Raw genomic sequence first — 56,736 nt, 5'->3', positions numbered from 1 at the left:
CGCAGCTGGCCCGGTGGGACCGGCCGATCGGCTGGCAGCTGCTGCTCTGGCCCTGCCTCTGGTCGGCGGCGCTCGCCCCGCAATGGGCGGCGCCCTCGGCCGTTCACACCGGCCTGCCCGACCTCTGGCATCTCGTCCTGTTTCTCGTGGGGGCCGTGGCGATGCGCGGCGCGGGTTGCACCTACAACGACCTCGTCGATCAGGACATCGACATGCAGGTGGCGCGCACGCGCTCGCGCCCCCTGCCCTCCGGCCGCGTCACGAGCCGGCAGGCCAAGCTGTTTCTCGTCGCGCAGGCCCTGGTCGGCCTCTTCGTGCTCGTGCAGTTCAACACCTTCGCGATCGGCCTCGGCATCGCCTCGCTCGGGGTCGTCGCGGTCTATCCGTTCCTGAAGCGCGTCACGGACTGGCCGCAGCTCGGCCTCGGTTTCGCGTTCTCGTGGGGGGCGCTGATGGGCTGGGCCGCCTACTGGGGCACGCTCGGCCTCGCTCCGATCCTGCTCTATGGCGGCGCGGTGCTCTGGACGATCGGCTACGACACGATCTACGCGCATCAGGACCGCGAGGACGACGCGCTGGTCGGCGTGCGCTCCACGGCGCGTTTGTTCGGCGAACGCACCAAACCCGCACTTACCCTGCTCTACGGCGGCGCGCTCGCGCTCTTCGCCCTGTCCTATCTCGCCACCGGCTGGACCTCGCCCGGCCCGGCGTGGCCGGCCTATGCGGGGCTCGCCGTCGGCGCCGCGCAGATGGGCTGGCAGATCCGGCAGCTGCGGATCGACGATCCCGACGAATGCCTGAAGCTTTTCCGGTCCAACTCGCTCTTCGGGTGGATCCTGTTCCTCTCGCTCGTCTTCTCGAGCCTCTGGCGCCTGTCCTTTCCCGGAGCCTGACGGGTGCCCGCTCAGTTGCGGGCGATGATCTCTTCGCCCGACACGACCATGCGCATGCCGAGGCCGCCGGGCTTGCGCCGCGCGAGGAAGCGCGGGCGACGACCGCGATGGCTGGATCGCCGGCGCGCGGCGGGGTCGCTGCGCTTCATCGCGCCGAACGTCTCCTCGAGCGCCGTCACCGAGCCGTCGGCCTCGACCATCAGCATCGGCAGCTGGAAGATCTCGGCCCAGCCGCGCCAGTCGGCGGCGACGTCGTAGAGGTCGCAGGCCACCAGCAGCGGCACGCAGAGCTTGGGGTCGTCATGATGAAGTTCGAGCGTCACGGTGATGTCGCCGGCCTCGTCTTCCATGGCCCGCGCCGCGACACCGGCGAAGGACCGGGCGGAGATGGCGATGGCGACGGGGATGCCGCTGCTCTGAAGGCAGCGGCGCACCACGGCGCCGCGCCGATCGACCCGGTAGCTCACCGTCTCGCCGTCATCGACGAGGTCGAAGTTCTGGCGGCGGTCGGCCAGCGCGGGATCGAGGCGGATCGGAACGTTCGCCCATTCCGGCTTCACCGTCTGATGAGGACCCAAGCTCATGATCGTTTCCTGTCTCGTTGGCGGCGATCCGAACTTCCAGATCGTCGCGACGGGCCATGTATCTCGGCCTCTGATGTTTTGAGACTATCCGCTGCTTGTTGCCCTCGACCTAAGAAAGTCAGTTAAACGAACCTGACCGGAAAGACGGTGTTCAAACCGTAACTTCGAATAGAACTTTAAAGAAGCTTGCCGGGATTCATGATCCCGAAAGGATCGAAGACCGCCTTGATACCGCGCATCAGCGCCATCTCGGCCGGCTCCTTCGTTCGCGCCAGCTCGTCGCGCTTCAGCTGGCCGATGCCATGCTCGGCCGAGAAGCTGCCGCCGAGTTCGGCCACGATGGCGTGGACGATGCCGTTGATCTCGCCCCAGCGTGCCAGGAACGCGGCCTTGTCGGCGCCCACGGGCTGCGAGACGTTGTAGTGGATGTTGCCGTCGCCCAGATGCCCGAACGAGACGATGCGGGCGCCGGGAATGGCGGCGACGACCGCCTCGTTCGCCCGTTCGAGGAAGCGCGGCACGAGTGCCACCGGCACCGAGACGTCGTGCTTGATCGAGCCGCCCTCGGGCTTCTGCGCCCAGCTCATCTCCTCGCGCATGCGCCAGAAGGTGCGCGCATCGGCGATGGACCGCGCGACCGCGGCATCCTCGATCTCGCCGGCCTCGAAGGCGCCTTCGAGAATCGCGGCCATCGAGGTGGCGGCCTCCTCGGCCGATCGACCCGACGAGATCTCCATCAGGACGTACCAGGCATGCGGCTCGGCCAGCGGATCGTGGGCACCTTGGGTGTGGCGCACCGTGAACTCGATGCCGATGCGCGGCATGATCTCGAAGGCCGTCAGCTGCTGCCCGACCTCGCGCTCGGCGCGCGTCAGAAGCCGTAGCGCGTCGTCCGGCGATGCGAGGCCGATATAGGCGACCTCGCGGCCGGCGGGCTTGGGAAACAGCTTGAGCACCGCGCCCGTGATGATGCCGAGCGTTCCCTCCGACCCGACGAGGAGATTGCGCAGGTCGTAGCCACGATTGTCCTTCTTCAGGCGGCGCAAGCCGTGGACGATCTCGCCTGACGGTAACACGGCCTCGATGCCGAGGCAGAGATCGCGCGAATTGCCATAGGCGAGAACCCCGGTGCCGCCGGCGTTCGACGCCAGATTGCCGCCGATCTGGCAGGAGCCCTCCGATCCCAGCGACAGTGGGAAGAAGAGCCCCACCTCGTCGGCCGCCGCCTGCACCCGCTGCAGCACGACGCCGGCATCCACCGTCATCGTGCGACCTACGGGATCGACCTCGCGAATGCGGTCCATCCGGGCCAACGACACGACGATCTCGGCGTCCGATCGCGGCATCTGCCCGCCGACGAGACCCGTATTGCCACCCTGCGGCACCACGGGCGTGCGCGTCTCGCTCGCCAGCGCCAGGATGGCCGAGACCTCCTCGACGCTGCCGGGGCGCAGCACCAGCCGCGTGCTGCCTTTGAAGAGATCGCGTTCTTCGACGAGGAACGGCGCGATGTCCGCAGGCTCTGCCAACGCGCGGCCCGGCGGCAGGAGCGCCGAGAAGCGGGAGATCAGGTCGCCGGAAAGCGGCGTCGAATCGTGTGTGTCCATGCACGAAGTTTTAACGCCGGACGACGTGTCCGTCGAGCGGGCGCGCCTTAACGATCGGCCGCCGCGCGCCGAAGACGATCGTTGATTGCCTCGCCCAATCCCTCCGTGGGGATGGTGGCCACGGCGATCTGGTCGATGTCGGGCGAGTCGAAGGCCGAGAGCGCCGCGAAGAGGCGGCTGGCCGCCTCGCGCAGATCGCCGCGAGCGCTCAACTGGAAGACACGCTCCGGCGGATGGCCGGCGGCCTGCGCCGCGCCGAAGGCGATCCAGTATTCCTCGGCGCGCGGTGTGTCGGCATTCAGCCGCACGCTCCCATGCGGCGCGTAATGCGAGAGAAGCTGTCCCGGCGCATCGATCCGTTCACCGTCTGCCCGGCGCACCACGGGAAGCCCGGTCGCGGCCTCCAGATCGGCCGCCGTGATCGTGCCCGGACGCAGCAGGACGATGCGATCGGTCTCCGCACGCACGATCGTCGATTCCAGTCCCTGTGCGGTCGGTCCGCCATCCACCACGAGGCCGATGCGCCCCTCCAGCGTGCGCAGCACGTGGTCGGCGTCGGTCGGGCTTACGCGCCCGGACCGGTTGGCGCTGGGCGCGGCGACGGGGCGTCCGAGCGCCGCGACGGCGTCGCGAAGCGGCCCCTGGGGCATCCGCAGGGCCACCGTCGAGAGGCCGCCGAGCGCCAGCGGGTGGATCGCCGAGCCAGGACGCAGCGGCAGAACCATCGTCAACGGCCCTGGCCAGAAGTGGGCGGCGAGCCGCAGGGCCGTCTCGTCGAACAGGGCGTGCTCCCGTGCCATGGCGAGATCGGCGACGTGCGAGATCAGCGGATTGAAGGTCGGCCGCCCCTTCGCCTCGAAGATACGCGCGACGGCATCGCCGTTCGTCGCGTCGGCCGCCAAACCATAGACGGTTTCCGTCGGCACGGCCGCCAGCCCGCCGGAGGCGAGGCACTGCAACAGTTGCGCAGGAGTCAGGTCGTGGCGAAGGTCGAGGCGGCGGGTCGGGATCATCCGCCCTCTTTAGGCGTCCCGAGGCCGGCGATGAAGAGCGGAAGCGAAAACAGCGCCGGACGCCGTATCCCATCGTCTCGCACCCAGCAAGAGCGAGGCTCAGCCAAGACCGAGAATGCTTCCGGCTTTGCGTCGAGAACGAGTGTCGAGGTCCGCGAAAGCTTGGCGGCGCAGCCTCGCTGCATGAGATCGCCAAGGGTGGGAGACGTTCAGCGGGTCGCGTTGAATGCCTTGACGACGCGCCGATCCGAGGCCGGCAGGTTGGCCAGCATCGTCCAGCTCTGGCGCGACGACAGTGAAGCTCGCTCGTCGGCCGTGGGGCCCATCATCCCGGCGGGGATCGCTCCCTTCACAGCCGCCGAGGCGTCGCGCATCATCTCGAGGATCCGCGATTTCACGTCGGCTCGCGGCGCATCGGCTGGGGCAGCCTCGGCCTCACTCGTCACGCCGTCGGTACGGCGAATGAAATCGTCGCTCAGGATCTCGCGAACCGCCCGCATCTCGCCTTTCAGCTGCGCGAGCGAGTCGATCAGTCCCTCGGCCCGGTTGTCCATCCCGGCTTGAGTGGGTGTGCGATCTCCGGGAATCGTCGGATCGACCTTCGGACCCTGCGTCACGGTGGAGAGGACCGGCGCCACATTGCGGTGCGCGCGCTCTTCACGAGCCGTTTCGGTCAGGAGCTTCAGCGGATCGATGGGCGCGTGCCCCACCGGACCGAAGGCCGAGGCCATCGTCTGCGCGACGATGGGAGCCGGCTTCGCCGCGGCGGATGGCGCGGCCACCGCCGCGGCCGGTGAGACGAGTTCGGCCACCTCGTGCCCGACGTCGGCGATCGCATCCTTCGCGGCACGACCGACTTCGGCGATCAGTTCGCCTGCGTCCGGCCGGGGCTCGGGCGCCTCGCCTACCAGCCCGTCGAAGGGCCACGCCTTCTTCAGCTCGGCCACGTCGAGCGGAGAGACGTTCACGTCGATGTCGTTGCGTGCGCCGGGCACGCGATAGGGGCAACGGCGGGCGTTGCAATTGTGCATCGAGGAAAACTGCCACAGCGCGTAGGTCGGCCAGTTGCCCTCGGGAAACACGCCGGTGATGTTCTCGCGATAGCGCGCATACCAGAGTTGCAAGCGGGACAGCAGCGGGTAGGTCTCGCGGTTGCGTGCCACGAAGTCGGCGGTCGATCCGTTGGTGTAGAGAACGGGGTAGCGCCCGGTCCGCACCTTTATCTGACGGGCGAAGATTTCGGCATCGGCCAGCGACATCCACTCGGACGTGTTGTCCTCGATGTCGAGCGCGATCAGATCGTCGGCTTCCGGCTGGGCGAAATCGACGAAATGGTCGGCCTGCTCGCGCGGATTGCCGGGTCGGCCCAAATGATAGGCGCCCCACTTGAGCCCCAGCGTCTTCGCCATCTCACGGCGTGTGAGATAGAGTTCCTGCGTGACCGTGTATTTCCACCAGCGATTCTTGCAGAGGTTGAGATCGTCGCCCGAAAGCTGGCCGCAGGACCAAGCAGGGGGCAACCCGTCCGACGCCTTGTTGATGAAGCCGGCGATGCGCTTGTCGCCGGCCAATTCCCGCCAGTTGATCGGATTGAACTCGTAGGCGTCGACGACGAGCGCGCGGTCGGTGTCCTTCCAGGGCTGGTTCCACTCGGCTCGTGCGGGCGAACCCAGAAGGATCGCGGCCGCCGTGAAAGCACAGAACCAGCGCAGGGCCACCGCACAGGCGGCGCTCGTGTCGAGCATTCGGAATGTCCCCTCGTCGTCGAGCGAACCCGGCGGACCGTCCATCCGTCGCGCGTCGCCGCAGATTGGGCCCACATCCGAACGTTCGGACGCTGCCATCGAGTTGTGAAAGGCGCCGCAGCGCGTCCCCTGACGTGTCGCCTTCTGACCACCCATTCGGGCGGGTTGCAGGCAAATGCGATCACATGTTGATGCAGACGAAATGTGGCGTGAGCATGCTGGTTTCCGCCATCAAACGCTGCCCGGCTTGCGCTGACCTGTCGGACCGGTCGCGGGCGAAGGTCTGGCTCGATCCTACCCCGACTACGGGGCTGGCGCCTCGCCTGGACCAGCGGTGATCCGCCGGTCGAAACGCGATCGAAGGGCCTGGAGGACCGGGCGTTCGAAACCGTAGTGCAGCAGCGTGGATGCGACGATCGTGCCGCCGAGGACGCCGGCTGGAAACAGAACGTACCAGACCAGAGGACCCGAGAGCCCGGCGATCTCGATCGCCTTGATCATCAGCCGGATCGCGAAAAGGTGTGTCAGGTAGAGACCGTAGGAGATGTCGCCGGCGAACTCCGCGATCCAGCCTGCCGATAAGCGCCCCTCGCGCCGCGCCGTGGTCGCCGCCGTCAAGATCAGCAGCGCGGGGATACCCCATTCCAGCCAGCGAAGCGTGAAGTCGAAATCGGCGAAGGCAATGAGCATCGCCGCTGCCGCAACGGCGAGACCGATGCGTGCCACGCCCGGTAGAACGAGGCCCCGCGCGACGGCGCGCTGCAGAAGGATGCCGCCGACGAATTCCAGCACCACGCCATCGGTCCAGAACCGCGCGGCGACGTTGTCGATCGGCCAAACGCGGCCGATGATGACCAGCGCGACGATGGCGGCGCAGACGGCGTTCAGCGCGATCCGTCGCGGCCACCCGACGAAGAGGGCGAAGACCCCGTAGAACAGCATCTCGTAGTTCAGCGTCCAGCCGAGCGTGAAGATTGGAAACGGCAGGCCGTTGGAGTCGAGCGCCGGCAGGAACAGGAACGAGGAGACGAGCTGCCACGGCGTGAGCGCCAGCCAGGGCGGCGTCTGGAGCGCGGCCATCAACGCCAGCAACACGAGCGTCACCAGCCAGTAGAGCGGCACGACGCGCGCGAGGCGCCGAACGAGGAAGCTGCGCCAGGCGCCCGCGCGCCCGTAGAGCCCCCCGGAGGCATGCGCCATCACGAAGCCGGAAATGACGAAGAAGATGTCGACGCCTGCGGTGAACGGAAACGGGCTCGTCGGCACCGCATTCGGCGCCACGCCGAAATGGTTCAGCGCGATCTCGACTTGCAGATGCGCCACCATCACCATGAGCGCGGCGACGGCGCGCAGCCACTGGATCTCGCCGATCCGGCGGCGGACGGGCGCCTCCACGCGGCTCAGCCCGCGATCTTCGACAAGTCCGCGAGCTGCATCGTCGCCGTCCGCACCCGCGCAAGCAATGCCAAGCGGTTGGCCCGCACCGCCTCATCCTCCGCATTCACCAGTACCTTGTCGAAGAAGGCGTCGGCGGGGGCACGAAGCTGCGCAAGTGCCGCCGTAGCGGACGCATAGTCCTCGGCACGCAGCGCGTCTGCGAGCTGCGTCTCGGCGTGGTCGATGGCGTCGGCCAGCGCGCGTTCCTCGTCCTGCGAGAGAAGCGCGGCGTCCACGGAGGCTGAGACGCGCGTGCCCTTCTTCTCCTCGGCGGCGAGGATGTTGGCGGCGCGGCGCGCGGCGGCCAGAAGGTTGCGCCCGTCGTCGGTTTCGAGCAGACGGCCGAGTTCCGCGACGCGGCGCGCGACGTCGAGGAGATCGTCCTGCGCCGCCTCGCCGCTGCCGCCGGCAAGCACGGCGTCCACGAGATCGTGCCGGGCGCCCTGCTCGCGCAGCTGCACCTTCAGCCGATCGTGGAAAAAGGCCAGCAGATCGCCCGAGGTGATGAGCGACCCGAGCTTCGGCCGAAGCTGGTTGTCGAGGATGATGCGGATCACGCCGAGCGCGGCACGACGCAGCGCGTAGGGGTCCTTCGAGCCGGTGGGCTTCTCGTCGATGGCCCAGAAGCCCAGAAGCGTGTCGAGCTTGTCCGCCAGCGCCACGGCGATGGCGACGGGCTCGGTCGGCACGCGATCGCCCGGCCCCTGCGGCTTGTAATGGTCCTCGATCGCCGCCTGCACGGCAGCGTCCTCGCCCTGCAGGCGCGCATACTTGCGGCCCATCAGACCCTGCAGCTCAGGAAACTCACCGACGGCCTCGGTGGTGAGATCCGCCTTTGCCAGCACCGACGCGCGGCGGGCGAGCGTCGGATCGGCGCCGACGAGAGGCGCGATGACCGCGGCGAGATCGGCGATCCGCCGAACGCGTGCCCCTTGCGTGCCGAGCTTGGCGTGGAAGGTGACGCCGAGAGCGTCGAGCTTGGCCATGCGCTGGTCGAGCGGCTTGGCAAGATCGAGGCCGAAGGCGGCCACCGAGCCCTCCAGCGCCTCGACGCCGGTCAGCGCGTTCTGGTCGGTGCGCCAGAAGTAGAGCGCATCCGACAGGCGCGCGCGCACCACCTTGCCGTTGCCCCGCGCGATCTCGGCGCCGCCGTCCACGGCCTCGATGTTCGATACGAGCACGAACCGGTTGGCGAGGCCGTCGCGCCGGCGACGGCGGGTCACGAAGCACTTCTGATTGGTGCGGATGGTCAGCTGCACCATCTCGGCGGGGATCTCGAGGAAGGCCTCGTCGAACTCGCCCATCAGAACCACCGGCCACTCCACGAGCCCGGCGACCTCCTCGAGCAGCCCTTCGTCGGCAACGATCTCAAGCCCCTGCGCGAAGGCGAGATTGTCGGCATCGGTGCGGATGATGTCCTTGCGCCGGTCGGCGTCGAGCACGACGAAGGCGCGCTCCAAGCTCTCGGCATAGTCGGCGAAGCGGCGCACCTTGATCTCGGCCGGCGCGTGGAAGCGGTGGCCGAAGGTGCGGTCACCCGAACGGATGCCGGAGACCTCGAAATCGACCACGACGGTCTCGCCGACCTCGGGGCCGAAGGTGCAGAGGATCGACTGGAGCGGACGCACCCAGCGCAGCGACCCCGGCTCACGCGACGCCGCGCCCCAGCGCATCGATTTGGGCCAGGGAAACTCGCGGATGATCGCCGGCATCGCCTCGGCGACGATCTCTTCGGCGGGGCGACCCGGCTTCACGATATGGGCGACATAGAACTCGCCCTTCTTGCCGTCGCTGTGCTTGTGCGCCTGATCGATCGACGTGAGGCCGGCACCGCGCAGGAAGCCTTCGATCGCCTTGTCCGGCGCGTCGGTGCGCGGTCCCTTGCGGTCTTCGCGAATGTCGCGCGAGCGCGCGTCGAGGCCGCGAATGTCCAGCGTCAGACGACGCGGAGTCCAGTATTCGCGCGCGCCCTCGTAGGTGAGCCCCGCTGCGACTAAGGCGTCGGTGACGGCCTTCTTCAGGTCGCCCGCCGCCTTGCGTTGCATCCGCGCGGGGATTTCTTCGGACCGAAGTTCGAGAAGGAGATCGGGCATGGGGCAACACGCTTCGCGGCAGGTTCCAACGTGCCGCGTCTCACCATGCCCCCCCGTGGAATGCAAGCCGGCCCGCGCGAAACGCCGCGCGGGCCGGCGATGCCATTTGTTAGAGGCGACCCTCGAACGTGTCGCACTGCTTCATGTCGCCGGTCGATTGGCCGCGGCGGAACCACTCGACCCGCTGGGCCGAGGTGCCATGGGTGAAGCTGTCGGGGACCACCGTTCCCTGGCTCTGGCGCTGCAGCGTGTCGTCGCCGATGCGGCTGGCGGCGTTCAGCGCTTCCTCGATGTCGCCATCCTCCAGCGTGCCCGCGTTCTGGGTGTCGTGCGCCCAGATCCCGGCGTAGCAATCGGCCTGGAGCTCGACGCGCACGGAGATGGCGTTGGCCTCGGTCTCCGAGGCCTGCTGGCGAAGCTCCGTGGTACGCGGCAGCACGCCCGTCAGGTTTTGAACATGATGGCCGACCTCGTGCGCCACGACATAGGCCTGCGCGAAGTCGCCGGGGGCGCCGAGCTGGTCGGAGAGCTGCTGGAAGAACGACGTGTCGAGATAAAGCTTCTGGTCGTTCGGGCAGTAGAACGGCCCGCTCGCCGAGCTAGCGTTGCCGCAGGCCGACGAAACCTGCCGATCGAAGAGAACGAGCGTCGGATCGCGGTAGGTCTGGCCTATGTTCTGGAAGCGCTTGGACCAGACGTCCTCGGTATCGGCGAGAACCACCGCGATGAAATCGTCGGTCTCGTCCGCCGTGCCCTGAACGCCCGGCCCGCGGTTCGCGGCGGTCTGCGTCTGCGGGCTTCCGCCGCCGCCGTCCATGCCGATCACCGACAGCGGATTGATGCCGAAGCCGATCCAGAGCACCGCGAGGATGATAATGAGGCCGATTCCCCCGCCCCCGCCGGCGCGGATCGGGATGCGGAAGCCTCCTCCGCCGTTGCCGAGCCCGCCTCCGCTGCCGCGGCGATCCTCAATGTTGCTACTCTCTCGCCGCCCGCGCCATTCCATCGCATCACCTTCGCCATAACGTCCCTGTGACCGACATAGGCGTCCGCGCCATTTCGGGAATGGTACGGCAGGGGAACGACCGATCTCGTATCGGAGCGGCGCCCTCCCCATATTCAAGGCTGGAACGGCGCGAATGGATCGCGACGTTCACGGGAGACGACACGACGATGACCGCCACCGCGCACGCCTCGGGTTCCTACGGCACGGCCAGCGACCTGTCGCGCGCCGATACCCTGCGCCGTCTCGCCCGGCTCAACAGTCTCGCGCGCGTCATGGATACGGCGCTGCGCATTCCCGGCACCAATATCCGGTTCGGGGCCGACTCGATCCTCGGTCTCGTACCGGGCATCGGCGACGCCGGCGGCGCGGCGATCGGGCTGTTCATCGTCAACGAGGCGCGCCGCATGGGCCTGCCCAAGCGCAAGTTGGCCCGCATGGTCGCCAATCTCGGCCTCGACGCGGCGGTCGGCACGCTGCCGCTCGCCGGCGATCTGTTCGACGTCTACTTCAAGGCCCACAAGCGCAACATCGCGATCATCGCCGACCATGTCGGAGCCGACGACCACGAGTTTCGCGAGCCCGGTTCGGCGGCCGGCATGAAGGACGTCACGCCGCGCCGTCGCTGACGGCGGCCAACGCGATGGCGGATCAGTCCGCCATCGTCTCCAGGCTGGCGAAGCCCTCGGCGGCGTCGCCCTCGTCGAACGGCGTTTCGACCTCCACGAACGTGTCGGGATAGAAGCCGTTGAAACGGGTGCGCAGCGACAGCGAGTAGGCGCCGATATGGCCGATCTCGATCCAGTCGCCGGTGTCGACGGTTTCGGGAAGCCAGAACGGCCGCGAGAGGATATCGACGCTGTCGCAGGTCGCGCCACACACCCGGAAGGGCACGATGCTCGAGGCGTCGCCCCGACGCGCGACGCGCGCGGGATCGGGAATGAAGCGAGCCGGAAGCGTGATCTTGCCCGTCCAAGAGTCCGACAACGAGGCCCAGATGCCGTCGTTGATGTAAAGCCGCCGCCCCTTGCGCAGCAGCACGCGAACGATCAGCGAGAAGCAGCGCGCCACCACCACGCGGCCGGGCTCGGCCACGAGCGGAATGTCGCCGAAGCCCCACTCCTCGATGTCGGAGCGCAGGCGCGACATGATCTGGCCCATGCCCGGCATATCCGGCTTCTTGCGACGCGGATCATAGCCGTATTCCGCCGGAAAACCGCCGCCGACGTCGAGCCCGGCCAGAGGCACGTCGGCGCGGTTGCGCACCCAGTCGCACGAGGCGAGCGCGCGCTCGTAGGTCTCGGGGTCCTCGATCTGCGAACCCACGTGGAAGCAGAGCCCGACCTTGAAGCCGATGCGATGGCAGCGCTGCAGCAGTTCCACCGCGTGGGCGGGCGCGGCGCCGAACTTCTTGGAGAGCTCGTAGGCCGCATGCCCCTTGGTCTGCAGCCGAATGAACACGGTGATCCCCGCGGGGTCGAGGTCGAGCGCCCGCACGATGCGCAGAATCTTCGCCACCTCGTCCTCGTGGTCGAGGGACATCGTGCGGATGCCGTAGGTCTCGAGCGCCAGCCGGATGTCGGACTGCGCCTTGATCGGATGCATGTAGAGCATCTCGGCCTTTGGCGCGACGGCGCGCACGGCCTCGAACTCGCCGGGCGAAGCCACGTCGAAGACGTCGACGCCCGCGTCCGCCAGGGTCTGCAGCACCATCGGCTCGCCGTTGGTCTTCACGGCATAGGCGGTCTGGCCTGGAAAGGCCTCGCGAAACCGGCGGATGTCCTCGCGCAGCACGCCCGGCCGGAAGCAGTAGACCGGAACGTCCGGCCGCATGGCGAGCGCGGCGTCCTTCGCCGTCTGGAAAACCTGCAAGCGTCGACTCCATGACTGCGAAGCGTGATCGCGCCCCTTAAAGGCCCTCCCATCGCCGATGGAAACCCCGTCGGCACGCTTGAGCAGACTCCGATGGCAGTCCCATGACGTTTCGACGCGCCATGGGGATCACTTCGGCGGGACGAAATCGTCGCGGCGCTTTCGGCGAAGGCCGGGCTCTGCGAGAAGCCTACAGCATGGGCACCGTCTTTCCTCCGCAGTCGATCGTCGACATCCAGAACCGCATCGCCGCCGGCGAGACGACGCCGAGGCAGGCGCTGGCCGAGAGCGCGCGCAGGATCGATGCCGACGACGAGGAGCTCCGAGCCTTCGTGGCGCGCGCGCCGCTTCCCGCAGACGTGCCGGTGGACGGCCCGTTGCGCGGCATCGCGGTCGGCGTGAAGGATCTCTTCGACACGTTCGACCTGCCGACCACCTACGGCTCGCCGATCTATCGGGACCACCAGCCTCGAGCCGACGCCGCCATCGTCGCGCAGGTGCGCGGGGCCGGTGGATGGGTCGCCGGCAAGACGGCAACCACGGAATTCGCCGCCATGAACCCCGCCGCGACGCGCAACCCGCATGACCGACTTCGCAGCCCCGGCGGATCGTCGTCCGGTTCGGCCGCGGCCGTCGCGGCTGGGTTCATCCCCGTGGCCCTCGGCACGCAGACCGCCGGCTCCATCATCCGTCCCGCTGCCTATTGCGGCATCGCCGGATTGAAGCCGAGCTTCCGGCTGCTGCCGACCGTGGGTGTGAAGACTTTCGCATGGTCGCTCGACACGGTGGGGCTGTTCGCCCCGTCCGCGCGCGACGTCGCACGCTTCGCCGGCATCCTCTCGCGGCGCCCGTTGGACCACGAAGCCGGGCTCGACATCGATCGGCTTCGGCTCGGGATCTATCGATCGGGAATCTACGACCAGCTGGATCCCGCAATGGCGGATGCGCTCCGGAAGGGCGCTCGGGTCGGCGAAGAGCTCGGATGGTTTGTGCGCGACGTCGAGGAAACGGAGAGCCTGCGAACCGGTCGCGAGATCCAAGCTGTGATTCAGGACTACGAGGGCGCGATGTCCCTTCTCGACGAGCGGACTCGGCATCGCGGTGAGATCTCGCCCGCGCTTCTGCAAGCTCTCGATCGCGGCGGCGCCATCGAGGCCACGCGCTACGACGAAGCGCGGCGTTCCGCGCGGCGCGCTCGGCGGGCCACGGCGGAACTCTTCGACAATGTCGATCTCATCCTCGCGCCTTCGGCGAGCGGAGTGGCGCCGTTGCTGTCGGAAGGGTCGACGGGCGATCCTGCCTTCAATCGTCTGTGGACCCTGGCGGGAACGCCCTGCATCAACGTGCCGGGGCTGCGGGCACCGAACGGTCTTCCGCTCGGACTGACGCTCGTCGCCCGGTTCGGTGGCGACCGACTGCTTCTGGCGGGCGCGGTACGCTTCGAGGCTGGGCTTCGGCGTACGTGATGGGCGACGCACCGGACTTCGTTAAAATCCATAATATACGGCGATGACGCTAAGCCCTAGCGTTCGCTGAGAAACCGCGATCACACCACAATTCGTCGCCGCAGCACGGCAACGAATCCGTCTTTACGAAGTTGAAGAATTCATGAAGATTGAAACATCTCGTGAGGAGGCAGCTTCCATGGAACTCACTCGTTCACTGAACCTGGTGATGATCGGCTCCGCTTTCGTGTTCGTCGCGGCGATGGTCATGGGGATCGTCCCCTAACCGGGTCCGACAGCCCGGCAAGAAATGACAAGGGCCGGTCGTACCGGCCCTTTTTCATGGCGCAAGCCCGTCAGGCAGCTGCCGCTTCGGAGACGGGCTCCGCAGGAGCTTCGCCGCGTAAGCCAAGAATATGGCAGATTGAGTAGACGAGGTCCGCCCGGTTCATCGTGTAGAAATGGAAGTCCGAAATGCCGCGCTCCGCGAGGTCGAGTACCTGTTCGGCGCAAACCGCAGCGGCAACATGGCTATGCGTATGCGGATCGCTCTCCAGTCCTTGAAAGCGCTCGGCGAGCCAAGCGGGGATCGAGGCGCCGGTGGCCGCCGAAAAGCGAGCGATCTTCGTGAAGTCGTGGATCGGCACGATGCCGGGTACGATCGGCACGTAGATGCCGGCGCGACGGACCCGCTCGACGAACCGCTCGTAGAGGTCGTTGTCGAAGAAGAACTGGGTGATCGCCCGCGTCGCGCCGTTGTCGACCTTGCGCTTGAGCAGGTCGATGTCGGTGGCGAAATCCGGACTCTCGGGGTGCTTCTCGGGATAAGCGGAGACCGACACCTCGATGTCGGGGTCGATCCGCTTGATGCCCGCCGTGAGATCGACGGCATTGCGATACCCCTCGGGATGCGCCTCGTAGGCCGCGCCCGCCCCGCCCTGCCCGTCGCCGCGCAACGCCACGAAATGGCGCACGCCGGTGGTGCTGTACTGGCGCACGACGTCGTCCACCTCCGCGCGGCTGGCATCGACGCAGGTGAGATGCGCCGCAGGCTTCAACTCGGTTTCCGCCAGCAAGCGCTTCACCGTATGGTGGGTGCGCTCGCGGGTCGAGCCGCCAGCCCCGTAGGTGACGGACACGAAGTCGGGCCGCAACGGCGCCAGCCGCTGAATGGCCGTCCAGAGCGTCGCCTCCATCGCGGGCGTCTTCGGCGGGAAGAACTCGAACGAGGCGCGGATCGGAGACCGCTGCGACTTGCGTTGGGCCATGGCGACAATCCTTCAGGCGGTTTCGGTGCGGCGCTTGGATGCCGGCATTTCGGAATGGCCTCGCGGTCTGCGGGCGACGAGGAGCACGACGGTGAGGAGGTCGGGGCGGTCGCCCGCCGGCGGCAGGAAGAGGACGGTCTCGAGCTCCAGTCCGGCCGACGCGGCATACCCTCGCAAAGCGGCGTCGCTGAAGCCCAGGCGAAGATGCGCATGCTCGGTGCGCAGGAATTCGAGCCGATGCGGCGCGAAATCGACGATGACGAGACGACCGCCCGGTCGCAGCGCGAGCGCGGCCTCGCGCACCGCCGCAGCGGGATCGTCGAGATAGTGCAGCACCTGGTGCAGCGTCGCCAGATCGAAGGCGCCGCGCGGCACCGGCAGACGGTAGGCATCGCCTTGCCGCACGCTCGCACGCGTCAGCCCCGCCGAATCGAGCTTGGCCCGCGCGATCGCCAGCATCTCGCGAGAGGCGTCGATGCCGACCGCACGATCGCTGCGTGGGGCCATCAGTTCAAGTAGGCGCCCCGTTCCCGTACCGATGTCGAGGAACGCGCCGAGCGGACCCTGGCCGAGCGCCTGGTCCATCGCCGCTTCGACGTCGGCATCGGGAATGTGGAGAGAGCGGATCCGGTCCCATTGCTCGGCATTGCGCCGAAAGTAACTCGACGCGCGTTCGGCGCGTTCGTCGCGGACGGCGCCCAGACGCTCGCGGTCACGCGCCAGAAGACCGTCCTCGTCCACGATGCCGGTACGAAGAGAATGCGCGAGTTCCAACACCATCGGATCGTCGCCAAGGCGGAAATAGGCCCAGGCGCCCTCTTGATGGCGTGACACCGTTCCCGATTCGACGAGGAGCTTGAGATGGCGCGAGATGCGCGGCTGCGACTGGCCGAGGATCGATGTCAGGTCGGACACAGTGAGATCGTGATCGGCCAGCAGGATCACAAGCCGGAGCCGGGTCGGCTCGGCGATCGCCTTCAGCAGATCGACAGTGCGCTCGAAAGAGGCCGGCAACGAAACCTCCCTCGTTCGCCATCACATAAAGATATCTTTATATCTCGGTCCGCCGAGATGCAAGACGAGGCTGGCCGCTTCCGGCGTTTCACCGCCCCGCCAATTGGCCTACCCTCAAGCGATGAACGATTCGATGTCCGACATCCGCCCCGATGAAACCCGCCTCGCCTTCGAACCCGCCGAGGCCGACGACGCGAGACTGGTCTTCGTGGGTCGCGTCCGCTCGCCTTGGACGACACGGGCGGACTGCCCGAAGAACCTGCGCGCGGCGCGTGAGGCCGGCGTCGGTGCCCGTGTCGAGATTGACGAGGCGTTTCGGCCCGCCCTCGCCTCGCTGGAGGTGGGGTCATGGATCTTTCTGCTCAGCTGGTTGCACATGGCGCGACGCGACCTCGCGATGCAGATGCCGCGTCATGCGGAGCGCCCCACCAGCACCTTCGCCCTGCGCTCGCCCGTGCGACCCAACCCCATTGGGCTGCATCTCGTCCGTCTACTGGCCGTCGAGCAGGACGGCGCAGTCCTCGCCATCGACGCGATCGATCTCCTCGACGGAACCCCGATCATCGACATCAAACCGTATTTCGCCAGCGTCGATAGCCCGCCGGAAGCGTAAGATGGCGACCGAACGGCAGAAGGCGATCGCTCGCCACCTGACCTTGCTGATCCCCCGCGTGCCGTTCCTCGACGCGGAGGCGATCCGCGCCGATGCGGGTTCGCGGCACATGCGAAGTCTGACACCGGCGGCAGCCGTGTGGCTCGCCACCCTCGCCCACATTCGTCACCAGCACACCGACTATGACGAGTTGCGCGACGACGGCTACGAGCGCGACGAGGCCCGGTTCTTCGTGCTCGACGCCGTGAACGCGGTCCTCGACGATTGGGCGTCGACGCGCCAGCTTGTGTCCGAGCCGGACGAGGTGGAAGGCGAGGACGAGGACGCCGAGACCGAACTGGACGATACGCCTGCGCTTCGCCAGCGGCCGGATGCGGACTGACGACTACTCGTAGATCCACTGCTCCGGCAGTCTGGCTTCCAGCCGCTCGCCGAGCCGGATCTCGCCGGGCTTCTCGACCCAGGCGACGAGCCCGCGGCGATGACGCGCGGCCTTCACGAACTCGAACTGCACTTCGGGGCGCGCCCCCCCGTGCTCGACGATGGCGCGGCCCGCCGAGCGGCAGGGCGCGTTGTCGCCGTCGATCTTCAGCGTGACGCCGCCTTCAAAGAAGAGAAGCGTTCGCGCCGGAAGCCAGCTCAACCGCTCGATCCCGTCGAGCACCAGATTGGCGCCGATCCACTCCGCCCGCATCTCGGGAAGATCCAGCGCCGCCGCGACCTCGCGAAGTTCCGCGGAAGAGACGATCGAAAGCTGCCGCTCGTTGCGGATCTCGGTACCCCGTGGATACCAGGGCTCGCGCCCGCCCGTGCGGCGGGTTTCGCCGAGGTGGAAGTCCCCGGCGATGCCGTCGAAGCCGAGAGGCAGATGCTCCGCCGGTTCGGTTACGAAGCTCTTGCCGCTCGCGCGGAAAAGCCCGGACACCTCGGCCAGCAACCGTCGTGCAGGAACGCGCGTGGGCTGCAGACCGTCAGTCATGGCGATGCGGATGCTCGTTGGACTTCAAGTCCACCGGCACGCGCCGAGGCTTGGCCTTGAAGGTGACGACCCGGTAGACGTAGAGCACCACCACGATGAGGATGACCGCGTTCGACACCGGGCCGACATAGTCGTTCACCTTCTCGTATTGCTGCGCCAGCAGATATCCGGCGAAGGCGAGACCGGCCGTCCAGACCACGGTCCCGATGGCCGAGAATGCGAGAAACTTGCCGATCGGCATACGCGAAAGGCCGGCCGGCACGGAAATGAGCGTGCGAACGGTCGGCACGAGGCGGCCGAGCATGACTGCCAGAACACCATATTTGCGGAACCAGCGATCGGCGGCCTCCACGTCGTCCGCCGACATGGTGATCCACCGGCCGTATCGATCCGCCAGCCGGATGATGCGATCCTCGCCGACGAGAAGGCCGAGATAGTACCAGGGCAGGATGCCGAGGAGCGAACCGGCCGTTCCCGCCAGAATCACCGCCACCATCGACATCTGGCCGGTCGCCGCCTGATAGCCGGCCAGCGGCATGATGATCTCGGAGGGGATCGGCGGGAAGATGTTTTCGAGGAACATCAGGAGGGCGATCCCGAACACCCCGAAATTCTCCATCAGGCCTTGAACGAATTGATCCATGCGGGAATGCGGCCCTTCGATGGGAGAGGAAACGTCGGGGAAGCGCCTAGCAGGTGAAGGCCGCTCCGTCACCTCGCCGGGACGACCGATCGACCTCGGGCGGTCATCGATGCAGCGACAGGGCGCGCATCAAGGCGCTTTCGACCTGATCGCCGGTATAGGGCTTCTGGAGAATCGGCCAGGACCGCCACTCTTCGGCGATCCCGCTGACGCCGTAGCCGGTCGCGAAGATGATGGGCACGCCTCCGTCACGTAGGCGCTCGGCCACCGGATAGACCTTCTCGCCGGCGATGTTCATGTCGAGGACGGCAGCATCGATCTTCGGCGAACCATCAAGCATCGCGAGAGCACGCGGCACCCGCATCGCCAGCCCGACGATCTCGCATCCGAGATCGGCCAGAATGTCCTCGAGCTGCATCGCCACGAGGCTCTCGTCCTCCACGGCGAAGATCCGCAGGCCTGCGCAGGATGGCTGCTCAGTCATCATCCGATCGGCCCATGTCCTCGACTTCCGTGCGCTTGATGTCGAAACGCCAAGTGAGCCGATCGGCACGGAAGTCAACCATCAGATTGCCTTCGAGTTCGCCGGTGACGATACGCTCCAGCATCCGCATGCCGAAGCCCGGCCTCGGCTCCTGCGCGTCGCCGGGCAGCCCCGTCTCCTCCCACTGGAAGACGAGCCGCCCATCGGTCACCTTCCAATGGATCGAGAGCCCCCCGCCGGCCTGCGAGAGGCCGCCATACTTCACCGCGTTCGAGGCCAGTTCGTGAAACACCATCGCCAGCGCGATCGCGGCCCGCGGCGTCAAGGGAATCGAGGGTCCGTCGACCACGAAGCGTTCGTCGCCGAAGGCGCCGAGCTCGAGCTGCAGGATCGTGCGCAGATCCGCCGACTCCCAGCGCTGCTCGCTGAGCAGGTTGTGCGCGTTGGACAGCGCGAGAATGCGCGCCTCGAAGACACGGCGGGCGTCCTCCCGGTCCTCGTTGGTGCGGAACGAGCGACGCGCCAGCGACTGCACGGTGGAGAGCGTGTTCTTCACGCGGTGATTGAGCTCGTCGATCAGCAGCCGCTGCTGCTGGAGCGCACGAACGCTCTGCGTGCGGTCATAGCTCTGCACGAAGATGCCGGAAATCTCGCCGTCGCGAGTGCGGATCGGATGATAGGAGAAATCGACGAAAGCCTCGCGCAAAGTGCCGCCTGCATCCGCAATGAGCACGCGCTGGTCATGGGCGATCCGCGCCTTCCCGGTACGATACACGTCGTCGAAGGCTGCTTCGATCCCCTGCCCCTTGATCTCGGGCAAGGCCTGCACGAGGGACAGTCCGAGGATCTCGCGCCCGCCGACGAAGGTGCGATAGGCCTCGTTGGCGAAGGTGAAGATGTGCCGCGGGCCTTGGAGCAGCGCCACCATGCCCGGCGCCTGATCGAAGATCCGACGGAACTCGTCGGTCTGTTTGAGCGTGTCCTGATAGGCCTCTTCCGCCTCGCGCGCCCGCTGCACGAGTTCCAGTTCGCCGGGAAAGGCCTGGAACGGCAAGGACGCCGCCGCCCGCAGTCGCACCATTTCGGTAATGTCGACGGTGTTTTGCAGAACGAACGCGACCTCGCCGCGCTCGTCCAGAAGCGGCGTGTGTACCGCGGTCCAGTACCGCGTCTCGAACCCACCCTTCGGATCGCCGGCGATGGGGATCTCGTACTCCACATAGGCCAGCGTATCGGGCTCCGCCGTCTGGAAGACCCGATCGAGCGAACTGCGGACCCGGCGACCGCTCTCCCCGTCGTTGGGGAAGGCATCGAAGAGATTTCGCCCGACGAGGTTCTCCCCCGTCTGCATGGTCACCTCCTCGTAGGCGCGATTGACGGCCGAGAAGATGAGATCGCGATCGACGATCATGTGCGGGCTGGGAAGAGCGGAAAACAACTGGTGGAAGCTGATGCGATCCATCAATGCCCCTGCTTGATTCACATGGGCGGCCCTTCGAGGGGCCACCCGCTACTCGGCGGAGGGCGTCCGACGAGGCGCCGTCTTCGACTGCGACGTCAGTTCCATCATAGGAGCGCGGACCCAAGCGGGAAGTATCACGGTTCCGTGAACCGTCCCGCTCGAAGTTCAGCGCGTCAGTCGCTTGTAGGTCGGGCGCTTGGGGTTGACCGAGTCCGGGCCGAGGCGCCGGATCTTGTCCTGCTCGTAATCCTCGAAATTGCCCTCGAACCATTCGACATGGCTGTCGCCCTCGAAGGCCAGGATGTGCGTCGCCAGCCGATCGAGGAACATGCGATCGTGGCTGATCACCACGGCGCAGCCCGCGTATTCCTCCAGCGCGTCCTCCAAGGCCGCCAGCGTCTCGGTGTCGAGATCGTTGGTGGGCTCGTCGAGCAGGATGACGTTCGATCCGGTCTTCAGCATCTTGGCCAGATGCACGCGGTTGCGCTGGCCGCCGGAGAGCGTCCCGACCTTCTGCTGCTGGTCGGGGCCCTTGAAGTTGAAGTTGCCGACATAGGCGCGCGAGTTCATCTCGTACTTGCCGAGCTTCATGATGTCGACGCCGCCGGTCACCTCCTCCCAGACGTTCTTGTCGGGGTTCAGGTGGTCGCGGCTCTGGTCGACATAGCCGAGATCGACGGTCTCGCCGATCTTGACCTCGCCCGAGTCCGGCGTCTCCTGGCCCGTCAGCATCTTGAAGAGAGTGGACTTGCCCGCGCCGTTCGGCCCGATGATGCCGACGATGCCGCCGGCCGGCAGCTTGAACGTCAGGTTCTCAATGAGAACGCGATCCCCGTAGCTCTTCGTCAGGTTCTCGACCTCGATCACCTTCTGGCCGAGGCGCTCGCCGGTGGGAATGACGATCTTGCCGTCGGCGGGCTTGCGCTGATCGGCGAGTTCCACGAGCTCGTTATAGGCCTTGATGCGCGCTTTCGACTTGGTCTGGCGAGCCTTCGCCCCCTGCAGCATCCACTCGCGCTCGCGCGAGAGTGCCCGCATGCGAGAATCCTCCTCGCGGCCCTCCTGCGTCAGACGCTTGGCCTTCTTCTCCAGATAGGAGGAGTAGTTGCCCTCGTAGGGCAGGCCACGCCCGCGATCGAGCTCGAGGATCCAGCCGGTCACGTTGTCGAGGAAGTAGCGATCGTGGGTGATCATCAGCACGGCGCCCTCGTATTCGCGCAGGTGCTTTTCCAGCCAGGCGATCGTCTCGGCGTCGAGATGGTTGGTCGGCTCGTCGAGCAGCAGAATGTCGGGCTTCGACAGCAGCAGCTTGCACAGTGCAACGCGGCGCTTCTCACCGCCCGAGAGCGGCCCGACCACGGCGTCCTTCGGCGGACAGCGCAGGGCGTCCATCGCCATCTCGACCTGGCTTTCGAGATCCCAGAGGTTCTGGGCGTCGATCGCGTCCTGCAGCTTGGCGCCCTCTTCGGCCGTGTCGTCCGAATAGTTCATCATCAGTTCGTTGTAGCGGTCGAGGATCGCCTGCTTGTCGGCGACCCCCTCCATCACGTTCTCGAACACGGTCTTGTCTTCCTGGAGCTTGGGCTCCTGCGCCAGATAGCCGACGGTGGCGCCCTCGGCGGCCCAAGCCTCGCCGGTGAATTCGGTATCGACGCCCGCCATGATCTTCAGGAGGGTCGACTTGCCGGCGCCGTTCGGTCCGAGAATGCCGATCTTGGCATTCGGGTAGAACGACAGGTGAATGTTCTCCAGAACCTTCTTGTTGCCGTAGGCCTTGGTGAGGTCGGCCATGTGATAGATGAACTGGCGAGCCATCGAGCGCGCGTCTCCGCAGGTAGAGGTCGGTTGAGTTGCGGCACAGGTAAGCCAAGAGCCTGCGATGAGCAACAAAGCCGGGCGAAATCGTCGCGCCTGCCCATCTCGTCGGCCGGACGGCGCCGCGACGCGCCGCTGCCTTCCGGCGTTCGACAGGCCGCCCTTGCCCCTTGCCGAAAGCATATCCGCCGCGCTCGCACACCGGCGATCTTTGCGCCCCGCCGTGCTAACGGAGCCCGCCGGCGGGCCTTTCCGTTCGGCAAAGCCTCGACCCGAACGGTCGATCGCCGCCGTTCCAACGGGTTCGGCGCCGCCGGATCGACCTGACGACCCCCGATGGGAGCCCGCCATGATTCGCCACATCGTCTTTTTCAGCGCCAAGCGCTCCGCCGACCTGCCCGAGATCAAGGCCGGCCTTCAGACCCTCGGTGCCATCGTTCACCATCGCCATTTCGAGGTGGTCGAGAACGCCCGCGTCGATCCGATGGGCAATGCGGTGGATCTCGTCGTCTATGCCGAGTTCGCCGATCACGCGGCGCTGGATGCCTATAAGGCCGATCCGATTTACGAGGCCTCCACGCAGCGCGTGCGGCCGCTGCGCGACATCCGCTATTCCGCGGACTACGAGGTGCCCGATCGCACTTGAGCGCTGGGGCTCAACCGAAGCCCGCGGCATCGACTACGCCGCCGGCGCAGCCGCGCGATTGCGGCGCGCCGGCCAGAACCAGCCGCCCGAGGTCCGGCGCCGCACCGACGGTGCCGCGCAGCGCGATCCGCAATTCGCGCACGAGGCGACGCCCGCCGTCGTCGCTCGCGCAGTCGACGAGAACGCGCCGGCCGGCGCCGCGTCCGAAGGCCCGGTCGAAGGCGGCGCGGATCTCCTCGGTGGAGACCTCGTCGCCAACCGAGGAGGTGAAGAGCCGACCGACGTCGGAGGCGTTCAGCGCCCCGAGAAGCGCGAGCGCGTCGCGGAAGTAGGTTTCGGCGTCCGTGCCGTAGCAGGTTCCGTGCGTCCACCATTCGTGCCGGTCGAGACCGGACACGACGCCCGGCATCGCCTGCGCCAGCGCGGCGCGGGTCTGGGTGGAAAGCGCGACCGCAGGCAGCGCTCGCCAGTCTCCGGCCTCGTCGGCGGCTCGGATGCTCGCGGAGACGCCGCAATATTCGCGTCCGCGCGGCTGAGGCCAGAGCCCATGCAGCGAGAAGCCGCCGGCCGCCGTGCCGCCCTCGCGGCAATCGCGGGTGCGGGATCGAAGCTCGCAGAAGGCCGGATGCCAGCTTGCGGCGAGGATGAAGTCGCCGCGAATGGCATTCGCCACCGAGGCTCGCGAGGGGCTAGCCGGCGCATAGGACCGGTTCGCCGCCGAGGAACTCTCCTCGCCGACGCGTCCGCAGCCATAGGCGACCCAGCGCCGCTCGGGCGAGGCGCCCGGCACGCGGATGAGATAATGGCTGCCGGGCACGGCATTGCGGCCGAACAGGTCGTAACCGCGTCCCGGCTCGGTGACGATCCGCCCGGGGTTGTCATCCGGCCGCAAGGACGACGTCGCGAAGCAGCTGGCCTCGGCCGTGAACGTGCCGCTCATCGGCACCTGCGCCGATACCGCATTCAGCGTCGCGAGCGACAGCAAGGCGGCGGTGGGACCAAGGCGCCCGACCCGCCCGAGGATCGAGCGCCGGGTGATTGAGCTTTCGTTTGAGCGCCCCAGCTTCTGCCGCATTCGAACTCCAGCCGATCGTTTCGCCATTGTCCGAGCGCTCCTTCCTCATCGACAGCCCGACGGGGGCCGCCCTCCAAACCTATCGGACCGAGCCGGAACGACCAGCGCGCGCGGTGCTTCTCGTCCTGCACGGGCTCGCCGAACATGCCGGACGCCACCGATCGCTCGCCTTGGAACTGGCGCGGGGTGGCCTCGCCGTCTACGTCCACGATCACCGCGGACACGGGTCCACTACAGCGATCGACGCGCCGCTTCGGCGATTTGCCGGAAAGGGCGGCCCGGCCAAGCTGACACGCGACGTCCATGCCGTTCGCCAGCGTGCGGAGGCCGAGCATCCCGGCTGCCCGGTCTTCGTGCTCGGGCACTCGATGGGCGCACACCTCGCCCTCAACTACGCGCAGACCTATGGCGAAGGGCTCGCGGGCCTGCTGCTGTGGAATGCCAGTTTCGAGCGCGGCTGGCAGATGCGGCTCGGGCGTGCGGCATTGAAGGCGGAGAAGGCGCTGAAGGGTTCAGACGTCGCGAGCGCCGTGTTCGCGCGAGCGACCTTCGAGATTTGGAGTAAGTCGATGACGACGCGGCGAACGGCGTTCGACTGGCTGAGCCACGACGAGCAGGTCGTAGACCGATACATCGCGGACCCGCTTTGCGGCTGGACGCCGACGATCTCGATGGTCGAGGATCTCTTCGCGCTCATCGACGACGCGATGCTGCCGGGGCGGCTGGCGAAGATTTCTCGCCGCCTGCCCATCCATTGCCTCGGTGGCTCCGACGATCCCGCCACGGCGGGCGGCACCGAGGTGCGCAGGCTTGCGGTGCGCCTGCAGGAAGCCGGAAGTCTCGACGTGACCTGCCACATCGTCGAGGGCGCCCGCCACGAGACGCTGAACGAACGCGATCCGCAGCGCGACGAGGCGCTGCGCGAGCTCATGGGCTTCATCGATCACCATGCGGCCGTGGCGCCGAAGCCGTTCGGCGCTCTCTGATCGTACGCACCACAGCCGACGCGTCGTTCAGGAACCCTCGGTCGGCGGCGCAGCGACCACCCGGAAGCTCGCCAGTTCGTCCCTCGTCAGCACGTAGAGTTCGGCGGCCGGCGTCTGCATCGCCTTGATCCAGAGCTGCGGATCGACGCCCATGTCGAGCAGCAGCTGCTGGCAGGCCGCGCTCGTCGACTGGATCTCGGCGATGGACCGGTCGAGGTCGCGCATCGCGCCGGTCGGCGTCTCGCCCGCCGCATACACCTGATGAACCCCGATCCAGGCGCCCTCGCCGGCTTCGCGCGCCGTGCCGCCCGCCAGCACGAGCGGACAGGCAGAGGCGCAATAGCCATCGGCCGGCACGCTCGTGGAGAACGATCGCTCACGCAGGAGCCGCGCCATTTCGATCGCGTCGGTGACCGAACCGCCGGGCGACTGAAGCACCAGTGCGGCCGCACCCTTGCCGTCGCCGTCGAGGAAGCGCCGCAGATCGTCGGCGGTGCCGCGATCGATTCGGCCAACGGCTGCGATCACGCTCGGCTCGGTGCGCACGAAGCGCATGCGGCGGCCCGTGGCGTCGGTGTCGAGCGGCCCTTCGAAGCCGGGAATCACGGGAACGCCCCGATCCGGACCGACCGGGATCGCGCGCGGCAGATAGGGCCGTATCTGGTCGCCGGGCACGGGCCGCGACAGCGGCAGCGGCTCGGTGCGCCGTGTCCGGTCGGCGTCGGCGGTGCGGCCGGCGACATGCAGGATGTCTTGAGCCAGCAGCGTCCCCGCCAGCGCGACGACGCCGAGGAAGACGATGCGGAGGGCTGCGCCGTCGGGACGGGAAAGGAGCCAGCGCTCCCACCGGCCGGGCGCCTCGTGGACGTCGCTCACGAGGTCAGGACCGCACGGTCTTGGGATAGGCGACCGCGCCGGGCTCGTTCTGCTGGACGATCTCGTCGCCCACCACGACCGGCTCGACCGGCAACGCGTGGCCGCCTTCCGCCATCAGCCGGCGTTGCAGACGCATGGCGCGCAGCATGTCGACCGCGCTCATGTCGCCGATCTCGCTGTCCTCCTCGCCCTCCTCGCGTCGGATCTGGTCCTGCACGATGCAGAGGATGAAGACGAGCACCGCCGGCATCAGGTCGATCGAGATCGCCCCGGCCCAGGACGGCAGGAAGTCGCGGGCATACATCACCACCGCCTCGGGCGCCGAGAGCGGCAGGAAGCGCACGGTCTCGACCCGCGGCCGTTCGAGAATGGCGTCGGCCGCGGCGGCCAGCGCCGCGCTCTGCTGGCGCACCACCGCCTCGACCTGGCCCACCACCGCGGTCTGGCGATCCTGCAGCGCGACGTCCGTTCCGTCTGCGGCCGGCGCGATGAAGGTGCGACCCAAGTCTTCGGCGGCGCGGCGCACGGCAGGGGCGACGGAGGTCTGCTGCAGCGAGCCGATGATGCCCGCGAGTTCGGTGGCCTGCGCCCCGTAGTCGGTGAGGCGCGGCTTCACGCTGCCCTCGGCGGCCACCAGCCGGCGCATCTCCCCGAGCCGCTCGCCGCCGTCCTTGAACAGCGCGCTGACGGCGGTGCGCGACGACTCGATCTCGCTCTGCAGGCCCGCGAGCTGCGTCGACATCTGCGAGAGCAGCTGGACCACCGTACCCGAGCCGGACGTGCCCGTCAGCGCGCCGGACGAGCGCTCCTCGTCGGCGAGGCGCGCGAAGCGTTGCGACGCGAGCTGGATGTCGGGCAGCAGGCTCTGCGCGGCGAGCGCGTTCTCGTGGGCCTCGTTGAGCTTGCCCTGGTAGGCCTCGGTGGTCACCGACATGTGCTGTTCGAGCGCGGCGGCACCGGCGAGCGCGGCGGCGTTGAGCCAGGCCGACATCGCCATGATCATGCCCGCCCCCAGCGCCATCGCGAGGTAGAGCATCCGCCGCCCGGCCGGCCGGCGCACATGCGGCATGATCCGCATGAGATAGGTCCAGAACGCGTAGATGCCGACCGAGACCGAGACGGAGTAGATGACGGCGCCGAAGAAGACGGTGGTGGCGTCGCCGTCGAGCAGCTCGCGAACGCCGAGATAGGTGAAGACGCCGCTGGCCGTGGCGAGGATGGCCAGTGTCATGCGCGTCGTCAGTTCGAGCCGCGCGATCTGGCCGCGAAGCGTGTAGGAATGCGATGCGGCCATGGGCTCCCCGCGACACTGGACACGAGCCGACGGGAAGCCGGCACCGATGCGTTAGCTGGGGATTAAGGCCGATCGGGGCCGTAGGCCATCCATGCTCCCAGCATCAACGGCTCGTGATGCGGGCGGCCGGCGAGCCGCTGTGGGAATGCGCCCTGCTCGATACGTCGCGCCGGAGGCTGCGACCACCAAGTGTTCCCGCAGCAGGCCTGGAGACTCGCCGCGCCTCCTACGGCGTCCGTTCTATTCGGTGCCGTAGACGAGATCGGACCCGAGATGGCAACGGGCGTACCGCAGTTCGAGCGGGCGGTCCTGATAGGAGCAGATGACGCGGGTCAGGCAGACCACGGCGGCGCCTTCCGCCAGCTTGAAATTGCGCCGATCGGCGGCGGTCGCCATCTCCGCCGTCAGCTTCTCGGCCTTGTGGGTCGCGAGATCCTGCCCCGTCCAGCGGGCGGAGGCGACGGCTTCGAGGTCGGCCTGCGCCATCTGCCGCACGCTGGCATCGACGCGCAGGAACACCTCCTCCGTCATGAACACCCGGCCGAGATGGGTTCGGCGACGCTCGAACTGGAGCACCGGGGTCCGTGCGTTGACCTGAAGGGCTTCCGTCGCCGCCGGCCTCGCCATGTCGAGCACGACGTTGGCCAATTCGATCTCGCCGGAGATGCGGTGGCCCGAGCGGTCGAAGATGCTGGAGAAGCGGCTGCGCATCTTCGATCCCTCGAAATCGGCGACCACGGTTCCCTTGCCTTGGTGCCGTTCGAGGAGCTTGCGCTCGGTGAGGATGTCGAAGGCCTTGCGCACCGTTCCCAGGCTGATGCCGAGCGAGCGGGCGATGTCCGCCTCGTTCTCGATCGACTGGCCCGGGGCCCAACGGCGCGAGACGATGCGCGAGACGAACTCGTCGGCGACCTGCTGGTAGAGGGGTCTCGTATTGAACGATTTGGCGAGCGACATCGACGTTCCCCTGTCTCACATCCTTTGGAAGATGCGGAAATATACTCTGGGTTGTATAACCAATGCAACCCAGAGACGGGGTTTTTTACAACCTTTGGTCGAGAGCGCTGGTCAGCGATCACAACGGTCGATGTGCGTCGCCGCAAGCCAGTCGCGCACCCGGCCCTCGGGATCGGACGCCAGGGTCACGTCGGTCACCACGGCGGCAATGTCGGCGCCGGCCGCGAAGACTTCTGGGGCGCGCGCAACTGTGAGGCCGCCGATCGCGACCAGCGGCAACGCGCCGATCCGCCGGCGCCAAGTGGCTAAGCGGGCCGGTGTCTGGGGTGCCCAGGGCATCACCTTGAGGATCGTCGGCCAGATCGGACCAAGTGCGACATAGTCCGGCTCGGCCCGCAGCGCCGTTTCGAGTTCGGCCTCGTCGTGAGTCGAAAGGCCGAGACGAAGCCCCGCGCCCCGAATGGAGGCAAGATCGGCGGTCTCCAGATCCTCCTGCCCGAGATGAAGCGTGTCCGCGCCCTCCTCGATCGCGAGCCGCCAGTGGTCGTTGACCACCAAAGTGCAACCATGGCGCGAGCAAACGTCGCGGGCCCGGCGGATCTCGCTCCGCAGGTGCGCATCGTCATCGGACTTGGCTCGCAACTGCACGAGGCGCAGGCCGAGAGGGACCAGCCGGTCGATCCAGTCGGCGTCGGGAAGCACGAGATAGAACGGATCGAACGCCGCGGCGGCGCTTGTTGCGGTCATGCGAGCACCGCCCGTCCGAAGACCGGGCTCGACGGCGCGGCCATGTCGCGTGGCTCCATCGCGCCGGCCTCGAAGCCGAGCCGCCCCGCCTCCACCGCCAGCCGGAAGGCACGGGCCATGGCGACGGGATCGCCGGCGCTCGCCACCGCGGTGTTCAGGAGCACGCCATCGTAGCCGAGTTCCATCGCCTCGGCCGCATGGCTCGGCCGCCCGAGCCCAGCATCGACGATCAGCGTCGTATCGGGAAAATGCGCGCGCAGCGAGCGCAGGCCGTAGCGGTTGTTCAAGCCGAGGCCGGATCCGATGGGCGAGGCCCAGGGCATCAGCACCCGGCAGCCGGCCTCCACCAGCCGTTCGGCCACCACGAGATCCTCGGTCGTGTAGGGCAGCACATGGAAGCCCTCGTCGGAGAGGATGCGGGCGGCCTCGACCAGCGCGAAGACGTCGGGCTGCAGCGTGTCGGCGTGGCCGATGACCTCCAGCTTGACGAGATCGGTGCCGAGAAGCTCGCGACCCATCCGCGCCGTGGTCACGGCTTCGCGCGCGCTGTGGCAGCCCGCGGTGTTGGGCAGGAAATCGGCGCCGAGTTCGCGGATCTCGCTCCAGAAGCCCGGCGATCCGCCGCCGGGGCGTGCCTGCTCGCGTCGCAGCGACACGGTGACGAGCGCCGCGCCCGAGGCCGAGACCGCCGCACGCATCACGGCGGGCGAGGGATAGAGCGCCGTTCCCAGCATCATCCGCGATTCGTAGCGGCGTCCGTAGATGTCCATCGTTCAGCCTCCCTGCATCGGCGACAGGATCTCCACGACGTCGCCCTCACCGATCGCCGTGTCCGGTCGCTCGCCGCGCGGCACGAACTCGCGATTGAGCGCGGTCGCCACCGCCTCGCCTGGCAGGTCCAGTTCGGTGACGAGCGCCGCCAGCGTCGTGGCCGCGACCTCGCGCGGTTCCCCGTTCAGTCGAATGATCATGATGCGTCCTCGATCTCGGCCGCTATCGCTGCCGCCTCGGCCGAGAAGGCCGGCGAGAGCAGGAAGCCATGGCGAAACAGTCCGGTGAAGGTGACGACCCGCCCCTGCCGCTCGACGCGGGGCAGATTGTCGGGAAAGGCGGGGCGGCAGGCGGCGCCGGTCTCCACCACCTCCGCCTCAGCGAAGGCGGGGTGCAGCGCATAGGCGGCCGACAGCAGTTCGACGGCAGAGCGCAGCGTGATCGGGCCGGACCGGTCGCTTTCGATCATCGTCGCTCCCACCATGAAGATCCCGTCCTCGCGGGGCACGACGTAGATCGGCGAGCGCGGATGGAGCAGGCGGACGGGGCGCGACAGCGCGACCTCGCGGCTTCGCAAGAGGACCATCTCGCCGCGCACGGCCCGCAGGTCGCCCGCGTTCGAGCGAAGCCCGCGACAGTCGACCACAGTCTCGCCGGCGAACGTTTCGGCCTCCGCGACGGAAGCATAGAGGATCGTGCCGCCGGCCTCGCGGATGCCGCGCGCCAGCGACTGCATCGCCCGGCGCGGATCGAGATGGCACTCGTCGCGGTAGAACAGACCGGCGCGGAACCGACCGGCGAGGTCCGGTTCGAGGGCGGCGATGGCGTCGGCGTCCAGCGTCTCGTGCCCGCTCGTGCGGGCGGCGAACTGGCGGAGATCACCGGCGTCGCGCGCGCCTGCCAGCACCAGCGTCCCGCAGGCCTCGACGTCGGTCGCTTCCTTCCAGAACGCGATGCCCTCCAGCCCCGGCGCGACGATGGAGGGATCGGCGGTCGCCGCCTCGCAATGCGGCGCCAGCATGCCGCCGGCGAGCCAGGAAGCCGCCTGCCCCCCGAGCGCCGACGCCGCCTCGTGCACCACCACCTCGCGCCCGGCGCGCGCCAGACGAAACGCCGTCGTCAGCCCCGCGACCCCCGCTCCGAGAACGTGGATCGTCATGCGCCGCAGCCGGCAGATGGGCATCGAGCGGGGCGAGGCATGCGGCGTCTCCGGCAGCTTCACAATCGCACGGGACCGGGAGGAGAATGCGGTGCGCTCGCACCGGTCGTTCCGCTCCGTCGCAAAGCGGTCGCGAATCGGCGCGACGACAGCGGGGAGCAGACACTCCATCCCTACGCCAGTGCGAACTGGATCAGGTTCTTGGGGTCGCCGCGCGCATCGTCGGCCTCTCAGTTCCCTCGGCGGAACTCCCCCTGGATTTCACCTTCGAAAGTAAGCCTTCGCCTGCCCCTGTCAACGGCACAACGCCCCTGTCCCCCGCGCCGGCAAAAATCGCCGCGTCACCCGACGACAGCGACGGGCCGCATCGCTATCGTGCGCCCGCCCCGCAAGGGACGATCGCGACGCGCCGGAGACAGCATCGATGAGCCAGCCCCTGTGGACCCCCTCGCCCGATCGCGCCGCGGGCACGGCCATGGCGCGTTTCCGCAACCGGGCGAGCAAGCGGGCCGGACGGGTCTTCGAAGACACGCCGGCGCTCCACGCCTGGTCCGTCGCCGAGCCCGCGGCCTTTTGGGACGCGATCTGGGACGAGTTCGAGGTCATCGGCGAGAAGGGCGATCGGCTGCTTGTTGACGGCGACCGGATGCCCGGCGCACGGTTCTTTCCCGACGCCCGCCTGAACTTCGCCGAGAACCTGCTACGCCCCGTCGAGGGCGTCGTGGGCACCGACGACGCCCTCGTCTTTCGCGGCGAAGACCAGGTGGAGCGGCGCTGGAGTTGGGCCGAGCTTCGCGCCGAGGTGTCGAGGCTGCAGCAGGCCATGCGTGCGGCCGGCATCAAGACGGGAGACCGCGTGGCGGGGCTTCTGCCCAACGTGCCGGAGGCGGTCGCCGCGATGCTCGCGGCGGTCTCGCTCGGCGCCGTCTGGTCGTCCGCCTCGCCCGACTTCGGCGTGCGCGGCGTGCTCGACCGCTTCGGCCAGATCGAGCCCAAACTCCTCGTGACGGTGGACGGCTACTGGTACGCCGGCAAGCGCATCGCGCTCGGCGAGAAGCTGGCCGAAATCGCGGCGGCGCTTCCCGGCGTCCAGCGCATCGTCGTCGCCGACTATCTCGGCGAGGCCGATGCGGTCGCGGCAGGGTTGCCGGCGGGGCGCGCCGTCTCCTACGCGCGCTTCGTCGCCGACCATGCTCCCGCGCCCCTCGTCTTCGAGCGGATGCCGTTCGATCACCCGCTCTTCGTGCTCTTCTCTTCCGGCACCACCGGCGCGCCGAAATGCATCGTCCATCGCGCCGGCGGCGTGCTGCTGCAGCACCTGAAGGAACACGCGCTCCACACCGACGTGAACGCCGGAGACCGGCTCTTCTACTTCACGACGCTCGGCTGGATGATGTGGAACTGGCTGGTCTCGGGTCTGGCACGCGGCGCCACGCTGCTGCTCTACGACGGCTCGCCCTTCCATCCCGGTCCCGCCGCCCTGTTCGACTATGCGCAGGGCGAGCGCATGACGCATTTCGGCACGTCGGCGAAGTTCATCGACGCGGTGAAGAAGGCAGGCTTGCGACCGGCCGAAACACACGATCTGACCCCGCTGCGTGCGATGATGTCCACCGGCTCGCCGCTCGTCGCGGAGAGCTTCGACTTCGTCTACGATGCGATCAAGCGCGACCTGCATCTCGCCTCGATCTCGGGGGGCACGGACATCGTCTCCTGCTTCGTGCTCGGCGATCCCACCCGGCCGGTCTGGCGCGGCGAGATCCAGGGGCCGGGCCTCGGGCTCGCGGTGGAGGTCTGGAACGACGAAGGCCGCTCGGTCGCCGTGGGCGAGAAGGGTGAGCTCGTCTGCACGCAACCCTTCCCCGCCATGCCGCTCGGCTTCTTCGCCGATCCAGATGGCTCGCGATACCACGCCGCCTATTTCGACCGGTTCGCCGGGATCTGGTGCCATGGCGACTTCGCGGAAACCACCGAACACGGCGGCCTCGTGATCCATGGGCGATCGGACGCGACGCTCAACCCCGGCGGCGTGCGCATCGGCACCGCCGAGATCTACGCGCAAGTGGAAGCGGTGCCGGAGGTGCTGGAAGCCATCGCCATCGGACAGGATTTCGAAGGCGACGTGCGCGTCGTCCTGTTCGTGCGCTTGCAGCCGGGCACGGTTCTGGACGAAGCCCTCGAGCGAACCATTCGCCAGAAGGTTCGCCAGGGAGCGACGCCGCGCCACGTTCCCGCCCGCATCGTCGCCGTCTCCGACATTCCTCGCACCAAGTCGGGAAAGATCGTCGAACTGGCGGTGCGCGACGTCGTGCATGGGCGGGAGGTGAAGAACAAGGAGGCACTGGCCAACCCGGAGGCGCTCGATCTCTACCGCGACCTTTCCGCGCTCGAAATCTAGCGGAGCGAGACGAGACGCCACTCTTTCGGTAGGAGCACTCTTCCCACGCGACCTTCCGCGGCGTTATGTCGCGCGAACGAGACCATCTTTCAACCTTCTTCGATTATCCTCCGCTCAACGAGGGAACCAATCCGCCGATGGGATTTGCCAAGCCGGTCACGATCGCGTTCGGACGCACGGCAACGATGCTGCTGATCGCAGCCGTCACGATCGTTCTCGTGCTGTCGAGCGGCCTCGTCTTGAGAGCAGCGCGCGTGCAGAACGAGCGAGCCGCGGAGCAGACACGGCACTTCGCCAACATCCTCCTCACGAACCGCCTGAAATTCATGTCCCAGACCGTCGTCGACTATGGCGACTGGGGCGACGCCTATCGCCATCTTCATCTCAAGCTGGATCCGCGTTGGGCGTGGGACCAGAACAACATGGGTCGCACGCTCAAGGACGATTTGGGCATCGAGGCTCTGGCCGTCTTCGACGGTGCGGACCGCGAGGTCTATTCGCTGGCCGACGGGATGCGAAGCGACCATCCGGCATTCGCCTTCGAACGCGACCGCGTGAACCAACTGGTGCACGATGCGAGAGCGACCCGGTCGAGATCGGGCGAAGCCGTTCAAACGATCATCTCGCTGAAGGGAAGCCCGATGTTCGTCGCGGCCGCCGCCATCAGTCCCGGCGGCGATGAGACCGTAAAACCCGACGATCTTACCACTTCTGTCCTGGTTTTCGGCGACTGGCTCTCGCCGGGCGAACTCGAGGAGATGCGGCTGCAGCTCGGCCTCGAGCGTCTGCGTTTTAAGGTGGTCGATCCCGCAGCACGACCATCGCACGACATCGTTCTTGCATCCGCCACGTCCGATCGCGCAGTCGCGATGATCGCAGACTATCCCGAACCGGGAACGGCCATGCTGTGGAGCCTGCTGCCTTGGGTCTTGGGGCTCGTCGTCGCTGTCGGCGGCTTCGTGATCGTGCTCGCGCATCAGGGCATGCGTTCGGCCCGCGAGGGCAAGGATCTCGCTCAGGCCCTGCGTGCCGCCAAACGGCACGCCGAGCATCAGGCCTTCCACGACATGCTGACGAGCCTGCCGAACCGGGCCTCGTTCCAGAACGCGATCTGGCGCGCCATCGGCTCGAATACGGGAGACCTCGCGCTTCTCTATCTCGACCTCGATCACTTCAAGGCGGTGAACGACCGGTTCGGCCATGCCGCCGGAGACCACGTCTTGCGCGAGGTGGCCAGGCGCCTAATGCAGGCTCTCCCCGCGGGAGACCTGTGCGCGCGCATCGGCGGCGACGAGTTCGTCATCCTGGCCGCCTCCTCCAATCGATACGAGCTCGGACTTCGCGCGCGCCGCATCATTCGTTCGTTGAGCGAACCCATTCCGCACGGCGACGAGGTCTTCCGGGTCGGGGTGACGATCGGCGTCGCGCTGGCGATCGACGGCGATGACCCGGAAACCTTGATGAAAAGCGCCGACGTCGCGCTCTACCAGGCCAAGGAAGCCGGACGCGGACGCTTCCGCTTCGCCGAACGAGCGCCCGCGGTTCTCGACAGTGTGGTCGCCTGATCCGCTTCGTCATGTCGCATTCATCCCGCATGTCGCCTCCATACAAGTGACATGCCGGATTCGTCATCGCCGCGAGCGCGCTGCGGATGCGAAGGTCGAACCCGGTTCCCTTCCGCAGGATCGCCCTTCATGCAGAGATTTTCCGGGTTCTCGATCATCGCCAAGGCGCTCGGATCGAACCGGGGCTGGCAGGCGCAGTGGCGCGATGCCACGCCGCGCAGCCGCTACGACGCCGTGATCGTCGGCGGCGGCGGGCACGGGCTCGCCACTGCCTACTACCTCGCCAAGGAGCACGGCGTCCGCAACGTCGCGGTGCTGGAGAAGGGCTGGATCGGCGGCGGCAACACCGGCCGCAACACCACGATCATCCGCTCGAACTACCTGTTCGAGGAATCGGCGGCGCTCTACGACCACGCCGTGAAGCTGTGGGAGGGCCTGAGCCAGGACCTCAACTACAACGTGATGTACTCGCCGCGCGGCGTCCTCATGCTCGCGCACAACATCCACGACATCCAGGTCTTCAAGCGCCACGTCCACGCCAACCGGCTGGCCGGCGTCGACAACGAATGGCTGTCGGCCGAAGAGTGCAAGGCCTACTGCCCGCCGCTCAACATCGACGCCTCGACCATGCGCTATCCCGTGCTCGGCGGCGCGCTGCAGCGGCGCGGCGGCACGGCGCGGCACGACGCCGTGGCGTGGGGCTACGCGCGTGCGGCCTCCGCGCTCGGCGTCGACATCATCCAGAACTGCGAGGTGACGGCGATCCGGCGTGGGCCCAGCGGCGAGGTGACGGGCGTGGACACCACCCGCGGCGCCATCGACACCGCCAAGGTCGGCGTCGTCGCCGCCGGCAACACCTCGGTGGTCATGGCGATGGCGGACGTGCGCATGCCGCTCGAAAGCTACCCTCTTCAGGCGCTGGTCTCCGAGCCGATCAAGCCGGTCTTCCCCTGCGTCGTTATGTCGAACACGATTCACGCCTACATCTCGCAGTCCGACAAGGGCGAGTTGGTGATCGGCGCCGGCACCGACGCCTACACGTCCTACACGCAGCGCGGCGGGCTCCACATCGCCAACCACACGCTCGACGCCATCTGCGAGCTCTTCCCGCAATATCGCAGGATGCGAATGCTGCGCTCCTGGGGCGGCATCGTCGACGTGACGCCCGACCGCTCGCCCATTCTCGCCAAGACGCCGGTGAAGGGGCTCTACGTCAATTGCGGATGGGGCACCGGCGGCTTCAAGGCGACGCCGGGCTCGGGCCACGTCTTCGCCCACACGATCGCCCGCGACGAGCCGCACCCGATCAACGCGCCCTTCACGATCGAGCGCTTCCGCGACGGCGTGCTGATCGACGAGGCCGCGGCGGCGGCGGTGGCGCACTGACGATGACGCCGTTTCGAATGCCGTCTTCGACCCTTCATCCGTCCTGCGAAGGCCGAGCCCCATGCTGCTGATCCACTGCCCCTATTGCGGCGCGCGACCCGAACTCGAGTTCCGCTATGCCGGCGAGGCCCATGTCGTGCGCGCCGAGACCCCGTCGGAGGTCGGCGCCGACGCGTGGGGCGATTTCCTCTACCAGCGCTCCAACGTGCGCGGGCTGCATGCCGAGCGCTGGCGCCACATCCATGGCTGCGCCCGCTTCTTCAACGCATTGCGCGACACCCGCACCGACTTCTTCGCCGCCACCTACAGGGTCGGCGAACCGCGGCCGGACACGGGCGGCGCACCGGAAGCGAACCAGCCGGCGCTCAGCGGCGACAATGTCGGCACCTGGTCGTCGGAGGCGGCGCGATGAGCGCGTTCCGCACGGCGTCCGGCGGCCGCGTCGACCGCGCCTCGCCCCTCACCTTCTCCTTCGACGGCGTCACCTATCGCGGCTACGAAGGCGACACGCTCGCTTCGGCGCTGCTCGCCAACGGCGTCCACCTCGTCGGACGATCGTTCAAGTATCATCGGCCGCGCGGCATCGTCACCGCCGGCTCGGAAGAGCCGAACGCGCTGGTCGGCGTCGGCGCCGACGAGGCCCATTTCACGCCGAACCTGCGGGCGACGCAGGTCGAGCTCTACGAGGGGCTCGTCGCCACCAGCCAGAATCGCTGGCCGTCGCTGCGCCACGATGTCGGCGCGGTCAACGACGTGCTCGGCAAGTTCTTCTCGGCCGGCTTCTACTACAAGACCTTCATGTGGCCGCGCTCGGCCTGGGAGAAGCTCTACGAGCCGATCATCCGCCACGCCGCCGGCCTCGGCCGCGCGCCGGAAGCCGCGGATGCCGACCGCTACACCCAGCGCTTCGCCCATTGCGACGTGCTCGTGATCGGCGCCGGTCCGGCCGGCCTCGCCGCCGCACTTGCCGCTTCGGAAGACCCGGAGGCGCGCGTCACGCTCTGCGACGAGCAGGCGGAGATGGGCGGCACGCTGCTGCACGAAAGCGACGCGGTGATCGACGGCTTCTCCGGTCCGGCCTTCGTGCGCGACTGCCTGCACAAGCTGCGGACGCGGCCGAACGTGACGCTGCTGCCGCGCACCACCGCCTTCGGCTTCTACCCGCACAACTTCCTCGGCCTGTGCGAGCGCGTCACCGAGCATCTGGCGCATGCCGATCCGCGCCAGCCGCGCGAGCGCCTGTGGCAGGTGCGCGCCAGCCGCGTCGTCTTCGCCACCGGCTCGATCGAGCGGCCCATCGTCTTCCCGGACAACGACCGGCCGGGCATTCTGATGGCCGAGGCCGCGCGCCAATACGCCAACCGATACGGCGTGCTGCCGGGGCGGCGCGCCGTGGTCTTCACCGCTGGCGACAGCGCCTATCGCGCGGCGCTCGACCTCAAGGCCGCCGGCGTCGAGATCGCGGCCATCGCTGATCTACGCGACGACCCGTCCGGCCCCTACGTCCAGAAGGCGCGGGCGGCGGGCATCCCCGTCTATCCCGGCACCTCCGTCTCCGGCACCGCGGGCCGTCTGCGCGTCGCCTCGGCGACGCTCATGCGCAAGGGCTGGACGAGCGGCGAGACGATCGCCTGCGACTGCCTGCTGATGTCGGCCGGCTTCACGCCGACGATCTCGCTCTTCTCGCAGTCGCGCGGCAAGATGCGCTGGGACGAGGCGCTCGACGCCTACGTCCCCGCCGAATCCGTCGAAGGCGAGCGCTCCGCCGGCGCCTGCCGCGGCGTCTACGCGCTGGCCGACGTGCTCGCCGACGGCGAGGCCGCAGGGCACGGCACCGACACCGGCGGCGCGAGCCGCCATGCGGTCGAAGCCATCGACACCGGCCATGCCGGCTTCCGCGGCGCGGCCTTTCATGGCGGCGATCCGCGCACCGTCAAGGCCTTCGTGGATTTCCAGAACGACGTGACCGCCAAGGACGTGCGGCTCGCGACGCAGGAAGGCTTCCGCTCCATCGAGCACGTCAAGCGCTACACGACCTCGGGCATGGCGACCGACCAGGGACGCCTTTCCAACATCAACGCGCTCGCCATCGTCTCACAGGAGATCGGCAAGCCCGAGACGGCAATCGGCCTCACCACCTTCCGCCCGCCCTACACGCCGACGACCTTCGGCAGCTTCGCGGGCGCAGCGCGAGGGCGGCTGTTCGATCCCGTGCGCACCACGCCGATCCACGACTGGGCGGCGGAGCGCGGCGCCGCCTTCGAGGATGTCGGCATCTGGAAGCGCGCCCACTACTTCCCGCAGGGCGGCGAGGATCTGCACGCCGCCGTCGCCCGCGAATGCCGGGCGGTGCGCCAGTCCGTCGGCATCTTCGACGCCTCGACGCTCGGCAAGATCGAGGTCGTGGGACCGGATGCCGCCGAGTTCGTCGAGCGCATCTACACCAACCCGTTCAAGAAGCTGGCGGTCGGGGGCCTGCGCTATGGCGTGACGCTGCGCGAGGACGGGTTCGTGATGGACGACGGCGTCGTCGGGCGCATCGCGGAGGATCGCTTCCACCTGACCACGACCACCGGCGGCGCGCCGCGCGTGCTCCACCACATGGAGGACTACCTCCAGACGGAATGGCCGCATCTCGACGTCTGGCTGACCTCCACCACCGAGGCATGGGCTACGATCGCCGTGCAGGGGCCGAACGCGCGCAAGGTGATCGAGGGCCTCGTCGACGGGCTCGACATCTCGCGCGAGGCGATGGCGCACATGCAGATGCGCGAGGGCACCATTCTCGGCGTTCCCATGCGCCTCTGGCGGGTGTCGTTCACGGGCGAGCTCGGCTTCGAGATCAACGTGCCCGCCGGTTACGGGCGACAGATCTGGGAGGCCGTCTACGCGGCCGGCGAGCCCTACGCCATCACGCCCTACGGCACCGAGACGATGCACGTGCTGCGTGCCGAGAAGGGCTACATCATCGTCGGCCAGGAGACGGACGGCACGGCGGTGCCCGACGACGTCGGCCTCGGCTGGGCGGTGGCGAAGAAGAAGCACGACTTCGTCGGCATGCGCTCGCTCGCCCGTCCGGCGCTGTCGGCGGCCGGGCGCAAGCAGATGGTGGGCCTGCTCACCCGCGAGGCCGCGACCGTGCTGGAGGAAGGCGCGCAGATCGTCGAGCATCACGAGCAGGCCGATGCGCTCGCCTCCGGTTCGGCGCTCGGCCACGTCACCTCCGCCTACCACTCCGAGGCGCTCGGCCGCTCCATCGCGCTGGCGCTGGTGAGGAACGGACGGGCGCGCCTCGGCGAGACCGTGGACATTCCCATGCCGGGCGGGCGCATCGCCGCCGAGATCGTCGATCCCGTCTTCTACGACAAAGCCAACGAGCGCCTCGATGTCTGAGCCGACGATGATCCCCGCCCCGCCGCTCGGCGATCGCGCCGCCCTTGGCACACCCGTCCACGCGCAGCTGACGACGTTGGACGCACGAACCCGGTGGAACCTGCGCCTGCGCGCCGAAGCCGGCTTCGAGCCGGTGGCGGCGGCCTTCGGTGTCGCCCTGCCGCGCGAGGCCTGCCGCGTCGCGAATGTAGGCAAGCGCCGCGCGCTGTGGCTCGGGCCGGACGAGTGGCTGTTGACGGCCCCGGCGGTCGATACGTCGCTCGGTCCGGCGCTGGCGCAGACGTTGGCCGGGGTGCCGCATTCGCTCGTCGATGTCAGCCACCGCTCGTGCGCCTTGGAACTGACGGGGCCGCGGGCAACGGACGTGCTCAACGCCGGCTGCCCGCTCGACCTCGCGCTGACCGCCTTTCCAGTGGGCGCGGGCACCCGCACCGTTCTCGGCAAGACCGAGATCGTGCTGATGCGCACCGGGCCGGAGGCGTTCGAGATCGACGTCTGGCGCTCGTTCGCGTCCTACGCGTTCGACTTCCTCGCCGAGGCGATGCGCGAATACGTGTGAGCACGATCCGGTGGTTCGTTCCTGCGAGGGCCAGCGACCGCCGGCAGCATGTCGCAAGGGCGACGCTTTGCGTCGTGCCGATGAAAGTGCGAGATTTGGAATGACGCCAGACTGGCGCAGATCCATCGCCGGAGCCCCGCCATGCTCGATCGCAGTTCGACGCCCCTGAACGCCCTGCTCCGTCGGCGCCGGCCCGGCCATTCGCTGGAAGCGCCGTTCTACACGAGCCCCGAAATCTTCGCCGCCGACATCGAGGCCATCTTCGAGCGGACGTGGGTCTTCGTCGGCGTCGAGCCCGACGTTCCCGAGCCCGGCGACGCGCTGACGGTGGACATCGGCGCCAACGCCATCCTCATCGTGCGCGACGACGACATGGCGGTGCGCGCCTTCCACAACGTCTGCCGCCATCGCGGCGCCCGGCTCGTGCATGACGAGAAGACCACGGTGGGCAATCTCGTCTGCCGCTACCATTCCTGGACCTACAATCTCGACGGCGACCTCATCCACGCCGAGCACATGGGCGGCGACTTCGACCCGAAGTGCCACGGTCTCAAGCCCGTGCACGTGCGCTCGCTCGAAGGGCTGATCTTCATCTGCCTCGCCGACGAGCCGCCGGAGGATTTCGCCGAGATGGAGCGCGCGATGGCCCCCTACATCGCGCCCCACCACCTCCGCGACACGAAGATCGCTTTCCAGAGCGACCTGATCGAGGAGGGCAACTGGAAGCTCGTGATGGAGAACAATCGCGAGTGCTACCATTGCGGGGCGAACCATCCCGAGCTCACCGTGCCGCTTTTCGCCCACGGCTTCGGCTTCGCGCCGGAGGAGTTGGACGAGGCCGAGCGGGCCGAGGCCGACCGCTACGCCGCGCTCGTGCGCTCCAGCCATGCCGAGTGGGAGGCCGCTGGCATTCCCTCGCGCATGCAGGAGCATCTCGACGACCGCATCTCGGGCTTCCGCACCGAGCGCCTGCCGCTGGACGGCGACGGCGAGAGCCACACGATGGACACGAAGGCCGCCTGCCGCCTGCCGCTCGGGCCCTTCTCGTCCGCCAAGATGGGCGGCCTCCACTTCTGGACGCAGCCGAACTCCTGGCACCATTTCATGGGCGACCACGTCGTCACCTTCTCGGCCATTCCGCTCTCCGCCGGACAGACGCGCGTTCGCACCACTTGGCTCGTCCACAAGGACGCCGTGGAGGGCGTCGACTACGACCTCGCCAACCTCATCGAGGTCTGGACCGCCACGAACGCGCAGGATGCCGAGCTCGTGGGCTTCTGCCAGAAGGGCGCGCAGAGCCGCGCCTACGAGCCCGGCCCCTACTCGCCGCACACCGAGATGCTCGTGGAGAAGTTCTGCCGCTGGTACATTCAGCGCATGAGCGAGCATTTCGACGTGGCGCGCGCGGCGGCCTGACGGGAATGGACGCACCCGTCATTGCGGCCCCCACCGGCTATCGCCTGTTCGACCCCGAAGAGGACGACGTCCTCGTCTGCCGCGCGGTGCGCGAGGAGACGCACGACGTGAAGACCTTCGTCTTCGCGCCGCGCTCCAACCGGCGCTTCGCCTTCGAGCCGGGGCAGTTCATGACGTTCGAGTTCGAGATCGGCGGGGAGGCGATCTATCGCTGCTACACGCTCTCGGGCACCCCGACCCGGCCCGACACCTGCTCCATCACCGTCAAGCGCGTGCCCGGCGGCCCGGTGTCGAACTGGCTGCACGACAGCTTCCGCCCCGGCATGATGCTGAAGGCGACGGCACCGATGGGCGAGTTCTCGTGGTCGCGCCATCCCTCGGCGGCGAACAAATACCTGCTGCTTTCCGGTGGCAGCGGCGTCACGCCGATGATGGCGATGGTGCGCTCCGCCTACGATCTCGCCGAGATCCGCGACACTGTCTTCGTGCATGCGGCGCGCACGCCTGCCGATATCGTCTTCCGCGACGAGCTCGACATGATGGCCCGGCGCAACCGCTCGATCCGCGTCGCCCATGTCTGCGAGGCCGACGCGCCGCACGAGACCTGGACGGGCCTGCGCGGTCGCCTCTCGCTCCCGGCTCTCGAAGCGCTCGTGCCCGACTTCCGCACGCGCGAGGTCTTCGTCTGCGGCCCCTCGCCCTTCATGGCGGCCGTGCGCGCACTGCTCGGCGCCGCAGGCTTCGACATGGCTCGGCATCACGAGGAAAGCTTCAACTTCGAAGAGCTGTCAGGCGCTGAGCAGGCCGAGGTCGCGGAGGCGACCGACGACATGGCGCCGGCCGTCCGCACCTTCCGCATCGAGTTCGCCAAGACGAGGCGCGTGGTCGACTGCCCCGAGGATCTCTCGATCCTCGAAGCCGCCAAGCGCGCGGGCATGCGCCTGCCCTCGTCCTGCACCAAGGGCCTCTGCGGCACCTGCAAGTCGAAGAAGGTCTCCGGCGAGGTGGCGATGACCCATCAGGGCGGCATCCGGCAGCGCGAGATCGACGCCGGCCAGATCCTCATCTGCTGCTCCAAGCCGCTCTCCGACGTCGTCATCGAGCGCTGACCCTATGTCGCCCTGCCCGTCACTCGCCTCGCTGACGCGGCTCGCCTTCCTGACCCTGCCGAACTACTCACTGATCGCCGTCTCGGCGGCCGTCGAGGCACTGCGGATGGCGAACTACGTCGCCGGCGAGGAGGTCTATCGCTGGCAGGTGGCGACGCTGACGGGCGAGCCTGCACAAGCCTCTGGCGGGCTGTCGCTTTCGCCGACCGTCGCGCTTCGTGACGCCGCGTTCGACGTTCTGTTCGTCTGCGGCGGCGTGGATGTGCGCCGGGCGCTCGACCGTCGCACGGTAGACGAGCTGCGCCGGCTCGCCCGTCGCGGCCTGCCGCTCGGGGCGCTCTGCACGGGCACCTTCGCGCTCGCCGAGGCCGGGCTGCTCGACGGCTATCGCTGCGCCATTCACTGGGAAAACCTCGCCGCGATCCGCGAGGAGTTTGCCGAGATCTCCTTTGCAGAAGACCTCTTCGTCATCGACCGGGACCGATTCACCTGCACCGGCGGTTCGGCGCCGCTCGACCTGATGGGCGCCTTCATCGAGGCGCGGCTGGGACGCGACGCCGCCGAGCGCATGTCGGAGCAGTTCGTGCTGGAGCGGCTGCGCGGCGGGGCCGAGCCGCAGCATCCGCCGCTCCGCCATCGCGGCCACGGCCATCCCGCGCTGGAGCAGGCCGCCGCCCTGATGACGAAGACGATCGGCGCGCCGCTCGCCATCGCCGTCATCGCCGCACGTGTCGGCCTCTCGGCTCGCCAACTCGAGCGCCTGTTCCGGCTGCATGTCGGCATGGCGCCGGCGGAATTCTCGATGGCGCTTCGTCTCGACCATGCGCGCGAACTGCTGCGCCAGTCCGACCTCGCGGTGACGGCAGTGGGCGTCGCCTGCGGCTTCGTCTCGTCGGCGCATTTTTCGTCGGCCTATCGCCGCCGCTTTGGCCATGCGCCTCGCGCCGAGCGCGCCGCGGTCGCACCGCCGCGTCTTGCGCCGCTGCGTCCCTCTCCCGCCCCCGTATCCTGACGATGGATCGGCCTTAGAGAACCGGTTGCGCCGACAGCGGCATGTACGCGACACGTTCATAAGGCACGTCGGCCGATGGCAGCGGCGCGAGCCCGCGCACCATGTCGGCCGCCTTCTCGGCGATCATGATCGTCGGCGCGTTGAGGTTGCCCGTGGTGATCGAAGGCATGATCGAGGAATCGATGACGCGCAGCCGCTCCAGCCCGATCACGCGCGTCTGCGGATCGACCACCGCCATCGGGTCGCCTTCGTCCCCCATCCGGCAGGTGCAGGACGGGTGATAGGCGCTCTCCACGTGCTCCCTCACGAAGGCGTCGATCTCGGCGTCGGTCTGCACCTGCGCGCCGGGCTGGATCTCGCGTCCGCGATAGCGATCGAAAGCCGCTTGCGCGAAGATCTCCCGCGTCAGCCGCACGCAAGCCCGCATCTCGCGCCAGTCGTCGGGATGGCTCATGTAGTTGAAGAGAATCCGGGGCGCCTCCTGCGGATCGCGCGAGGCCAGCCGCACCGAGCCGCGCGACTTCGAGCGCATCGGCCCGACATGGGCCTGGAACCCGTGCTCCGACGCTAGCCCCTTGCCGTCGTAGGTCACCGCCAGCGGCAGGAAATGGTACTGGATGTCGGCGTGGTCGATCTCCGGTTCCGAGCGGATGAAGCCGCAGCTCTCGAAATGATTGGTGGCGCCGAGCCCGGTCTTGGTCAGCAGCCAACGGGCGCCGATGGATCCCTTGGCGAACGGGTTCATCGCCGAATAGAGCGTGATCGGCTCTCGGCAGGCGACCTGGAAATAGAATTCGAGATGGTCCTGCAGGTTGGCGCCGACGCCCGGCCGGTCGGCGACCACGTCGATGTCGAGGGCCGCCAGATCGGCCGCCGGCCCGACGCCGCTCAGCATCAGGAGCTTCGGCGAATTGATCGAGCCGGCGGAAACGATGACCTCGCGACGCGCCTTCGCGAGCATGCGCCGCCCGCCGACGACGTAGGAGACGCCCGTTGCGGTGCGGCCCTCGAACACCAGCCGCTCGACGAAGGCCCCGGTCTCCACCTTGAGATTGGCGCGCCCCATCGCGGGCTTCAGATACGCGTTGGCGGTGGACCAGCGGCGACCGTTGTGGACGGTCATGTCCATCCGGCCGAAGCCCTCCTGCGTCGCTCCGTTGATGTCGTCGTTGTGCAGGTGCCCCGCCTCTTCCGCAGCGCGCATGAAGGCCTCGTGCAAAGGGTTTTCCAGCGTGCCGTAGGTCGTGTGCAGCGCGCCTTCGTCGCCGCGATAGGGATCGCCCCCCGTGCGCCGCCGCTCGGCGCGCCGGAAGTAGGGCAGCACGTCTGGGTAGTTCCAGCCGCTCGCGCCCTCGAACTCCCAGCGGTCGAAGTCGGCGGGCGCACCGCGCACGTAGACCATGCCGTTGATCGAGGACGAGCCGCCTAGCACCTTGCCGCGCGGCACGTTCATCCGGCGTCCGCCGAGATGGGGCTCGGGCTCGGAATGGTAGCCCCAATTGTACTTGCGCATGTTCATGGGGATCGACAGCGCGCTCGGCATCTGGATCAGCACCGAGCGGTCGGAGCCTCCGTATTCCAGCAGCAGCACGGTGGAGCGCCCGTCTTCGGTGAGGCGGTTGGCGAGCACGCAGCCCGCCGATCCCGCCCCCACGATCACGTAGTCGAATGTCTCGTCGTTCATGGCGCAAGTCTCCCGGGCGGGTGGGACGGGATCAGTAGGGCGCGTCGACGCGCCCGAGATTGACGTAGACGCTCTTCACCTGCGTGTGCGCGTCGAGCGCCGCGCGGCCGTTCTCGCGGCCGAGGCCCGATTCCTTGGCGCCGCCGAAGGGCAGTTCGATCGGCGTGATGTTGTAGGTGTTGATCCAGGTCGTGCCGGCTTCCAGCGCCGCCACCACGCGGTGTGCCCGCGCGAGATCGCGCGTGAAGACGCCCGCCGCCAGCCCGAAGCGCGTGTCGTTGGCGCGCGACACCACCTCCGCCTCGTCGCGGAAGGAGAGCACCGTCATGACAGGCCCGAAGATCTCCTCGCGTACGATGCGCATGCCGTCGTCGCAGGCGTCGAAGACCGTGGGCGCCACGAACCAGCCCTTCGCCAGCGCGCCCTCGGTGACCCGCTCGCCGCCGACGACGAGGCGCGCGCCCTCGCGGCGCCCCTCCTCGATGTAGGACAGCACCTTGTTCATATGCGCCTCCGAGATCAGCGCGCCGACCTGCGTCGCCCGGTTGAGTGGATCGCCGACGATCATGGCGCGCGTGCGCACGGCGAGCTTTTCGAGAAAGGCCTCGCGCACCTCCTCGTGCACGAAGACGCGGGTGCCGTTGGAGCAGACCTCGCCGGCGGAATAGAAGTTGGCGAGCATCGCGCCGCCCACGGCATCGTCGAGATCGGCGTCGGCGAAGACGATCAGCGGCGACTTGCCGCCGAGTTCCAGCGTCACCTGCTTCAGCGTGCCGGCGGCGTCCGCCATCACCTTCTTGCCGGTGCCGACCTCGCCGGTGAGCGAGATCTTGGCGATGCCGGGATGGCGCGAGAGGAGCCGGCCGGTGGCGCCGTCACCCTCCACGACGTTGAACACGCCCGGCGGCACGCCGCATTCGGTCATCACCTCGGCGAGCTTCAGCGCCGTCAGCGGCGTCAGCTCGGCGGGTTTGAAGATCACGGCGTTGCCGGCGGCGAGCGCCGGCGCGGATTTCCAGCAGGCGATCTGCAGCGGATAGTTCCAGGCGCCGATCGCAGCGACGATTCCGAGCGGCTCGCGGCGCGTATAGCCGAACGCGGACGGCCCGAGATCCACGTGCTCGCCCGCGAGGCTTGCGGCGACCCCGGCGAAATATTCGATGCAGTCGGCGCCGGAGAGCACGTCGACGGCCTCGGTCTCCTGAAGCGGCTTGCCGGTGTCGCGCGTCTCGAGCATCGCCAGTTCGGCGTTGCGCTCGCGCAGGCGTGCGGCCACCCGGTTGAGGATGCGGCCGCGCTCAGCGCCCGTCATCGCGCCCCAACCGCGCTGCGCCTCGGAGGCCAAGGCGACCGCCCGGTTCACTTCCGCCTCGCCCGCCACCGCGATCTCGGCGAGCACCTCGCCCGTAGCGGGGTTGATCGTCTGGAAGGTGGCGGCATCGCCAACCTCGATATAGGCGCCGCCGATATGGCTCGCGAGCACGCGCGTGCCGCTGGCGCGTCTAGGCCGCGGCGCAGTAACGACAACCTCCGCAGGTCGGGCTGCCGCGATCTGTCCGTCGGTGAAGTTGGTGGCGATGGCGCGCGCCGACAGACTGTCTGTCTCGCCGATCTCCGACAGTGTCGATCGAAGCCAGAGGCCGTCGATCACCGCAGCGATCGACACGGCGATGCGTTGCGCGTCGTCGGACGAGACCAGCGCGCGCAGGTCGTAGCGCAGGTTGGAAAGCATGCGGCGCTGGTAGACGCGCTGGACGCGCTTCAACCGTGCCGAGTGCATGACCTGCCCCCAGAAGGCGAGCCAGACCGAGCAGGTGCGCCGATCGAATTCTTCGGGCGCGAGATTGGCGTCGATGACGGCCTGAATCCGCTCGCGCGGCCCGTCGGCGCGCGCCAGTCGCAGCCGGGCGCTGTCGGAGACCCGCATGGCGAGGAAGCGCAGCGTCGCTTCGAGAAGCCCTTCCTTGTCGCCGAAATAATGCGCCACAAGCGAGGGCGCGACGCCGGCACGGCTGGCGATCTCGGCGAGGCTCGACGCCGCGAAGCCGATCTCGGCGAGAGACTGGATCGTCGCTTCGATGAGTTGCCGGCGGCGATGATCCTCGCCGCCGAATCGGGTTGCTGCTGCGGTGCGCGCCATGGCCTGTCCTCCGGATCACCGCGTCATAAGAGCAATTGATCGATCGTTCAATCAACCGGCAGGGATCGGGTCGGCCCTGGCGGTCTTCGAAGGATCGCCGGTACCGCGGTCGCAATCAAGCCTCGTCTGATCTTCGTGTGCGCCTTGCATGCAGGCAGCCTGCACCTTTGTAGTGCAGCCGATCCATCGATGGCGAAGTATTGAACGGACGTTCAGTCCACGACTTGACAAGCGGCGAACGGCGTTTTCACATGATGCAGATGGCGCAGATTGTCGAAACGATCAGCAGGGTCCGTCGTGTAGTTTCGAAGGTCAGGGACCATCAGGTCCGTTTCATGCTGGAGCCAAGACAGATGACGCCCATCCATCACCTGACCAACCGTCGCCTCGCCGGCTTCGCCATCGGCGTCTCGCTCGTCGCCCTCGCTTTGCCTGCGGCCGCAGCCGATCCTGCCGCTTGCCGGGCAGTGCGCTTCGCCGACGTCGGATGGACCGACATCACGGCCACCACCGCGGCGGCCTCGACCATCGTGGAAGCGCTCGGCTACCAGCCGAAGACAGACGTCCTGGCTCTCCCGGTGACCTTCGCCTCGCTGAAGAACGACGACGTCGACGTCTTCCTCGGCAACTGGATGCCGACGATGGAGGCCGATCTCGCGCCCTACAAGGCGGACGGATCGATCGCGGTGGTGCGGGCCAATCTGGAGGGCGCTAAATATACGCTGGCGGTGCCGACCACGCTCTACGATTCCGGGCTGAAGACCTTTGCCGATCTTGCCAAGTTCCACGACCAGCTCGACGGCAAGATCTACGGTATCGAGCCCGGCAACGACGGAAACCGGCTGATTCTCAGCATGATCGAGAAGAACCAGTTCGACCTCGGCAAGTTCGAGCTGGTGGAGTCCTCCGAGCAGGGCATGTTGAGCCAGGTCTCGCGCCTGACCCGCACGCAGAAGCCCATCGTCTTTCTCGGCTGGGAGCCCCATCCGATGAACGCCAACTTCAAGATCTCGTATCTTTCGGGGGGCGACGACGTGTTCGGCCCCAACTACGGCGGTGCGACGATCTACACGCTGACGCGCAAGGACTTCGCCGCCGACTGCCCCAACCTCGGCAAGCTCTTCGCCAACATGGTCTTCTCGCTGCCGATGGAAAACGAGATCATGGGCGCGATCCTCAACGATTCGAAGGAAGCCGGGGCCGCCGCGAAGGCTTGGCTCGCGGCCCATCCCGAAGCCTACGAACCCTGGCTGGAGGGTGTCACCACGTTGGACGGCAACCCGGCGGGCGAGGCCGTGAAGACCGCCCTCTCCGACTGACCGCGCGCGACCGTCACCGGCGGCCCGGCTCGGCCGGTTCCCGCCCGGCGAACCCAACGACGAACACCGGGACGACGAACGCGCGATGTACGACTGGCTTACCGACCACAAGATCCCGCTCGGCGTCTGGCTGCGAAACCTCGTCGATGGATTGACGACCAACGCGCAAGGGCTGTTCGACACGATCTCGCTGGTGTTGGGGTCGCTGATCGACGGCCTCACGGCGGGGCTCGAACTCATCCCGCCGTTTCTCTTCATCGCGCTCGTGGCGGCCGGTGCGTGGTTCCTGCACCGATCGATCGCGCTCGCCGCGTTCGCCGTCCTGTCGCTGCTCCTGATCGTCAATCTCGGCTACTGGACGGAGACGATCCAGACCCTGTCGCTCGTCTTCTGCGCGACCTTCGTCTGCGTGCTCATCGGCGTGCCGCTCGGCATCGCGGCCGCGCACCGGCCCGTCGTCTACACGATCCTGCGGCCCTTTCTCGATCTCATGCAGACGATCCCGACCTTCGTCTACCTGATCCCGACGCTGGTTCTCTTCGGCCTCGGCGCGGTGCCGGGCCTGATCTCGACCGTGATCTTCTCGATCCCGGCGCCAATCCGCCTCACCTATCTCGGCATGTCGTCGGTGCCGCTGAGCCTTCGCGAGGCCGCCTCCGCCTTCGGCGCCACCGACCGGCAACTGCTCTACAAGGTGGAACTGCCCCATGCGCTTCCGACGATCATGGCCGGCATCACGCAATGCATCATGCTCAGCCTGTCGATGGTGGTCATCGCCGCCCTCGTCGGCGCCGACGGTCTCGGCAAGCCGGTGGTGCGGGCGCTGAACACCGTCAACATCGGCATGGGCTTCGAAGCAGGTCTGGCGATCGTCATCCTCGCGATCCTCCTCGACCGCATCTGCAAGAAACCCGAACCGCGTCGCGCGGCGAAGCGGAGCTGATCCATGGCCGACCCCCAGACCGTGCCCGCGATCGAGTTCCGCCATGTCGACATCGTCTTCGGCGAGCGGCGCAAGGCGGCGCTGAAGCTGATCGACGCGGGCAAGACCCGCGACGAGATTCTGGCCTCGACGGATGCCGTGCTCGGCGCGGCCGACGTCAGTCTCACGGTCGAACGCGGCGAGATCTGCGTGCTCATGGGCCTGTCGGGCTCCGGCAAATCGACCATCTTGCGGGCGGTGAACCGGCTGAACGAAGTGGCGCGCGGCGAGGTCATCGTGCGCCATGAGGGCTGCGCGATCGACGTAGCGAAATGCGACGTCACCACGCTGCGGGATATCCGTACTCACACCGTCTCGATGGTGTTTCAGCAGTTCGCGCTGCTACCGTGGCGCACTGTTCGGCAGAACGCCGGTCTCGGCCTCGAGTTGCAGGGACTCTCGACCGCCGAGCGCAACCGCATCGTCGACGAGAAGCTGGCGATGGTCGGCCTGACGCAGTGGGCCGACAAATACGCTCACGAGCTCTCCGGCGGCATGCAGCAGCGCGTCGGCCTCGCACGTGCCTTCGCAACGAATGCCGACATCCTATTGATGGACGAGCCATTTTCAGCACTCGACCCGTTGATCCGCACCAAGCTTCAGGACGAACTGCTGGAACTCCAGCAGAGCATCAAGAAGACCATTCTCTTCGTCAGCCACGATCTCGACGAGGCGCTGAAGCTCGGCAACAAGATCGCTATCATGCAGGACGGGCGGATCGTCCAAGTGGGGCGTGCCGAAGACATCCTGCTCGCGCCGGCGACACCTTACGTCGCTGAGTTCGTCAAGCACATGAACCCGCTCAACGTTCTGCGTGGGTCCGCCGTCATGCGGCCTGTGCGGTCGCTGAAGCGCGAGGGATCGTCGCTGCTACTCGACGCATCCGGCGACGTGCGCCTGCGCGTGGACGAAAGCGACCGTCCGATCTCGGTCGAAATCAACGGCGACGGCGGCACGATGGGCCGAGCCGATGCGGAAGAAGGGCAGTTGGATCGACCCTGTGACGTCATCATCGCGCCCGCCGACCTTCGGCTTCGGGCCGCGATTGCGCTGAAGCGCCAGACCAACCATCCGATTCTGCTGGTCGACGATCTCGGCCGGCTGGCAGGGCTCTGCGACAACGAGGAGATCTATCGCGGCCTGCTGCAGCGCGCGGATTCACGATAAAGGGCCCGCCTCCGGTGGAGGCGAGCCCTGATGGTCGTTAGCGCGAAGCCTTGTAGAGCTTTTGCGCGATCTCGAACATTTCTTCCGGCGCATAGTCCGGCGTGAAGGCCGAGGGAACGCCGGTCAACTGGTGGATCTTGCCGCCTTCCGGCATGCCGTCGACGACCTCCAGCTCGCCCTGCGGATCGTCGGGCAGCGCCACTTCGCCATTGCCCCAGATCCCCGCCATTTCCTTGTAGTCGCCGGGGCTGAACGTGTAGAGCCGGCGATGCGACCCCTCGTCCAGATACTTCTGGCACTCGGGGATCTTCGACAACGGAATGTTCGGCGTCGGCAGGAAGTCCTTGATCTTCACGCCCGTGATCTTCTCCAGCGCGAGCGCATAGGCGTGCGCATGGACGGAGCCACGCACGAGAAGATAACCGCAGACCTCGCGGCCCGTCGGATCGGTCAGCGTCTCATAGACCCGCAGCTTGTGGAGACGCGCCCCGCATTCCAGATGAAAATTGTGCAGGAGATCGACCACGACGTTACCGGTGGTCGTGATGAAGTCGTTGTTCCACGACACGCCGTTGCTGTTCACGGGCATTGCGCCGCCGCCACCCGAGAGGAAGGCCGCCGCAAGGCGAATGTCCTTCATGTCCTCGAACGGCGCGCCGGAAATGTCACCGCCGTCACCGGCATCGCCATTCTTTTTATCCGGCCCGTTGTTGAGCATCACCACGCCGTTCGAAACGAGTTCGACATGGCCGAGTTCTTCGGCGGTGATCGAAGCGACGAGGCTGTAGAAGGGCCGCAGCTTGTCCTTCGAGCGGAAATTGAAGCTCTGGAACATGTAGTTCCCGAGCGTGGACATCTCGCCATACTTGCCGCCCAGCAGCTCCTGCAACGCCGCGGCGGCGTTGGGATCGGCCCGCTTGGGCGCCGGCAGTTCGGCCTGGAGCTTGTCGATGCGCATGAACATGATGGGAACCTTTCGTTTGGATCTGAAAGGCCAATCCCGCGGAGTCGCAGACGTTCCGACAAACCCTCGGTCGGACCTACGGGTCGCGTCGCCCGGCGAAGACGACGTTCGCTCAGACTTCGGACCGCTGCCAGACGAACACGACCTCGGCGCGGAAGGCGAAACGCCCCGGATGCAAGGCGACGACGCCTTCGAGCGGCTCGCTCGCTACTTCCTGCTGAGCCGATAAACTCTACGGCCAGCGTCCGCATCCCTTGCGGCCAGCGTCACCGTCCCAGCAGGACGTAAAATCGCATCGGCGACGGGTGAGAAGTCCGTCTGAAACTTGCGCGCTCGGTGCTTGCAAGCTGTTGCAAGCTTCGGCCAGCACGCATGGTCTCGCCGCGAACCCAGCCGGTCGTCAGGAGGCGGCACCCTTTCCGTTGCGGCAAGCGTTGGATCCATATGGGCGCAGGAAAACGAGCGATCGACCTTGAGGTTTCAGACGCCGGCGCCCGGTGCGCGGGCAACGAAAGAAGGCGCCCGGTCGCCCGGACGCCTTTCAGATAGCCAAAAGCCGACGATCGAGGACGATCAGGCCTTGTTGCGGTTGTAGACGTCGAAGCAGACAGCCGCGAGCAGCACGATCCCCTTGATGACCTGCTGGTCGTCGATGCCGATACCGAGGATCGACATGCCGTTGTTCATCACGCCGATGATGAACGCGCCGACCACCGCGCCGATGACCTTGCCGACGCCGCCATAGGCGGATGCTCCGCCGATGAAGCAGGCCGCGATAACGTCGAGTTCGAAGCCGACGCCGGCCTTCGGCGTCGCCGAGTTGAGGCGGGCGGCGAAGATGAGACCGGCGAGTGCCGCGAGAACCCCCATGTTGACGAAGGTGAAGAAGGTCAGCCGCTCGGTGCGAATGCCCGAGAGCTTCGCGGCCTTCTCGTTGCCGCCGACGGCATAGATCCGGCGACCCATCGTGGTGCGCGTGGTGACGAAGCCGTAGACCGCGATGAGCAGCGCCATGACGATGAGGACGTTCGGGAAGCCGTTATAGGTCGCCAGCAGGTAGCTGATGAGCATGATCGCGGCGGCGATGAAGAGGTTGCGTCCAACGAAGAGGCCGAAGGGTTCGTCCAGCTGTCCGACCCGCGCCTGCTTCGAACGCTTGCGAGCGCTGAGATAGACGATGAGCGCGGAGGCGAAGGCGCCGATGGCGACCGTGGTGAGATGCAGTCCGTCGCCGCCGAGGAAATCGGGAATGAAGCCCTTGGAGAGCTTCTGGAAGCCCTCGGGGAACGGTCCGACCGAAGCGGAGCCCAACACCTTCAGTGTCAAGCCACGGAAGACGAGCATGCCCGCCAGGGTGACGATGAAGGAGGGAACCTTGAAGTAGGCGACGAGGTAGCCCTGCACCGCGCCGATCACGCCGCCGACGGCGAGGCCGATCGCGGCAGCGGTGAACCCGTCGAGCCCGTATTTCACCATCAACACCGCGCCGAGACCGCCGATGAAGCCCGCCACCGAGCCGATCGACAGGTCGATATGGCCGGTGATGATGATGAGCAGCATGCCGATCGCCATGATGACGACATAGCTGTTCTGCAGCACGAGATTGGTAAGGTTCAGCGGGCGCATCAGCACGCCGCCGGTCATGATCTGGAAGAAGGCCATGATCACGACGAGAGCGATCAGCATGCCGTATTCGCGGATATGCGACTTGAGGAAGCCCAGATTGAAGCTCCCGCTGGCGCCGCCCGCGGGTTCGTCGACGGTCTTAATGCTCATGGTTCACTCCTCCCGAGCGGATGATGGCACGCATGATGTTTTCCTGCGAGGCTTCGGCCGCCGTCATCTCGGCCACGATGCGGCCTTCGTTCATGACGTAGATCCGGTCGCACATGCCGAGAAGTTCCGGCATTTCCGACGAGATCATCAGCACCGCCTTCCCCTCTTCCGCGAGCTTGTTGATGATGGAATAGATCTCGAACTTGGCGCCGACGTCGATGCCGCGGGTCGGCTCGTCGAGGATCAGGAGATCGGGGTTCGAAAACAACCACTTCGACAACACGACCTTCTGCTGGTTGCCGCCGGAGAGGTTGAGCGTCTTCTGCAGGATCGACGAGCAGCGGATCTTCAGCTTGTCGCGGAATCCGTCGGCGACCTCCTGCTCGCGATGGTTGTCGACGATGCCGCCCTTCGAAATGCCCGAAAGGTTGGCGAGCGAGATGTTCTGCTTGATGTCGTCGTCGAGGATGAGGCCGAGATGCTTGCGATCCTCGGTGACGTAGGCGATGCCCGCGTCGATCGCCTTGTTGATCGAGGAGACGTCCACCGGCTTGCCGTGCATCAGCACTTCGCCCGAGACGTTGCGCCCGTAGGAGCGGCCGAAGACGCTCATCGCGAATTCGGTGCGCCCGGCGCCCATCAGGCCGGCGATGCCGACGACCTCGCCGCGTCGCACGTTCACCGCGACGTTCTTGAGGACCTGCCGCGAGGAGCTGAGATGATGGAAGCAGTTCCAGTTTCTCGCCTCGAACAGCACATCGCCGATCTTCGCCTCGCGTGAGGGATACCGGTCGGCCAGGCTGCGGCCGACCATGTCGCGAATGATGCGGTCTTCCGAGATCGGCTCGGAGCGGCAATCGATGGTCGAGACCGTCGAGCCGTCGCGGATCACGGTGATCGAGTCCGCGACGCGCGCGATCTCGTTCAGCTTGTGCGAGATGATGATCGACGAAATGCCCTTGCGCTTGAACTCAAGGAGCAGATCGAGCAACGCCTGACTGTCGCTTTCGTTGAGGCTGGCAGTCGGTTCGTCGAGAATGAGGAGCCGAACCTTCTTGGCCAGGGCCTTGGCAATTTCGACGAGCTGCTGTTTGCCGATGCCGAGATCCTTGATCAGCGTCGTCGGCGCTTCCTTGAGGCCGACCTGAGCGAGAAGATCGCGGCATCGCGCATGCGCGGCGTCCCAGTCGATGACGCCGTACGACGCCATCTCGTTGCCCAGGAACATATTTTCGGTGATCGACAAGAGCGGCACGAGCGCCAGCTCCTGGTGAATGATGATGATGCCGAGCTTCTCGGAGTCCGAGATGTTGCGGAAGGCCCGAGCCTCGTTCTCGTAGCGGATCTCGCCCTCGTAGGTGCCGTGCGGGTAGACGCCCGAAAGAACCTTCATAAGGGTCGACTTGCCGGCGCCGTTCTCGCCGCAGATCGCATGGATCTCGCCCGCGGTGACCGACAGGTTGACGTTGTCGAGGGCCTTCACGCCCGGAAACGTCTTGGTGATGCCACGCATCTCCAGAATGGGGCTCATCCTATCCTCCCGCCGCCGGATGCCAGAAGAGTCCGGAAGGCATGGCGCCTCCCGGACCCGATGCCGAAACGTCGATTACTTGATCTGGTCGGCCGTGTAATAGCCGCTGCCGACGAGCACCTCTTCGGCATTCGCCTTGTTCACCAGCACCGGCTTCAGGAGGTAGGAGGGGACGACCTTGACGCCGTTCTCGTAGGTCTTGGAGTCGTTGACCTTCACCTCGGTGCCGGCGGCCATCGCGTCGACCATGTCGACCGTGACCTTGGCGAGTTCGCGCGTGTCCTTGTAGACGGTGGAGTACTGCTCGCCTGCCAGGATCGACTTGACCGAAGGCACTTCGGCATCCTGGCCCGACACGACGGGCATCTTCAGATCGCCCGAACCGTAGCCGACGCCCTTCAGCGACGAGATGATGCCGATCGACAGACCGTCGTAGGGCGAGAGCACCGCGTCGACCTTCTTGTCGGTGTAGTAGGCCGACAGCAGGTTATCCATGCGGGCCTGCGCGACGGCGGGATCCCAACGCAGCGTGCCGACCGTCTCCATGCCCATCTGGCCCGACGGAACGACGATCTTGCCGCTGTCGATCATCGGCTGAAGAACGCTCATCGCGCCGTTGTAGAAGAAGAAGGCGTTGTTGTCGTCCGGCGAACCACCGAACAACTCGACGTTGAACGGGCCCGGCTTGTTGGCGGCGTCGAGACCGTCGACGAGCGACCGGGCCTGAAGCACTCCGACCTGGAAGTTGTCGAAGGTCGCGTAGTAGTCGACGTTCGGGGTCTCGCGGATCAGGCGATCGTAGGCGATGACCTTCACGCCCGAATCGTGGGCCTGCTTGAGAATGTCAGACAGCGTCGTGCCGTCGATGGAGGCGACCACGAGGACCTTGACGCCCTTCGTGACCATGTTCTCGATCTGCGAGAGCTGGGTCGGGATGTCGTCTTCGGCGTACTGGAGATCGGCCGTGTAACCCTTCTCCTTCAGCGCCTTCACCATGTTGTCGCCGTCGGCGATCCAACGCGCCGAGGACTTCGTCGGCATGGACACGCCGACCGTACCCTTGTCCTGCGCCAGGGCGCTGCCGGCGAACGTCATAGCACTGAGAGCCACGGCGGCCAGCAGGGACTTCATCGAAATCATGCTCTTCCTCCCGATACGACGCCGCGATCCTCTCGCAACCGCCGATTTCGACGCGAACCCCTCGCGCCGTTGATTGACGTTCGGCGAGACGCGGCTGCGTCCGGCCCCTCCAGACCCCCCCGCCGCCTCACCGAACAGGCGCCCCACAGCGAAGGGTTCTATTGTCTGATGATTTAGCCTATCGCCGGAGGACCCACAAACGGATTCTTGCGGCGATCTGATTTATCCTAAATCGAAAATCCGGTCGTAGAGCAAGACCGCGGCGTCGGCACGCTCGCGAATGTCGCCGGCGGTCATGCCCGGCTTGTAGAGCGACGAACCGAGGCCGAAGGTTCGAACCCCGACTTTCGAAAAGGCTTCGAAATCGCGCTCGGACACGCCTCCAACGACGCCGATCTCCCGGTCCTTCGGCAGCACGGCCTTGATCGCCGAAACGCCGGCGGGACCGAGCACGATGGCGGGAAAGAACTTGAGCGCGGAGGCGCCCGCCGCGAGCGCCGCGAAGGCCTCCGTCGGCGTGAAGACGCCTGGCATCGTCACCATGCCGTGCTCGCCGGCTCGGCGCAGCACCTGCGCATCGACATTGGGTGAAACGAGAAGCCGGCCACCAGCCTCCGCAAGCCGATCGACGCTCTCGACGTCGAGAACGGTGCCGGCACCGATGAAATGATCGGCCGAACCGAGCCGGGCGGCGAGTGCGATCGATCGAAAGGC

The 56,736-nt window shown here is 67.3% G+C and carries 50 protein-coding genes and 1 riboswitch (2 of these 51 cut by a window edge); of the genes, 20 read left to right on the top strand and 30 right to left on the bottom strand.

The genetic code is table 11. The annotated features are described in order from the left end of the window. Positions 1-893, top strand: the 3' portion of a protein-coding gene (gene ubiA, locus GGR04_RS09695; RefSeq protein WP_183199652.1) for a 4-hydroxybenzoate octaprenyltransferase. It extends 106 nt beyond the left edge of the window; 893 of the gene's 999 nt are visible here — the last part of the coding sequence; its start codon lies off the left edge, out of view; the stop codon is at positions 891-893. Positions 894-904: 11 nt separating this feature from the next. Here ubiA and GGR04_RS09690 read toward each other — a convergent pair whose 3' ends face one another. The 7 genes from GGR04_RS09690 to ypfJ form a co-directional block, all read right to left on the bottom strand. Further along, on the bottom strand, positions 905-1,477 hold the full coding sequence (locus GGR04_RS09690) for a DUF6101 family protein (RefSeq protein ID WP_183199651.1): 573 nt from the start codon (positions 1,475-1,477) through the stop codon (positions 905-907). Positions 1,478-1,653: 176 nt separating this feature from the next. Next, positions 1,654-3,084 (bottom strand): FAD-binding oxidoreductase, encoded by a 1,431-nt coding sequence (locus tag GGR04_RS09685; RefSeq protein ID WP_183199650.1) that lies wholly within the window; start codon positions 3,082-3,084, stop codon positions 1,654-1,656. 47 nt (positions 3,085-3,131) lie between these two features. Next, positions 3,132-4,097 (bottom strand): L-threonylcarbamoyladenylate synthase, encoded by a 966-nt coding sequence (locus GGR04_RS09680; protein WP_183199649.1) that lies wholly within the window; start codon positions 4,095-4,097, stop codon positions 3,132-3,134. A gap of 209 nt (positions 4,098-4,306) precedes the next feature. Next, positions 4,307-5,842, bottom strand: coding sequence for a glycoside hydrolase family 25 protein (locus tag GGR04_RS24420; protein ID WP_183199648.1), 1,536 nt, complete (start codon positions 5,840-5,842; stop codon positions 4,307-4,309). Between the two features lie 303 nt (positions 5,843-6,145). Further along, positions 6,146-7,237 carry an acyltransferase family protein gene (locus tag GGR04_RS09670; RefSeq protein WP_183199647.1) on the bottom strand — a complete coding sequence of 364 codons (1,092 nt, stop codon included), beginning with the start codon at positions 7,235-7,237 and terminating at the stop codon, positions 6,146-6,148. Positions 7,238-7,242: 5 nt separating this feature from the next. Continuing rightward, the gene (glyS, locus tag GGR04_RS09665) at positions 7,243-9,372 is read right to left on the bottom strand and encodes a glycine--tRNA ligase subunit beta (protein WP_183199646.1); all 2,130 of its coding nucleotides are present in this window, start codon (positions 9,370-9,372) and stop codon (positions 7,243-7,245) included. A gap of 109 nt (positions 9,373-9,481) precedes the next feature. Next, positions 9,482-10,378: a KPN_02809 family neutral zinc metallopeptidase gene (ypfJ, locus tag GGR04_RS09660; protein ID WP_183199645.1), complete on the bottom strand. Its 897-nt coding sequence runs from the start codon at positions 10,376-10,378 to the stop codon at positions 9,482-9,484. 167 nt (positions 10,379-10,545) lie between these two features. On the opposite strand from ypfJ, the gene GGR04_RS09655 reads away from it, so the two are divergent. Continuing rightward, positions 10,546-11,004: a DUF4112 domain-containing protein gene (locus GGR04_RS09655; RefSeq protein WP_183199644.1), complete on the top strand. Its 459-nt coding sequence runs from the start codon at positions 10,546-10,548 to the stop codon at positions 11,002-11,004. Between the two features lie 22 nt (positions 11,005-11,026). Here the strand turns inward: GGR04_RS09655 and GGR04_RS09650 are convergent, their stop codons facing one another. Further along, the gene (locus GGR04_RS09650) at positions 11,027-12,208 is read right to left on the bottom strand and encodes an alanine racemase (protein WP_376769851.1); all 1,182 of its coding nucleotides are present in this window, start codon (positions 12,206-12,208) and stop codon (positions 11,027-11,029) included. Positions 12,209-12,444: 236 nt separating this feature from the next. Here GGR04_RS09650 and GGR04_RS09645 point away from each other — a divergent pair, with 236 nt between their 5' ends. Both GGR04_RS09645 and GGR04_RS24280 read left to right on the top strand, forming a co-directional pair. Next, positions 12,445-13,713: an amidase gene (locus GGR04_RS09645; RefSeq protein ID WP_183199642.1), complete on the top strand. Its 1,269-nt coding sequence runs from the start codon at positions 12,445-12,447 to the stop codon at positions 13,711-13,713. Between the two features lie 142 nt (positions 13,714-13,855). Next, positions 13,856-13,978, top strand: a complete 123-nt coding sequence (locus GGR04_RS24280) for a hypothetical protein (protein ID WP_281383067.1) — start codon at positions 13,856-13,858, stop codon at positions 13,976-13,978. A 70-nt stretch (positions 13,979-14,048) separates the two neighbouring features. Here GGR04_RS24280 and metF read toward each other — a convergent pair whose 3' ends face one another. Beyond that, positions 14,049-14,960 carry a methylenetetrahydrofolate reductase [NAD(P)H] gene (metF, locus tag GGR04_RS09640; RefSeq protein WP_183199641.1) on the bottom strand — a complete coding sequence of 304 codons (912 nt, stop codon included), beginning with the start codon at positions 14,958-14,960 and terminating at the stop codon, positions 14,049-14,051. Between the two features lie 12 nt (positions 14,961-14,972). Next, a complete protein-coding gene (locus tag GGR04_RS09635; RefSeq protein ID WP_183199640.1) occupies positions 14,973-15,974 on the bottom strand; it encodes an ArsR/SmtB family transcription factor in 1,002 nt (333 codons plus the stop codon). A gap of 133 nt (positions 15,975-16,107) precedes the next feature. Between GGR04_RS09635 and tsaA the strand changes: the two genes are divergently transcribed. Beyond that, the gene (gene tsaA / locus GGR04_RS09630) at positions 16,108-16,587 is read left to right on the top strand and encodes a tRNA (N6-threonylcarbamoyladenosine(37)-N6)-methyltransferase TrmO (RefSeq protein ID WP_183199639.1); all 480 of its coding nucleotides are present in this window, start codon (positions 16,108-16,110) and stop codon (positions 16,585-16,587) included. Position 16,588: 1 nt separating this feature from the next. Next, the gene (locus tag GGR04_RS09625; protein ID WP_183199638.1) at positions 16,589-16,969 is read left to right on the top strand and encodes a DUF2293 domain-containing protein; all 381 of its coding nucleotides are present in this window, start codon (positions 16,589-16,591) and stop codon (positions 16,967-16,969) included. Between the two features lie 3 nt (positions 16,970-16,972). On the opposite strand, the gene GGR04_RS09620 is transcribed toward GGR04_RS09625, so the two are convergent. The 5 genes from GGR04_RS09620 to ettA form a co-directional block, all read right to left on the bottom strand. Beyond that, positions 16,973-17,566, bottom strand: a complete 594-nt coding sequence (locus GGR04_RS09620; RefSeq protein WP_183199637.1) for an MOSC domain-containing protein — start codon at positions 17,564-17,566, stop codon at positions 16,973-16,975. Then, a complete protein-coding gene (locus tag GGR04_RS09615; RefSeq protein ID WP_183199636.1) occupies positions 17,559-18,209 on the bottom strand; it encodes a DedA family protein in 651 nt (216 codons plus the stop codon). The genes GGR04_RS09620 and GGR04_RS09615 overlap by 8 nt, the downstream gene beginning before the upstream one ends. 103 nt (positions 18,210-18,312) lie before the next feature. Beyond that, positions 18,313-18,693: a response regulator gene (locus tag GGR04_RS09610; RefSeq protein WP_183199635.1), complete on the bottom strand. Its 381-nt coding sequence runs from the start codon at positions 18,691-18,693 to the stop codon at positions 18,313-18,315. Further along, on the bottom strand, positions 18,686-20,155 hold the full coding sequence (locus tag GGR04_RS09605; RefSeq protein ID WP_183199634.1) for a sensor histidine kinase: 1,470 nt from the start codon (positions 20,153-20,155) through the stop codon (positions 18,686-18,688). The genes GGR04_RS09610 and GGR04_RS09605 overlap by 8 nt, the downstream gene beginning before the upstream one ends. 165 nt (positions 20,156-20,320) lie before the next feature. Next, a complete protein-coding gene (ettA, locus tag GGR04_RS09600) occupies positions 20,321-21,970 on the bottom strand; it encodes an energy-dependent translational throttle protein EttA (RefSeq protein WP_183199633.1) in 1,650 nt (549 codons plus the stop codon). 349 nt (positions 21,971-22,319) lie between these two features. Between ettA and GGR04_RS09595 the strand changes: the two genes are divergently transcribed. Then, entirely contained in the window at positions 22,320-22,616 is a 297-nt protein-coding gene (locus GGR04_RS09595) for a Dabb family protein (RefSeq protein ID WP_183199632.1), read from the top strand. Positions 22,617-22,626: 10 nt separating this feature from the next. Here the strand turns inward: GGR04_RS09595 and GGR04_RS09590 are convergent, their stop codons facing one another. Next, positions 22,627-23,691, bottom strand: a complete 1,065-nt coding sequence (locus GGR04_RS09590; RefSeq protein ID WP_183199631.1) for a ribonuclease T2 family protein — start codon at positions 23,689-23,691, stop codon at positions 22,627-22,629. A 26-nt stretch (positions 23,692-23,717) separates the two neighbouring features. Here GGR04_RS09590 and GGR04_RS09585 point away from each other — a divergent pair, with 26 nt between their 5' ends. Continuing rightward, a complete protein-coding gene (locus GGR04_RS09585; RefSeq protein WP_210291724.1) occupies positions 23,718-24,677 on the top strand; it encodes an alpha/beta fold hydrolase in 960 nt (319 codons plus the stop codon). Between the two features lie 27 nt (positions 24,678-24,704). On the opposite strand, the gene GGR04_RS09580 is transcribed toward GGR04_RS09585, so the two are convergent. The 7 genes from GGR04_RS09580 to GGR04_RS09550 all read right to left on the bottom strand — a co-directional run bounded on the left by GGR04_RS09580 (position 24,705) and on the right by GGR04_RS09550 (position 30,481). Continuing rightward, positions 24,705-25,553: a COG3904 family protein gene (locus GGR04_RS09580; RefSeq protein ID WP_183199630.1), complete on the bottom strand. Its 849-nt coding sequence runs from the start codon at positions 25,551-25,553 to the stop codon at positions 24,705-24,707. 4 nt (positions 25,554-25,557) lie between these two features. Next, positions 25,558-26,847, bottom strand: a complete 1,290-nt coding sequence (locus GGR04_RS09575) for a hypothetical protein (protein WP_183199629.1) — start codon at positions 26,845-26,847, stop codon at positions 25,558-25,560. Between the two features lie 240 nt (positions 26,848-27,087). Then, positions 27,088-27,804, bottom strand: coding sequence for a GntR family transcriptional regulator (locus tag GGR04_RS09570; protein WP_183199628.1), 717 nt, complete (start codon positions 27,802-27,804; stop codon positions 27,088-27,090). Between the two features lie 111 nt (positions 27,805-27,915). Further along, positions 27,916-28,551 carry a thiamine phosphate synthase gene (locus tag GGR04_RS09565; protein WP_183199627.1) on the bottom strand — a complete coding sequence of 212 codons (636 nt, stop codon included), beginning with the start codon at positions 28,549-28,551 and terminating at the stop codon, positions 27,916-27,918. Next, positions 28,548-29,321 (bottom strand): thiazole synthase, encoded by a 774-nt coding sequence (locus tag GGR04_RS09560; protein ID WP_183199626.1) that lies wholly within the window; start codon positions 29,319-29,321, stop codon positions 28,548-28,550. The genes GGR04_RS09565 and GGR04_RS09560 overlap by 4 nt, the downstream gene beginning before the upstream one ends. Positions 29,322-29,324: 3 nt before the next feature. Continuing rightward, complete coding sequence (thiS, locus tag GGR04_RS09555; protein WP_183199625.1) at positions 29,325-29,522, bottom strand: sulfur carrier protein ThiS; 198 nt, start codon at positions 29,520-29,522, stop codon at positions 29,325-29,327. Beyond that, a complete protein-coding gene (locus GGR04_RS09550) occupies positions 29,519-30,481 on the bottom strand; it encodes an FAD-dependent oxidoreductase (RefSeq protein ID WP_183199624.1) in 963 nt (320 codons plus the stop codon). The genes thiS and GGR04_RS09550 overlap by 4 nt, the downstream gene beginning before the upstream one ends. 153 nt (positions 30,482-30,634) lie before the next feature. Next, positions 30,635-30,746: riboswitch (TPP riboswitch) on the bottom strand. Between the two features lie 159 nt (positions 30,747-30,905). On the opposite strand from GGR04_RS09550, the gene GGR04_RS09545 reads away from it, so the two are divergent. The 9 genes from GGR04_RS09545 (at position 30,906) to GGR04_RS09505 (ending at position 43,319) form a co-directional block, all read left to right on the top strand. Then, positions 30,906-32,879 (top strand): acetoacetate--CoA ligase, encoded by a 1,974-nt coding sequence (locus GGR04_RS09545; RefSeq protein WP_183199623.1) that lies wholly within the window; start codon positions 30,906-30,908, stop codon positions 32,877-32,879. Positions 32,880-32,944: 65 nt separating this feature from the next. Then, a complete protein-coding gene (locus GGR04_RS09540) occupies positions 32,945-34,444 on the top strand; it encodes a diguanylate cyclase domain-containing protein (RefSeq protein WP_312857432.1) in 1,500 nt (499 codons plus the stop codon). A gap of 129 nt (positions 34,445-34,573) precedes the next feature. Further along, positions 34,574-35,830, top strand: coding sequence for a sarcosine oxidase subunit beta family protein (locus GGR04_RS09535; protein ID WP_183199621.1), 1,257 nt, complete (start codon positions 34,574-34,576; stop codon positions 35,828-35,830). Between the two features lie 61 nt (positions 35,831-35,891). Next, the gene (locus tag GGR04_RS09530; protein WP_183199620.1) at positions 35,892-36,242 is read left to right on the top strand and encodes a sarcosine oxidase subunit delta; all 351 of its coding nucleotides are present in this window, start codon (positions 35,892-35,894) and stop codon (positions 36,240-36,242) included. Then, complete coding sequence (locus GGR04_RS09525) at positions 36,239-39,223, top strand: sarcosine oxidase subunit alpha family protein (RefSeq protein ID WP_183199619.1); 2,985 nt, start codon at positions 36,239-36,241, stop codon at positions 39,221-39,223. Before GGR04_RS09530 ends, GGR04_RS09525 begins: the two co-directional genes overlap by 4 nt. Next, on the top strand, positions 39,216-39,782 hold the full coding sequence (locus GGR04_RS09520; protein ID WP_246393044.1) for a sarcosine oxidase subunit gamma: 567 nt from the start codon (positions 39,216-39,218) through the stop codon (positions 39,780-39,782). The genes GGR04_RS09525 and GGR04_RS09520 overlap by 8 nt, the downstream gene beginning before the upstream one ends. Positions 39,783-39,923: 141 nt before the next feature. Further along, entirely contained in the window at positions 39,924-41,198 is a 1,275-nt protein-coding gene (locus tag GGR04_RS09515; protein ID WP_183199618.1) for an aromatic ring-hydroxylating oxygenase subunit alpha, read from the top strand. Positions 41,199-41,203: 5 nt separating this feature from the next. Next, positions 41,204-42,307, top strand: coding sequence for an FAD-binding oxidoreductase (locus GGR04_RS09510; RefSeq protein WP_183199617.1), 1,104 nt, complete (start codon positions 41,204-41,206; stop codon positions 42,305-42,307). 4 nt (positions 42,308-42,311) lie between these two features. Beyond that, a complete protein-coding gene (locus tag GGR04_RS09505) occupies positions 42,312-43,319 on the top strand; it encodes a GlxA family transcriptional regulator (RefSeq protein WP_183199616.1) in 1,008 nt (335 codons plus the stop codon). Positions 43,320-43,332: 13 nt separating this feature from the next. Here GGR04_RS09505 and betA read toward each other — a convergent pair whose 3' ends face one another. Next, positions 43,333-45,003 (bottom strand): choline dehydrogenase, encoded by a 1,671-nt coding sequence (gene betA, locus GGR04_RS09500; RefSeq protein WP_183199615.1) that lies wholly within the window; start codon positions 45,001-45,003, stop codon positions 43,333-43,335. A 31-nt stretch (positions 45,004-45,034) separates the two neighbouring features. Continuing rightward, a complete protein-coding gene (betB, locus tag GGR04_RS09495; protein WP_183199614.1) occupies positions 45,035-47,143 on the bottom strand; it encodes a betaine-aldehyde dehydrogenase in 2,109 nt (702 codons plus the stop codon). Between the two features lie 353 nt (positions 47,144-47,496). Between betB and choX the strand changes: the two genes are divergently transcribed. The 3 genes from choX (at position 47,497) to choV (ending at position 50,611) form a co-directional block, all read left to right on the top strand. Further along, positions 47,497-48,462, top strand: coding sequence for a choline ABC transporter substrate-binding protein (choX, locus tag GGR04_RS09490; protein ID WP_183199613.1), 966 nt, complete (start codon positions 47,497-47,499; stop codon positions 48,460-48,462). An 85-nt stretch (positions 48,463-48,547) separates the two neighbouring features. Beyond that, a complete protein-coding gene (gene choW, locus GGR04_RS09485; RefSeq protein ID WP_183199612.1) occupies positions 48,548-49,405 on the top strand; it encodes a choline ABC transporter permease subunit in 858 nt (285 codons plus the stop codon). Between the two features lie 3 nt (positions 49,406-49,408). Next, positions 49,409-50,611: a choline ABC transporter ATP-binding protein gene (choV, locus tag GGR04_RS09480; RefSeq protein ID WP_210291722.1), complete on the top strand. Its 1,203-nt coding sequence runs from the start codon at positions 49,409-49,411 to the stop codon at positions 50,609-50,611. A 37-nt stretch (positions 50,612-50,648) separates the two neighbouring features. Here the strand turns inward: choV and GGR04_RS09475 are convergent, their stop codons facing one another. The 5 genes from GGR04_RS09475 to GGR04_RS09455 all read right to left on the bottom strand — a co-directional run. Continuing rightward, positions 50,649-51,575 carry a manganese catalase family protein gene (locus GGR04_RS09475; RefSeq protein ID WP_183199611.1) on the bottom strand — a complete coding sequence of 309 codons (927 nt, stop codon included), beginning with the start codon at positions 51,573-51,575 and terminating at the stop codon, positions 50,649-50,651. A 573-nt stretch (positions 51,576-52,148) separates the two neighbouring features. Next, positions 52,149-53,351: a multiple monosaccharide ABC transporter permease gene (gene mmsB, locus GGR04_RS09470; RefSeq protein ID WP_183199610.1), complete on the bottom strand. Its 1,203-nt coding sequence runs from the start codon at positions 53,349-53,351 to the stop codon at positions 52,149-52,151. Then, the gene (gene mmsA / locus GGR04_RS09465; RefSeq protein ID WP_183199609.1) at positions 53,341-54,882 is read right to left on the bottom strand and encodes a multiple monosaccharide ABC transporter ATP-binding protein; all 1,542 of its coding nucleotides are present in this window, start codon (positions 54,880-54,882) and stop codon (positions 53,341-53,343) included. Before mmsA ends, mmsB begins: the two co-directional genes overlap by 11 nt. 75 nt (positions 54,883-54,957) lie before the next feature. Beyond that, positions 54,958-56,022, bottom strand: a complete 1,065-nt coding sequence (chvE, locus tag GGR04_RS09460; RefSeq protein WP_183199608.1) for a multiple monosaccharide ABC transporter substrate-binding protein — start codon at positions 56,020-56,022, stop codon at positions 54,958-54,960. A gap of 222 nt (positions 56,023-56,244) precedes the next feature. Beyond that, on the bottom strand, positions 56,245-56,736 hold the 3' portion of the coding sequence (locus GGR04_RS09455) for a 2-dehydro-3-deoxy-6-phosphogalactonate aldolase (RefSeq protein WP_183199607.1). 153 nt of this gene lie beyond the right edge of the window; only the last 492 of its 645 coding nucleotides appear in the window; its start codon lies off the right edge, out of view; it ends in the stop codon at positions 56,245-56,247.

Source organism: Aureimonas pseudogalii, assembly GCF_014196835.1.
GTDB lineage: Bacteria > Pseudomonadota > Alphaproteobacteria > Rhizobiales > Rhizobiaceae > Aureimonas > Aureimonas pseudogalii.
This window is presented reverse-complemented; position numbering and strand designations above follow the sequence as displayed.

Excerpts from the sequence above, each read along its gene's own strand:
- GGR04_RS09690 (WP_183199651.1), bottom strand. The coding sequence starts at position 1,477 with ATGAGCTTGGGTCCTCATCAGACGGTGAAGCCGGAATGGGCGAACGTT.
- GGR04_RS09685 (WP_183199650.1), bottom strand. The coding sequence starts at position 3,084 with ATGGACACACACGATTCGACGCCGCTTTCCGGCGACCTGATCTCCCGC.
- GGR04_RS09680 (WP_183199649.1), bottom strand. The coding sequence starts at position 4,097 with ATGATCCCGACCCGCCGCCTCGACCTTCGCCACGACCTGACTCCTGCG.
- GGR04_RS24420 (WP_183199648.1), bottom strand. The coding sequence starts at position 5,842 with ATGCTCGACACGAGCGCCGCCTGTGCGGTGGCCCTGCGCTGGTTCTGT.
- glyS (WP_183199646.1), bottom strand. The coding sequence starts at position 9,372 with ATGCCCGATCTCCTTCTCGAACTTCGGTCCGAAGAAATCCCCGCGCGG.
- ypfJ (WP_183199645.1), bottom strand. The coding sequence starts at position 10,378 with ATGGAATGGCGCGGGCGGCGAGAGAGTAGCAACATTGAGGATCGCCGC.
- GGR04_RS09655 (WP_183199644.1), top strand. The coding sequence starts at position 10,546 with ATGACCGCCACCGCGCACGCCTCGGGTTCCTACGGCACGGCCAGCGAC.
- GGR04_RS09650 (WP_376769851.1), bottom strand. The coding sequence starts at position 12,208 with ATGCGGCCGGACGTTCCGGTCTACTGCTTCCGGCCGGGCGTGCTGCGC.
- GGR04_RS09645 (WP_183199642.1), top strand. The coding sequence starts at position 12,445 with ATGGGCACCGTCTTTCCTCCGCAGTCGATCGTCGACATCCAGAACCGC.
- GGR04_RS24280 (WP_281383067.1), top strand. The coding sequence starts at position 13,856 with ATGAAGATTGAAACATCTCGTGAGGAGGCAGCTTCCATGGAACTCACT.
- metF (WP_183199641.1), bottom strand. The coding sequence starts at position 14,960 with ATGGCCCAACGCAAGTCGCAGCGGTCTCCGATCCGCGCCTCGTTCGAG.
- tsaA (WP_183199639.1), top strand. The coding sequence starts at position 16,108 with ATGTCCGACATCCGCCCCGATGAAACCCGCCTCGCCTTCGAACCCGCC.
- GGR04_RS09625 (WP_183199638.1), top strand. The coding sequence starts at position 16,589 with ATGGCGACCGAACGGCAGAAGGCGATCGCTCGCCACCTGACCTTGCTG.
- GGR04_RS09620 (WP_183199637.1), bottom strand. The coding sequence starts at position 17,566 with ATGACTGACGGTCTGCAGCCCACGCGCGTTCCTGCACGACGGTTGCTG.
- GGR04_RS09615 (WP_183199636.1), bottom strand. The coding sequence starts at position 18,209 with ATGGATCAATTCGTTCAAGGCCTGATGGAGAATTTCGGGGTGTTCGGG.
- GGR04_RS09610 (WP_183199635.1), bottom strand. The coding sequence starts at position 18,693 with ATGACTGAGCAGCCATCCTGCGCAGGCCTGCGGATCTTCGCCGTGGAG.
- GGR04_RS09605 (WP_183199634.1), bottom strand. The coding sequence starts at position 20,155 with ATGGATCGCATCAGCTTCCACCAGTTGTTTTCCGCTCTTCCCAGCCCG.
- ettA (WP_183199633.1), bottom strand. The coding sequence starts at position 21,970 with ATGGCTCGCCAGTTCATCTATCACATGGCCGACCTCACCAAGGCCTAC.
- GGR04_RS09595 (WP_183199632.1), top strand. The coding sequence starts at position 22,320 with ATGATTCGCCACATCGTCTTTTTCAGCGCCAAGCGCTCCGCCGACCTG.
- GGR04_RS09590 (WP_183199631.1), bottom strand. The coding sequence starts at position 23,691 with ATGCGGCAGAAGCTGGGGCGCTCAAACGAAAGCTCAATCACCCGGCGC.
- GGR04_RS09575 (WP_183199629.1), bottom strand. The coding sequence starts at position 26,847 with ATGGCCGCATCGCATTCCTACACGCTTCGCGGCCAGATCGCGCGGCTC.
- GGR04_RS09570 (WP_183199628.1), bottom strand. The coding sequence starts at position 27,804 with ATGTCGCTCGCCAAATCGTTCAATACGAGACCCCTCTACCAGCAGGTC.
- GGR04_RS09565 (WP_183199627.1), bottom strand. The coding sequence starts at position 28,551 with ATGACCGCAACAAGCGCCGCCGCGGCGTTCGATCCGTTCTATCTCGTG.
- GGR04_RS09560 (WP_183199626.1), bottom strand. The coding sequence starts at position 29,321 with ATGGACATCTACGGACGCCGCTACGAATCGCGGATGATGCTGGGAACG.
- thiS (WP_183199625.1), bottom strand. The coding sequence starts at position 29,522 with ATGATCATTCGACTGAACGGGGAACCGCGCGAGGTCGCGGCCACGACG.
- GGR04_RS09550 (WP_183199624.1), bottom strand. The coding sequence starts at position 30,481 with ATGACGATCCACGTTCTCGGAGCGGGGGTCGCGGGGCTGACGACGGCG.
- GGR04_RS09545 (WP_183199623.1), top strand. The coding sequence starts at position 30,906 with ATGAGCCAGCCCCTGTGGACCCCCTCGCCCGATCGCGCCGCGGGCACG.
- GGR04_RS09540 (WP_312857432.1), top strand. The coding sequence starts at position 32,945 with ATGTCGCGCGAACGAGACCATCTTTCAACCTTCTTCGATTATCCTCCG.
- GGR04_RS09535 (WP_183199621.1), top strand. The coding sequence starts at position 34,574 with ATGCAGAGATTTTCCGGGTTCTCGATCATCGCCAAGGCGCTCGGATCG.
- GGR04_RS09530 (WP_183199620.1), top strand. The coding sequence starts at position 35,892 with ATGCTGCTGATCCACTGCCCCTATTGCGGCGCGCGACCCGAACTCGAG.
- GGR04_RS09525 (WP_183199619.1), top strand. The coding sequence starts at position 36,239 with ATGAGCGCGTTCCGCACGGCGTCCGGCGGCCGCGTCGACCGCGCCTCG.
- GGR04_RS09520 (WP_246393044.1), top strand. The coding sequence starts at position 39,216 with ATGTCTGAGCCGACGATGATCCCCGCCCCGCCGCTCGGCGATCGCGCC.
- GGR04_RS09515 (WP_183199618.1), top strand. The coding sequence starts at position 39,924 with ATGCTCGATCGCAGTTCGACGCCCCTGAACGCCCTGCTCCGTCGGCGC.
- GGR04_RS09510 (WP_183199617.1), top strand. The coding sequence starts at position 41,204 with ATGGACGCACCCGTCATTGCGGCCCCCACCGGCTATCGCCTGTTCGAC.
- GGR04_RS09505 (WP_183199616.1), top strand. The coding sequence starts at position 42,312 with ATGTCGCCCTGCCCGTCACTCGCCTCGCTGACGCGGCTCGCCTTCCTG.
- betA (WP_183199615.1), bottom strand. The coding sequence starts at position 45,003 with ATGAACGACGAGACATTCGACTACGTGATCGTGGGGGCGGGATCGGCG.
- betB (WP_183199614.1), bottom strand. The coding sequence starts at position 47,143 with ATGGCGCGCACCGCAGCAGCAACCCGATTCGGCGGCGAGGATCATCGC.
- choX (WP_183199613.1), top strand. The coding sequence starts at position 47,497 with ATGACGCCCATCCATCACCTGACCAACCGTCGCCTCGCCGGCTTCGCC.
- choW (WP_183199612.1), top strand. The coding sequence starts at position 48,548 with ATGTACGACTGGCTTACCGACCACAAGATCCCGCTCGGCGTCTGGCTG.
- choV (WP_210291722.1), top strand. The coding sequence starts at position 49,409 with ATGGCCGACCCCCAGACCGTGCCCGCGATCGAGTTCCGCCATGTCGAC.
- GGR04_RS09475 (WP_183199611.1), bottom strand. The coding sequence starts at position 51,575 with ATGTTCATGCGCATCGACAAGCTCCAGGCCGAACTGCCGGCGCCCAAG.
- mmsB (WP_183199610.1), bottom strand. The coding sequence starts at position 53,351 with ATGAGCATTAAGACCGTCGACGAACCCGCGGGCGGCGCCAGCGGGAGC.
- mmsA (WP_183199609.1), bottom strand. The coding sequence starts at position 54,882 with ATGAGCCCCATTCTGGAGATGCGTGGCATCACCAAGACGTTTCCGGGC.
- chvE (WP_183199608.1), bottom strand. The coding sequence starts at position 56,022 with ATGATTTCGATGAAGTCCCTGCTGGCCGCCGTGGCTCTCAGTGCTATG.